Origin of the sequence: Streptomyces guryensis (assembly GCF_021261325.1) — a bacterium.
GTDB lineage: Bacteria > Actinomycetota > Actinomycetes > Streptomycetales > Streptomycetaceae > Streptomyces > Streptomyces guryensis.
On sequence record NZ_JAJSBI010000032.1, the window covers coordinates 55,809 to 111,625 of the forward strand.

General features: G+C 71.4%; 45 protein-coding genes and 1 pseudogene (1 of these 46 only partly in view). 29 read left to right on the plus strand and 17 right to left on the minus strand.

What is annotated here, in order from left to right; translation table 11 throughout:
* The 3 genes from LJ657_RS40790 to LJ657_RS40800 all read right to left on the minus strand — a co-directional run.
* Positions 1-321: the 5' end (the start) of a dienelactone hydrolase family protein gene (locus tag LJ657_RS40790; protein ID WP_232654739.1), read on the minus strand. Its footprint begins 435 nt before the window's first position; only the first 321 of its 756 coding nucleotides appear in the window; it begins with the start codon at positions 319-321; the stop codon falls past the left edge of the window.
* Between the two features lie 125 nt (positions 322-446).
* Entirely contained in the window at positions 447-1,067 is a 621-nt protein-coding gene (locus tag LJ657_RS40795; protein WP_232654740.1) for an L-threonylcarbamoyladenylate synthase, read from the minus strand.
* Positions 1,068-1,076: 9 nt separating this feature from the next.
* On the minus strand, positions 1,077-1,574 hold the full coding sequence (locus LJ657_RS40800) for an FBP domain-containing protein (protein WP_232654741.1): 498 nt from the start codon (positions 1,572-1,574) through the stop codon (positions 1,077-1,079).
* Between the two features lie 69 nt (positions 1,575-1,643).
* On the opposite strand from LJ657_RS40800, the gene LJ657_RS40805 reads away from it, so the two are divergent.
* The 3 genes from LJ657_RS40805 to LJ657_RS40815 all read left to right on the plus strand — a co-directional run bounded on the left by LJ657_RS40805 (position 1,644) and on the right by LJ657_RS40815 (position 5,069).
* On the plus strand, positions 1,644-2,222 hold the full coding sequence (locus LJ657_RS40805) for a TetR/AcrR family transcriptional regulator (protein ID WP_232654742.1): 579 nt from the start codon (positions 1,644-1,646) through the stop codon (positions 2,220-2,222).
* Between the two features lie 16 nt (positions 2,223-2,238).
* On the plus strand, positions 2,239-3,420 hold the full coding sequence (locus LJ657_RS40810) for a GDSL-type esterase/lipase family protein (RefSeq protein WP_232654743.1): 1,182 nt from the start codon (positions 2,239-2,241) through the stop codon (positions 3,418-3,420).
* Positions 3,421-3,533: 113 nt separating this feature from the next.
* Positions 3,534-5,069 carry a helix-turn-helix domain-containing protein gene (locus LJ657_RS40815; RefSeq protein ID WP_232654744.1) on the plus strand — a complete coding sequence of 512 codons (1,536 nt, stop codon included), beginning with the start codon at positions 3,534-3,536 and terminating at the stop codon, positions 5,067-5,069.
* Positions 5,070-5,187: 118 nt separating this feature from the next.
* Here LJ657_RS40815 and LJ657_RS40820 read toward each other — a convergent pair whose 3' ends face one another.
* Positions 5,188-6,429, minus strand: a complete 1,242-nt coding sequence (locus LJ657_RS40820) for a cytochrome P450 family protein (RefSeq protein WP_232654745.1) — start codon at positions 6,427-6,429, stop codon at positions 5,188-5,190.
* Between the two features lie 279 nt (positions 6,430-6,708).
* On the opposite strand from LJ657_RS40820, the gene LJ657_RS40825 reads away from it, so the two are divergent.
* The 9 genes from LJ657_RS40825 (at position 6,709) to LJ657_RS40865 (ending at position 30,026) form a co-directional block, all read left to right on the plus strand.
* A complete protein-coding gene (locus tag LJ657_RS40825) occupies positions 6,709-6,924 on the plus strand; it encodes a hypothetical protein (RefSeq protein ID WP_232654746.1) in 216 nt (71 codons plus the stop codon).
* Positions 6,925-7,026: 102 nt separating this feature from the next.
* Positions 7,027-8,376: a transaminase gene (locus LJ657_RS40830; protein ID WP_232654747.1), complete on the plus strand. Its 1,350-nt coding sequence runs from the start codon at positions 7,027-7,029 to the stop codon at positions 8,374-8,376.
* Between the two features lie 50 nt (positions 8,377-8,426).
* On the plus strand, positions 8,427-8,867 hold the full coding sequence (locus LJ657_RS40835) for an Lrp/AsnC family transcriptional regulator (RefSeq protein WP_232654748.1): 441 nt from the start codon (positions 8,427-8,429) through the stop codon (positions 8,865-8,867).
* Between the two features lie 62 nt (positions 8,868-8,929).
* Complete coding sequence (locus LJ657_RS40840) at positions 8,930-9,166, plus strand: hypothetical protein (protein WP_232654749.1); 237 nt, start codon at positions 8,930-8,932, stop codon at positions 9,164-9,166.
* Between the two features lie 319 nt (positions 9,167-9,485).
* Positions 9,486-11,216 carry a fatty acyl-AMP ligase gene (locus LJ657_RS40845; protein ID WP_232654750.1) on the plus strand — a complete coding sequence of 577 codons (1,731 nt, stop codon included), beginning with the start codon at positions 9,486-9,488 and terminating at the stop codon, positions 11,214-11,216.
* Positions 11,217-11,367: 151 nt separating this feature from the next.
* On the plus strand, positions 11,368-25,581 hold the full coding sequence (locus tag LJ657_RS40850) for a type I polyketide synthase (RefSeq protein WP_232654751.1): 14,214 nt from the start codon (positions 11,368-11,370) through the stop codon (positions 25,579-25,581).
* A 69-nt stretch (positions 25,582-25,650) separates the two neighbouring features.
* Positions 25,651-28,047 (plus strand): SDR family oxidoreductase, encoded by a 2,397-nt coding sequence (locus LJ657_RS40855; RefSeq protein ID WP_232654752.1) that lies wholly within the window; start codon positions 25,651-25,653, stop codon positions 28,045-28,047.
* Positions 28,044-29,183, plus strand: coding sequence for an alpha/beta hydrolase (locus LJ657_RS40860; RefSeq protein WP_232654753.1), 1,140 nt, complete (start codon positions 28,044-28,046; stop codon positions 29,181-29,183). Before LJ657_RS40855 ends, LJ657_RS40860 begins: the two co-directional genes overlap by 4 nt.
* A gap of 60 nt (positions 29,184-29,243) precedes the next feature.
* A complete protein-coding gene (locus LJ657_RS40865) occupies positions 29,244-30,026 on the plus strand; it encodes an alpha/beta fold hydrolase (protein ID WP_232654754.1) in 783 nt (260 codons plus the stop codon).
* A gap of 5 nt (positions 30,027-30,031) precedes the next feature.
* Here the strand turns inward: LJ657_RS40865 and LJ657_RS40870 are convergent, their stop codons facing one another.
* The gene (locus LJ657_RS40870; RefSeq protein ID WP_232654755.1) at positions 30,032-30,565 is read right to left on the minus strand and encodes a DoxX family protein; all 534 of its coding nucleotides are present in this window, start codon (positions 30,563-30,565) and stop codon (positions 30,032-30,034) included.
* A 167-nt stretch (positions 30,566-30,732) separates the two neighbouring features.
* On the opposite strand from LJ657_RS40870, the gene LJ657_RS40875 reads away from it, so the two are divergent.
* Positions 30,733-31,254 (plus strand): hypothetical protein, encoded by a 522-nt coding sequence (locus tag LJ657_RS40875; RefSeq protein WP_232654756.1) that lies wholly within the window; start codon positions 30,733-30,735, stop codon positions 31,252-31,254.
* 33 nt (positions 31,255-31,287) lie between these two features.
* Here LJ657_RS40875 and LJ657_RS40880 read toward each other — a convergent pair whose 3' ends face one another.
* Positions 31,288-31,851, minus strand: coding sequence for a hemerythrin domain-containing protein (locus LJ657_RS40880; protein WP_232654757.1), 564 nt, complete (start codon positions 31,849-31,851; stop codon positions 31,288-31,290).
* A gap of 157 nt (positions 31,852-32,008) precedes the next feature.
* Here LJ657_RS40880 and LJ657_RS40885 point away from each other — a divergent pair, with 157 nt between their 5' ends.
* On the plus strand, positions 32,009-33,205 hold the full coding sequence (locus tag LJ657_RS40885; protein WP_232654758.1) for an amidohydrolase: 1,197 nt from the start codon (positions 32,009-32,011) through the stop codon (positions 33,203-33,205).
* A gap of 248 nt (positions 33,206-33,453) precedes the next feature.
* Here the strand turns inward: LJ657_RS40885 and LJ657_RS40890 are convergent, their stop codons facing one another.
* Positions 33,454-33,669, minus strand: coding sequence for a DUF4177 domain-containing protein (locus tag LJ657_RS40890; protein WP_232654759.1), 216 nt, complete (start codon positions 33,667-33,669; stop codon positions 33,454-33,456).
* A gap of 313 nt (positions 33,670-33,982) precedes the next feature.
* Positions 33,983-34,310 (minus strand): annotated as a pseudogene (locus tag LJ657_RS49190) (MFS transporter); the annotation flags it as partial.
* A 306-nt stretch (positions 34,311-34,616) separates the two neighbouring features.
* Here LJ657_RS49190 and LJ657_RS40900 point away from each other — a divergent pair.
* From LJ657_RS40900 to LJ657_RS40920, 5 genes are all read left to right on the plus strand, one after another.
* Positions 34,617-35,108, plus strand: a complete 492-nt coding sequence (locus LJ657_RS40900; RefSeq protein WP_232654760.1) for a nucleotidyltransferase domain-containing protein — start codon at positions 34,617-34,619, stop codon at positions 35,106-35,108.
* Positions 35,109-35,530: 422 nt separating this feature from the next.
* Positions 35,531-36,316: a sodium:solute symporter family transporter gene (locus tag LJ657_RS40905; protein ID WP_372488040.1), complete on the plus strand. Its 786-nt coding sequence runs from the start codon at positions 35,531-35,533 to the stop codon at positions 36,314-36,316.
* A 38-nt stretch (positions 36,317-36,354) separates the two neighbouring features.
* Positions 36,355-36,942 carry an RNA polymerase sigma factor gene (locus LJ657_RS40910; protein ID WP_269787517.1) on the plus strand — a complete coding sequence of 196 codons (588 nt, stop codon included), beginning with the start codon at positions 36,355-36,357 and terminating at the stop codon, positions 36,940-36,942.
* Positions 36,939-37,274: a hypothetical protein gene (locus tag LJ657_RS40915; RefSeq protein ID WP_232654762.1), complete on the plus strand. Its 336-nt coding sequence runs from the start codon at positions 36,939-36,941 to the stop codon at positions 37,272-37,274. The genes LJ657_RS40910 and LJ657_RS40915 overlap by 4 nt, the downstream gene beginning before the upstream one ends.
* A 144-nt stretch (positions 37,275-37,418) precedes the next feature.
* A complete protein-coding gene (locus LJ657_RS40920; RefSeq protein ID WP_232654763.1) occupies positions 37,419-39,566 on the plus strand; it encodes an MMPL family transporter in 2,148 nt (715 codons plus the stop codon).
* A 36-nt stretch (positions 39,567-39,602) separates the two neighbouring features.
* On the opposite strand, the gene LJ657_RS40925 is transcribed toward LJ657_RS40920, so the two are convergent.
* Together LJ657_RS40925 and LJ657_RS48795 are read right to left on the minus strand one after the other, a co-directional pair.
* Entirely contained in the window at positions 39,603-40,112 is a 510-nt protein-coding gene (locus LJ657_RS40925) for a hypothetical protein (RefSeq protein ID WP_232654764.1), read from the minus strand.
* A gap of 235 nt (positions 40,113-40,347) precedes the next feature.
* A complete protein-coding gene (locus LJ657_RS48795; protein WP_308117125.1) occupies positions 40,348-40,818 on the minus strand; it encodes a hypothetical protein in 471 nt (156 codons plus the stop codon).
* A 357-nt stretch (positions 40,819-41,175) separates the two neighbouring features.
* Between LJ657_RS48795 and LJ657_RS40935 the strand changes: the two genes are divergently transcribed.
* From LJ657_RS40935 to LJ657_RS40950, 4 genes are all read left to right on the plus strand, one after another.
* Positions 41,176-41,676, plus strand: a complete 501-nt coding sequence (locus LJ657_RS40935; RefSeq protein WP_232654765.1) for a GNAT family N-acetyltransferase — start codon at positions 41,176-41,178, stop codon at positions 41,674-41,676.
* A gap of 447 nt (positions 41,677-42,123) precedes the next feature.
* Positions 42,124-43,689: a cellulose binding domain-containing protein gene (locus LJ657_RS40940; RefSeq protein WP_232654766.1), complete on the plus strand. Its 1,566-nt coding sequence runs from the start codon at positions 42,124-42,126 to the stop codon at positions 43,687-43,689.
* Positions 43,690-43,995: 306 nt separating this feature from the next.
* Positions 43,996-45,249 carry an MFS transporter gene (locus LJ657_RS40945; protein WP_232654767.1) on the plus strand — a complete coding sequence of 418 codons (1,254 nt, stop codon included), beginning with the start codon at positions 43,996-43,998 and terminating at the stop codon, positions 45,247-45,249.
* A gap of 308 nt (positions 45,250-45,557) precedes the next feature.
* Positions 45,558-46,622: a YihY/virulence factor BrkB family protein gene (locus LJ657_RS40950; protein WP_232654768.1), complete on the plus strand. Its 1,065-nt coding sequence runs from the start codon at positions 45,558-45,560 to the stop codon at positions 46,620-46,622.
* Between the two features lie 60 nt (positions 46,623-46,682).
* Here the strand turns inward: LJ657_RS40950 and LJ657_RS40955 are convergent, their stop codons facing one another.
* From LJ657_RS40955 to LJ657_RS40965, 3 genes are all read right to left on the minus strand, one after another.
* Complete coding sequence (locus LJ657_RS40955; protein ID WP_232654769.1) at positions 46,683-46,856, minus strand: hypothetical protein; 174 nt, start codon at positions 46,854-46,856, stop codon at positions 46,683-46,685.
* A 45-nt stretch (positions 46,857-46,901) separates the two neighbouring features.
* On the minus strand, positions 46,902-47,258 hold the full coding sequence (locus tag LJ657_RS40960) for a PRC-barrel domain-containing protein (RefSeq protein WP_232654788.1): 357 nt from the start codon (positions 47,256-47,258) through the stop codon (positions 46,902-46,904).
* A 96-nt stretch (positions 47,259-47,354) separates the two neighbouring features.
* On the minus strand, positions 47,355-48,206 hold the full coding sequence (locus tag LJ657_RS40965; RefSeq protein WP_232654770.1) for a helix-turn-helix transcriptional regulator: 852 nt from the start codon (positions 48,204-48,206) through the stop codon (positions 47,355-47,357).
* A gap of 86 nt (positions 48,207-48,292) precedes the next feature.
* Here LJ657_RS40965 and LJ657_RS40970 point away from each other — a divergent pair, with 86 nt between their 5' ends.
* Positions 48,293-49,084, plus strand: coding sequence for an SDR family NAD(P)-dependent oxidoreductase (locus LJ657_RS40970; RefSeq protein ID WP_232654771.1), 792 nt, complete (start codon positions 48,293-48,295; stop codon positions 49,082-49,084).
* A 127-nt stretch (positions 49,085-49,211) separates the two neighbouring features.
* Here LJ657_RS40970 and LJ657_RS40975 read toward each other — a convergent pair whose 3' ends face one another.
* Positions 49,212-49,862, minus strand: a complete 651-nt coding sequence (locus LJ657_RS40975) for an HD domain-containing protein (RefSeq protein ID WP_232654772.1) — start codon at positions 49,860-49,862, stop codon at positions 49,212-49,214.
* 216 nt (positions 49,863-50,078) lie between these two features.
* Entirely contained in the window at positions 50,079-50,507 is a 429-nt protein-coding gene (locus tag LJ657_RS40980) for a VOC family protein (RefSeq protein WP_232654773.1), read from the minus strand.
* 51 nt (positions 50,508-50,558) lie between these two features.
* Here LJ657_RS40980 and LJ657_RS40985 point away from each other — a divergent pair, with 51 nt between their 5' ends.
* From LJ657_RS40985 to LJ657_RS40995, 3 genes are all read left to right on the plus strand, one after another.
* On the plus strand, positions 50,559-50,828 hold the full coding sequence (locus LJ657_RS40985; RefSeq protein ID WP_232654774.1) for a hypothetical protein: 270 nt from the start codon (positions 50,559-50,561) through the stop codon (positions 50,826-50,828).
* Positions 50,829-50,952: 124 nt separating this feature from the next.
* Complete coding sequence (locus LJ657_RS40990) at positions 50,953-51,453, plus strand: hypothetical protein (RefSeq protein WP_232654775.1); 501 nt, start codon at positions 50,953-50,955, stop codon at positions 51,451-51,453.
* Positions 51,454-51,883: 430 nt separating this feature from the next.
* On the plus strand, positions 51,884-52,180 hold the full coding sequence (locus LJ657_RS40995) for a hypothetical protein (RefSeq protein ID WP_232654776.1): 297 nt from the start codon (positions 51,884-51,886) through the stop codon (positions 52,178-52,180).
* A gap of 105 nt (positions 52,181-52,285) precedes the next feature.
* On the opposite strand, the gene LJ657_RS41000 is transcribed toward LJ657_RS40995, so the two are convergent.
* A complete protein-coding gene (locus tag LJ657_RS41000) occupies positions 52,286-52,717 on the minus strand; it encodes a hypothetical protein (RefSeq protein WP_232654777.1) in 432 nt (143 codons plus the stop codon).
* Between the two features lie 540 nt (positions 52,718-53,257).
* Positions 53,258-53,950, minus strand: a complete 693-nt coding sequence (locus LJ657_RS41005) for a TetR/AcrR family transcriptional regulator (RefSeq protein ID WP_232654778.1) — start codon at positions 53,948-53,950, stop codon at positions 53,258-53,260.
* Between the two features lie 52 nt (positions 53,951-54,002).
* Between LJ657_RS41005 and LJ657_RS41010 the strand changes: the two genes are divergently transcribed.
* Together LJ657_RS41010 and LJ657_RS41015 are read left to right on the plus strand one after the other, a co-directional pair.
* Positions 54,003-55,121: an FAD-dependent oxidoreductase gene (locus LJ657_RS41010; protein WP_232654779.1), complete on the plus strand. Its 1,119-nt coding sequence runs from the start codon at positions 54,003-54,005 to the stop codon at positions 55,119-55,121.
* Positions 55,122-55,412: 291 nt separating this feature from the next.
* Positions 55,413-55,646 carry a hypothetical protein gene (locus LJ657_RS41015; RefSeq protein WP_232654780.1) on the plus strand — a complete coding sequence of 78 codons (234 nt, stop codon included), beginning with the start codon at positions 55,413-55,415 and terminating at the stop codon, positions 55,644-55,646.
* The last annotated feature ends 171 nt before the right edge of the window (positions 55,647-55,817 follow it).

Consider the following 55,817-nt stretch of genomic DNA (forward strand, 5'->3'; position numbering starts at 1 on the left):
CATGGCCGGGCCGGGCGTGACGGACTGGACCAGCGGACCGACCTTGCCCCAGATCTCCGGACGCTCCGCCGGGTCGATGAACTCCGGCAACTCGACGACCGGCGTCCGCCCGTGACGGTAGAACACGTTGGGCACCAGCACCGTGTGACCGGCCTCGGCGATCCGGTCGGCCATCGACTTCAGATGGGGGCGGATCCCGAAGGCGTCCATGTAGAGCAGGACGCCGGGCCGGGCACTGCCGTCCGCGGCGTGCGCCACATAGGCGTCTGCGACGCCGTCCTCGGTGGGGATGTCCACGGTTGTTCCCTGTACGGAGGTCATGGGGGGACTGCCTCTCTGCGCGCTCGGCGCCGACCAACTCTGGGCCCGACGGGCCGGTCGCGGTCATCGTTGCACGTGTCACTCAACCCCGTGAAAGGGCCCCCGGCCTCGGCGGACGCTGGAGCTCACTCGAACCGCGAAGTGTCCCCGGCCCCCCGCCGCACGATCTCCGCCTCGCCGCCGGAGAAGTCGATGACCGTCGTCGGTTCGGTGCCGCAGTCCCCGGAGTCGACCACCGCGTCCAGCACATGGTCGAGGCGGTCCTTGATCTCCCAGCCCTGCGTCATCGGCTCGTCCTCGTCGGGCAGCAGCAGCGTGCTGGACAGCAGCGGCTCGCCGAGCTCGGTGAGCAGTGCCTGGGTCACAAGGTGGTCGGGGATGCGCACACCGACCGTCTTCTTCTTCGGGTGCTGCAGCATCCTGGGCACCTCCTTCGTCGCCGGCAGGATGAAGGTGTAACTGCCGGGCGTCGACGCCTTGATGGCGCGGAAGACGTCGTTGTCGACCCGTACGAACTGGCCGAGCTGCGAGAAGTCCTGGCACACGAGGGTGAAGTGGTGCCGGTCGTCCAGGCGGCGGATGGTCCGGATCCGGTCGATGCCGTCACGGCTGCCGAGCCGGCAGCCCAGCGCGTAGCAGGAGTCCGTGGGATACGCGATGAGCGCGTCCGACCGGATGCTCTCGGCGACCTGGGCGATGGTGCGCGGCTGGGGGTTGTCGGGGTGCACGTCGAAGTACTTCGCCATCCGCCGAGCTTATGCCGTGCCGACCTTGGCGACGAACGCGGCGACGTTCCTGACGGTGCGCCGGATCTTCTCCTCCAGCGTGATCGTCTCCTGCAGCCGAGCCCCGATGCCTGCGTCCCGCTTGCCCCGTACGTACAGCGAGCAGGCCAGGTCGCTGCAGATGTAGGCGCCCACCGAGTTGCCCTGCTGACCGGCCCTGCCCGCCTTCGGCGCGACCATCAGCAGGACGCCGCCGGAGTGGGTGGTCAGGCACATGGAGCACATGCTGCGCCGTGCCTGCCCCACGGCGGGGGCGGAGCTGCGCAGCGCGACGGCTCTCGGCCGGCCATCGGTCCACTCGGTGACCAGGTACCCGCGGTCGGGGGCCTGGGGGTCGCGCCAGCCGAGGTAGTCCAGGTCGCCCCAGGGCCGGTCGGCCAGGTCACGCGGGACGGACAGGCGCCTGGCCTCGCCCTTGGTGCAGTTCACGAAGGCGGCGCGGATCTCTTGCTCGGTCAGCGGTTCCATGACTCCACGCTAAGTTGCCTAAATGCTTTAGGCAAATGCATAATCGATTACGGCGAGAGGAGGGCGGCCATGGTGCGTGTGGGGCTGACCACGGAACGGGTGGTCCGGGCAGGTGCGGAACTGGCGGACGAGGTCGGCTTCGACCAGGTGACCGTCTCCGAGCTGGCCCGCCGGTTCGACGTCAAGGTCGCGAGCCTGTACTCGCATGTGAAGGGCTCCCAGGACCTCAGGACACGGATCGCCCTGTTCGCCCTGGAGGAGCTCGCCGACCGGGCCGCCGACGCGATCGCGGGCCGGGCCGGCAAGGACGCCCTGATCGCCTTCGCCGACGCCTACCGCGACTACGGCAGGGAGCACCCCGGCCGCTCGGCCGCGGCCCGGCTGCGGCTGGACCCCGAGACCGCGGCCGCCAGCGCGGGCGTGCGGCACGCCCGGATGACGCGCGCGATCCTGCGCGGCTACGACCTGACCGAACCGGACCAGACGCACGCCGTACGGCTGCTTGGCAGCGTCTTCCACGGCTACTCGAGTCTGGAGACGGCGGGCGGCTTCAGTCACAGCGCCCCCGACTCGCAGGAGAGCTGGATGCGGATCCTGGACGCCCTCGACGCCCTGCTGCGCACCTGGCCCACCACACCCGCCCCCTGACCGACAGGCTGAGGACATGCCCACCGAGCACGACTGGATCACCACACCCGTCACCGCCGAACTGCTGCGCGGCGCCCTCGACGTGGAGCGCACCGAGCACGGCGTACTGCCGCACCGGCTGCCCGCCCGGGCCCGCGCCCAGTGCACCGATCCGCAGCTGGCCAGCGCCGAGTCCCAGCCGTCGGGCGTACGACTGGCCTTCCGCACGCGCGCGACGGCCCTCGAACTCGACGCCCTGCCCACCAAACGCGGCTACGTCGGCGCCCCGCCCCGTCCCGACGGTGTGTACGACCTCCTCGTCGACGGCCGCCCGGCCGGCCGGGGGAGTGTCACGGGCGGCAACACCGTGACCATCGACATGGTCGCCGGCACGGCCGAACTCCGGACCGGCACCATGGGCACGCTCCGCTTCACCGAGCTGCCCGACGGGGTCAAGGACGTCGAGATCTGGCTCCCGCACAACGAGACCACCGAACTGGGGACCCTGCGCACCGACGCCCCCGTGGAGCCCACCCCGCCCAGCGGCCGCAGGGTCTGGCTGCACCACGGGAGTTCGATCAGCCACGGCTCCGACGCGGCGAGCCCCACCACGACCTGGCCCGCATTCGCCGCCTCCCTGGGCGGCGTCGACCTGATCAACCTGGGCCTGGGCGGCAGCGCCCTGCTCGACCCGTTCACCGCACGCGCCCTGCGCGACACCCCCGCCGACGTGATCAGCCTCAAGATCGGCATCAATCTGGTCAACACCGACCTGATGCGCCTGCGCGCCTTCACCCCCGCCGTCCACGGCTTCCTCGACACCGTGCGCGAAGGACACCCCACGACACCTCTGCTGGTCGTCTCGCCCATCCTGTGCCCGATGCACGAGGACACGCCCGGCCCCAGCGTCCTGGACTTCACCTCCCTGAGCGACGGTCAACTGCAGTTCCACGCCATGGGCGATCCCGCGGAACGTGCGAACGGGAAACTGGCCCTCGGCGTCATCCGGGACGAGCTTGCCCGCATCGTGGCCCAGCGGGCGGCCGAGGACCCGAACCTGAACTACCTCGACGGCCGCGAGCTCTACGGCGAGTCCGACCACGCCGAACTGCCCCTGCCCGACCAGCTCCACCCGGACGCCGACACCCACCTCCGCATCGGCGAACGCTTCGCCTCACTGGCCTTCGCGGGCGGCGCCTTCGCCGACCGCACCGCTTGAAAGGCCCGCTTTCCGTCGCACGCACCCGTGGGTAGGCAACCACCGGGCACACGTGAGGTAACGTCCCCGACCGAAAAGCCGAGGTCGATGCGATGGAAGAGGAGAAGGCCGACATGGCTGGCCGAAAGGACGAGGCCCGCCCTGCGAAGGTGACGGGCGCCGACGGCGATCCGACGTGGGCGCAGGAACTGCTCGATCACCTGCGGCCCACGGCGCGGGACATCCGCCGGGTCGTCGCCTGGCTCGCGGACGCCGCGCAGGGGACGGCCTGCCTCCAGGACGGCACCGGGCGGCTTCTCGCCGGAACGCCGACACCGCTGGAGGAGAACCTTGTCGCGGACATCGTCTCCGGCCGGATCGCCTCCGCGGCCTGGGACGACACCGGACGCCATCTGCGGCTCGTCCGGGTGGAGCAGCCGCAGCCCGCCTCGGTCGGCGTACTGGCGGTGTCCCGGCCGGCCCCGTTCGACCGCCGGACCTCCGAGATCGTGACCCACACCGCCCAGGTGGTCGAACTCCTGCTCAGGGCACGCGAGTCGACCAGCGCCGGACGCCGGCTCCAACGCGCCACCTCCGATCTGCGGCTGGCGATCCTGCAACTCCTGATGGTCGAGGACACCGTCTCCGCCCGCCGCGTCGCCGCGGGTCTGTGGCCCGGCCTGCTCGACACCGACACCGCCTGCGTATACGTCCTCGAGGGCTGCGCCGAGGACCGCGACGAGCTGGCCCAGGAGTGCCTGAGCGTGACGGAGGAGCAGGTGCTGGTCGTGCGCTGTCCCGCCGTCGACGCGCACGTCATCGTCGTCGCTCCCGACGACGCGGGCGCCGGGGAACTGCGCTCCCTGATCGGCCGGCGGCCGGGCACCTTCCTCGGCGGCAGCGCCCCGCAGAGCCTCGCCCGCACCGGCACCGCCTACGGACAGGCCGTGAGCGCCCTCGCCGTCGCCCGCTTCCGGCCCGACAAGCAGGCCGTGTACGCCGAACGCACCCACCCCGAACGCCTCATGGACCCCGCCGGGCTGCACGGCTGGACGAACCACGTACTGCGCCCGCTCGACACCTTGGCGCACCACACCCGCGCCGAACTCCTCGCCACCACCCGGCTGGGCCTGGAGTTCACCGCCGTCAACGCCGCCAAGGTGCTCGGCGTCAGCCGCAACACCGTCCGCGCCCGCATGGAGCGCGTGGAGGCCCTGCTGCATGCGGACTTCTCCGATCTCGCTGCCCGTGCCGTCGTCCACCTCGCCCTCAACACCTGGATCGGCCTGTCGACGGAAGCGCACGAGACCGGCCCCGCCGCGCCGGGCCACCCCCGGCTCGGCGAACTGCTCGCCGGGCCCGCCCTGCGCACCTGGGCTGCCGACCTGCTCGACCGCCTCGACGCCGACGCCCGCGATCTGCGCCGCACCCTGCGTACCTGGATCGCCGCCGGAGGCAACGCCGAACGCGCCGCACAGATCCTGGGCGTGCACGCGCAGACGGTGCGGGAGCACGTGCGCAGCGCGGAACCCGTCCTCGAACGCCAACTGCTCGCCGCCGGCAGCGACCTGTACGAGGTCGTCCTCGCCCACCTGGCCCTCGGCGACCTCGAACAGCCCGAACTCCGCCGGGCGAACCGGGACCATCCGGACTCACCTGTGCACAGGTGAGCCGTGCGGACACCGCAGCGGGCACTGACACGGTTCACAACGGCTCGACCCGGCACGTAAGTTCGACGAACCGCGGGGGCACGACCGGAACGGGGGACCGGTCGGGCCCCCTCGCGTTCTACGCGCGCAGCCGCACCGGCACCTCCTGCCAGCCGAACGCGATGAACGACGGCACCTGCCGCAACTCGTCCTCGCCGACGGCCAGTCGTATCCCGGGGAAGCGCTCGAACAGAGCCGGCAGCGCGGTGAGCGCCTCCACCCGGGCGAGCGGAGCACCGATGCACCGGTGCACACCGATCCCGAACGACAGATGGTCCTCGGCCCCGCGTGCCGCGTCGAAGGTGCCCGCGTCCGCCCCGTAGTGCGCGGGATCCAGCCCCGCGGCGGCATACGTCGTGATGATGGCGTCGCCCGCCGGGATCGTGACGTCACCGACCACGATGTCGCGGACGGCGAACCGCAGCGGCAGCGAGGCGATCGACGGGTGCACCCGCAGCGTCTCGTCGACCACCGCCTCCCAGCCGATCTTCCCCGTGTGTACGGCGGCCAGCTGCTCGGGGTGCCGGAGCAGGGCGACGATCGCGTTGCCGATGAGGTTGACGGTCGTCTCGAACCCGGCGCCGATCACCAGCAGCAGCGTGTACAGCAGCTCCTCGTCGCTGAGCCGGTCGCCGTCCTCGTCCCGCACCCGGATCAGCTCGGTGGTCAGATCGTCCCCGGGGTGCTCGCTGCGATGGGCGATCAGGGCCGGCAGTACCGTCCCGATCTGCTGCTGCACGAACGTGGCGTGCTCCGGGCTCGGGTCGGAGGTGTCCATGATGGCCGCGATCAGCCGACGCGTGTCCTCCACCAACTCGTCCGGTACGCCGAACAGTTCGCAGATGATCCGCATGGGCAGGGGCTGCGCGAGAGCCGCCTTGACGTCGACCACCCCGCCGTCGGCGCCGGCTGCGTCCAGCGCGTCGAGCAGTTCCTCGGCGATCGCCTCCACCCGCGCCCGCATCGTCTCGGTGCGCCGGTGCGTGAAGCTCGGCGCCACCAGCTTCCGCAGTCGCGCGTGGTCCCCGCCGTACGTGGACAGCATGTTGACCACGCCCACCCAGCCCAATATCCAGCCCCAGGACGGGTGTTCACCGATCTCGGGCCACAGCTTCCAGTGCAGCCGGGGGTCCCTGCTGACCTGTGGGTCGAGGATCAGGTCCCTGAGCGTGTGGTATCCGGTGGGCGCCCAGGCGGGGATGCCGCCCGGCAGCTCGACGGGCACGACCGGGCCGAAGGCCCGCAGCCGGGCACTCTCACCGGGGATGTCGGCGCCGAACGGGTCGATGGCAAAGCGGTCGATGCGGTCGGTGACGGTCACGCGCAGCACGGTACACATCGTCACCGATGACTCTCGTACGGTTGAGCGATTATCCGCCACCGAATCACCGACCTTTTACTCCTTCTGTCTCAAGTGTCTGAATTTCCGTACGTGGGGCGTGAGTTGATGCGCGGCCTCGCTGTGGCGCCCTCCGGTGATGCCGACCACTCGGCATGGTTGTCGGATCATCGATTGGCCCATTCGGGGGGTGTACTCACCCGACCCGGTGAGCGTCGGCCGCCGCGCGTGTCACGGCCGCCGCCTCCACGTTGCCCCGGCATGAACCGAACCGCACTGGAGCCGTGCCGCCCGCTCGCAGGCCGACCTGCTCGTGATCCTTCGCCCGCGCCGACCCATGGGCCCGGTTCCGGTGCCTTCCCGCCGATCTACGCCCAGCTCGCCGCCGAGTGGCGGGCCAGGGGCCGTGCGGTGCCGGACCGCCCGGATGTCCAGTGGGCCTCCTTCGCCGACCTCTCGGACGGCGGAGACGCGTGATTCGATTGCTATGACAGGCGATTCCGCGGTGGCTGCTTGATGCGTCAATGTTTTCCGTTCTATGCTCCGAGGGTTCCGCCGTTCCTACAGTTCGGGGATTCCATGGACCGTGCCCGTTTGCAGCGCCTGCTCGCCCGCGAGAAGGAGCAGGCCGCGCATCGCTGCCCGCGTTCGAGGGATGCCTACGCGCGGGCCGACCATCTCTTCGGACGCGTGCCGATGACGTGGATGAACAAGACGGCCGGTGCCTTCCCCCGCTACCTGGCGACCGCCCGCGGCGCCCGTGTCACGGACATCGACGGGCACGAGTACGTCGACTTCTGCCTCGGGGACACGGGAGCGATGGCCGGTCACTCCCCGGCGGCGGTGGCCGATGCGGTCCGGCGCCGGTTCGCCGACCTGGGCGGTGCCACCGCGATGCTGCCCACCGAGGACGCCGAATGGGTCGGCGCCGAGCTGACCCGCCGCTTCGGCCTCGCCCGCTGGAGCTTTTCGCTGACGGCGACCGACGCCAACCGGTGGGCGATCCGGCTCGCCCGCGCCGTCACCGGCCGCCCCAAGATCCTTGTGAACAGTTACAGCTACCACGGCAGCGTCGACGAGTCCCTCATCGTCGTCGGACCCGACGGCAGGGGAGCGACCCGCCCCGGAAACGTGGGCGCCCCCTGTGACGTCACACTGACCAGCCGTGTCGCGGAATTCAACGACCTGGAACAACTGCAGCGCGAACTCGCCCACGGCGACGTGGCCGCCGTCCTGATGGAACCCGCCCTCACCAACATCGGCATCGTGCTGCCCGAGCCCGGCTACCTGGCGGGCGTCCGGGCGCTGACCCGCCGACACGGCACCCTGCTCATCAACGACGAGACCCACACCTTCTCCGCCGGCCCGGGCGGCTGCACCGCCGCCTGGGACCTGGAGCCCGACCTGCTCACCATCGGCAAGGCGATCGGCGGCGGCATCCCGGCCGGTGCGTACGGTCTGTCCGCCGAGCTCGCGGACCGTCTCCTCGGCCGCGCCGACCTCGACCTGGTCGACATGGGCGGCGTAGGCGGCACCCTGGCCGGCAACGCCCTCTCGGTCGCCGCCATGCGCGCCACGCTGGAACACGTCCTGACCGAGGACGCGTTCGCCCGCATGACCAAGCTGTCCGAACGCTTCGAAGCGGGCGTACGCGCGGGCATCGACGCGCACGCCCTGCCCTGGTCGGTCAGCAGGCTCGGCGCCCGCACCGAGTACCGCTTCGCCTCCCCGACGCCCTGCACCGGCACCGAGTCCGCAGCAGCCGTCGACCCCGAACTGGAGGACTTCCTCCACCTCTACCTGGCCAACCGGGGCATCCTGCTGACCCCGTTCCACAACATGGCACTCATGTGCCCGGACACCACCGACCAGGACGTCGACACCCACACCGAGGTCTTCGCCGCCGCCCTCGCCGCCCTGACCGGCTGAGCGGAACCGAGAGGACCGGGCGAGCCGGCCGGAAAAGGAGAAGGACGCACGTGGACGACATCGACCGGGCCATCCTGCGAGAACTGCAGACCGACGGGCGCATCGCCTACGCCGACCTCGGCCCCAAGGTCGGCCTCTCGGCGTCGGCGGCCCGCCAGCGCCTGCAGCGGCTGCTGGACTCCAAGGCCGTCCAGGTCGTCGGCGTCACCGACCCGATGTCCATGGGCGGCCAGGCCATGGCCCTGCTCGGCATCGGCGTGGACGGTGACCCGCGTGCGGTCGCCGACGAGCTGGCCGCGCGCTCCGAGGTCGTCTACGCCGTGCTGACCTCCGGCGGCTTCGACCTGTTCGCCGAGGTCGTCGCGCCGGGCCCGCGCGAACTGCTGGACTTCGTCAACGACGTCGTACGCCCCGTCGAAGGGGTCCGGCAGATCCAGTCGTTTCCGTATTTCGGCATCCACACCCACCGTTTCCTCTGGGACGTCGGCTGATTGCCCGGTGTGGGACGGGTACTCGGTCAGCCCGGGAAGGACTACAGGTGGAGGAGGCCCGTATGACCAGCAGCACGGAGACCGGCGGCGTGACCGGTACGCCGGACAGGGACTACAACCTCATCTGGTACGTCGAGGCGTGCCTGAGCAACGCCCTGCGCCTGGAGAGCTACATCCAGGACGCGGAACGCGAGAAGGACACCGAGGTGGCCGACCTGTTCCGCAAGGCCCAGGCGGACAGCCGCAAGGGCGCGGAAATCGGCAAGGGACTGCTGCGCGGACGCCTGAACGGCGGCTGACACCGGCTTCCCGACCTCAGGCCCGGCCTCCGTGATGTCACGGGCGGCCGGGTCTTCCGCATGCCCCAACTCCCGTTGGACACCCAGCGTTTACATGGTTCGGTTCGACGGGCCGAATGGAGTTGCTAGAGTGCTACTCGCCGGTAGCAAGCTGCACGGGGCGCGGGGGGCCGGCGTACCGCCACCACTCCCCGGACAACTGGTCGAGTCGCACAGTCCGGCAAGGGGGCCGGGCCGGTCGCGGCTGCCGCGCACACAGATCGCGCGGCGCTCGAACTCCAGTTCCCTGCCCACCTATTCAGACAGGTGAGACTCTTCCATGGCCCGTTCCCTGGTCGACTTACTGACCGAGCACGCCACCCACCAGCCCGACCGGACCGCATACCGCTACCTCGTCACCGGCGACTGCGACGGAGAGATCCAGGAGATCACCTACGCGTGGCTCGCCCGCCGTTCCCGCGCCGTCGCCGCCTGGCTGCAGGACCGTGGGCTGACCGGTTCCCGCGCCATGCTGCTGCACCCGCCCGGCCTGGAGTTCATCAGCGGCTACCTGGGCTGCCTCTCGGCCGGTGTCGTCGCCGTACCCGGCGTGCCCCCGCAGGGCCGGGCACACAACCACCGCGCCCTGACCCGTACGAGGCGCCTGCTGGCCGACGCGGACGCCAAGGTGATCCTCGGCGGCCGCGAAGTGATCACCGCCCTGGCCGGCCTGGCGGAGCACCTGCCCGAACTGGCCGGCATCGCCTGCGTCGCTACCGAGGACATCCCCGACGAGGCCGCCGACGCCTGGCGCGCCCCCGGCCTCACCCCCGACTCGGTCGCCTTCCTCCAGTACACCTCCGGCTCCACCTCCGCCCCCAAGGGCGTGGCCGTCACCCACGGCAACCTGCTCGACAACGAGCGGATCATCACCGAACGGATGGGCCACACCCCCGAGGTCATCGAGGAGTACGGCCGGGAACTGATCGTCAGCTGGCTGCCCGTGTACCACGACATGGGCCTCATCGGGCCGGTCCTGAACACCGTCTACCTCGGCCTCACCACCACCCTCTTCTCCCCGCTGCACTTCCTGCAGCGGCCCGACCGCTGGCTGAAGGCCATCAGTCACTACCGCCCCCACACCAGCGGCGGCCCCAACTTCGCCTACGAACTGGGCCTGAAGCACGCCACCGACGAACTCCTCGACAGCCTCGACCTGAGTGCGTGGAAGGTCGCCTTCAACGGCGCCGAACCGATACGCGCCGCCACCCTGCGCCGCTTCACCGAGACCTTCGCCCCCGCAGGCTTCCGCCGCGAGGCCTTCTACCCCTGCTACGGCCTCGCCGAGGCGACCGTGATGGTCACCGGCGCCTCCGTGGACGCCCCGCCGACTCTCCTCACCGCCGAGAACCTCGGCCCGTACGGGGACGGGGCGGACGCCGCCGCGGTCGGCTGCGGGCGCCCCGGCCCCGGCCTCACGGTGACGATCGCGGACCCCGAACAGGCCACGGAACTCCCCGAGGGCCAGGTCGGCGAGATCTGGGTGAGCGGTGCGAGCGTCGCGAAGGGCTACTGGCGCAACACCCTGGCCACCCGCGAAACCTTCCGCGCCACCCTGACCGGCCGGGAAGGCCGCTTCCTGCGCACTGGCGACCTCGGATTCCTGCGCGACGGCGAGCTCTTCGTCACCGGCCGCAGGAAGGACCTGATCGTCATCGACGGACGCAACCACTACCCGCAGGACCTGGAACTCTCCGCCGAGATGTGCCACCCGGCCCTGCGTCCCGGCTGCACCGCCGCCTTCTCCGTCCCCGTCGCCGAAGGAGTCGAAGGCGAGCAGGTCGTCCTCGTCGCCGAGGTGGCGCCGGACGCCGCGGGCGACTCGGAGAAGATCACCGATCTGATCCGCTGTGCGCTCGGCGAGGCCCACGGAGTCTCCGTACGCGACGTCGTCCTGGTGCACCCCGGCACGATCCCCAAGACGTCCAGCGGGAAGATCCAGCGCCACGCGACCCGGGCCGCCCACCTGGCCGGCGCCCTCTCCTCGGTCACCGCACCCGCCGCGCGCTGACACCGCCCGTCTCCCCGCGCCGCCGTGCGGCCCAACCCCCGTACATCGCCTGTCCGTTCGGCCGATCAGGGCGCTGTCACGTCTCCACACCGGCCGAATCGCCCGTACGGAAAAACACACCGAGCCCGAGTTCACGAGGACACCTGCCCAGATGCCTGCGAACGAGTCCGTGAAGCAGTCCACCGAGCCGTCCCTCACCACACCGCAGAGCGTGCGAGCCTGGCTGATCTCCTCGGTCGCGGAGGCGGCCGGGCTCGACCCGCTGACCGTCGACCCGCACCGGCCGATCGCGGAATTCGGCCTGGGATCACGCCAGTTGGTGACGCTGGCAGCGCAGTTGTCCGATCGGACCGGCCGGTCGCTGAGCCCTTCGCTGGTCTTCGACCACCCGACCGTCGCGGCGCTGGCCGAGGCGGTGTCCGGTGACCCGCCCGCCGCGATCGCGACAGGGACGGCCGGCCCGGCGCGGTCCGACACGTGCGCGCGGGCCGACGACGACATCGCGATCATCTCCATGGCCTGCCGCTTCCCGGGCGGCGCCGACGACCCCGAGGCGCTGTGGCGGCTGCTGGCCTCGGGCGAGGACGTCATCACCGAAGTGCCGCCCGGCCGTTGGAACACCCAGGGACTGCACGACCCGGACCCGGAAGCCACCGGCACGGCGTACTCGCTGCGTGGCGGCTACCTCACCGGCATCGACCGTTTCGACGCGGCCTTCTTCGGGATCTCCCCGCGCGAGGCAGCGGCCATGGACCCGCAGCAGCGGCTGCTGCTGCAGACCGCCTGGGAGACCGTCGAGCGCGCCGGGATCCTGCCGGGGACGCTGAACGGCAGCTCGACCGGCGTCTACGTCGGCCTGTACGACAGCGGCTACCTCGCCTCCGCCTCGCTGGGGCAGCTCGACGGCCATGTCGGCACGGGTTCGGCTTCCAGTGTGGCCTCCGGGCGCATCGCCTACTCCCTCGGGCTGCAGGGGCCGGCGGTCACCGTCGACACGGCCTGCTCGTCCTCGCTCGTCGCCCTGCACCTGGCGGCGCGGGCGCTGGCGGCCGGCGAGTGCGACCTCGCGCTGGCGGGTGGCGCGTCGCTGCTGGTGACGCCCCGCGCGCATGTCGAGTTCAGCAGGCTGCGCGGGCTGTCGCCATCCGGGCGGTGCAGTCCGTTCTCCGCCGAGGCGGACGGCGTGGTGTGGGCCGAGGGCTGCGGCCTGGTGCTGCTCAAGCGGCTCGCCGACGCGCGCCGGGACGGCGATCGCGTCCTTGCCGTGATCAAGGGTTCAGCGATCAACCAGGACGGGCGCAGCCAGGGGCTGAGCGCGCCGAACGGCCCGGCGCAGGAGCGGGTGCTGCGTGCGGCCCTGGACGCGGCCGGGCTGCGACCCGGCGACCTGGACCACGTCGAGACCCACGGCACCGGCACCCCCCTCGGTGACCCCATCGAAGTCCGCGCGCTGGCCGCCGTGTTCGGACCGGGCCGCCCCGCGGACCGCCCCCTCGCCATCGGGTCGCTCAAATCCAACATCGGTCACGCACAGGCCGCAGCGGGCATCGGCGGCGTCATCAAGACCGTGCTGGCCCTGCGGCACGGCGTGCTTCCCGCATCGCTGCACGCCTCCGCCCCGACCGGGCACGTCGACTGGGCGGAGAGCGGCCTGCGTCTGGTCACCAGCCCCCGGGCGTGGCCCCGGGACGCGGAGCGGGTGCGGCGGGCCGGCGTGAGCGCGTTCGGCATCAGCGGGACGAACGCGCACGTGGTCCTGGAGGAGGGGCCGCAGGACCCGGGACAGCCCATCGCCGACGAGCCGACGGGGCAGACCCGATTCCCGCTCTCCGCCCGCAGCCCCGAGGCCCTTCGCGGACAGGCGGAACGTCTCCGGCATGCGCTGACCCGGCAACCGCGGCTGCCGCTGTCCGCCGTGGCGTCGACACTCACCCACCACCGCACGCACTTCGAGCACCGGGCCGTCGTCCAGGCGGACGGCCGCGACGGACTGCTCGACGCCCTGCGCGGTCTTGCGGCGGCAGAGCCGGATCCAGAGCTGACGATCGGCCCCCAACAGGCGCTCCCGGACGGGAAGTTGGCCTTCGTCTTCCCCGGCCAAGGTGCCCAGTGGACCGGCATGGCGCGTGATCTGCTCGACAGCGACCCGGTGTTCGCCGACGAACTCGACCGCTGCGACGCGGCCCTGCGCCCGTTCACCACCTGGTCGGTCGCGGCGGTTCTGCGGGGCGATGCCGCCGCCCCCGCGCTGGAGCGCGTGGATGTCGTCCAGCCGGTCCTGTTCGCCGTGATGGTGTCCCTGGCCGCCGTGTGGCGGGTGCGCGGCATACGGCCGGACGCGGTGGTCGGGCACAGCCAGGGCGAGGTCGCCGCGGCCTGCGTCGCCGGGGCGCTCAGCCTCAACGACGCCGCCGCCGTGGTCGCCCTGCGCAGCCAGGCCCTCACCGAGCTGTCCGGCACCGGCACCATGGCGGTCGTCGCCCTCCCGCACACCGACGTCGGGCCCCTTCTCGGCGAACTGGACGGCCGGATCTCGGTCGCCGCCGTGAACAGCGGCCGCTCCACGGTGATCGCCGGCGACGTCGAACCACTCGAAGCACTCCTGGCCGACCTCGATCGGAGACAGGTGTTCGCCCGCCGCCTCGACGTCGACTACGCATCCCACAGCACCCACGTGGACCCGGTCCGCGCGACGATCCTCGACGAACTCGACGGCGTCACCACGTCTCCGACGTCCGTCGCGTGGTACTCGACGGTCACCGGCGAACCGGTCACGGAAGAGCTGGACGCCGGGTACTGGTACGCCAACCTGCGCGAACCGGTCCGCTTCGGGCCGACCGTGCAGCGGATGGCGGCCGACGGCTACCGCTGCTTCGTCGAACTGAGCCCCCACCCCTCCCTGCTCACCGCCCTCACCACCGTCGGCGAGGAGTACGGCCACGACCTCGTCGCCGTCGGATCGCTGCGCCGCGACGAACCAGGACCCGCCTGCCTGGACCGGGCGGCCGCCGAGCTCCACGTCCGGGGCCGCCCCGTCGACTGGCGACGCCTCGTTCCCGCTACAACGGCCGCCGATCTTCCGACCTACGCCTGGGACGCCCAGCGACACTGGACCGAACCCGACACCGCCCCAGCCGGACCCGCCCTCTTCGACCGCGCCGACCATCCTGTACTCGGCATCCAACTGCAGTCGGCCGACGCATCCCGCTGGACCTTCCGCAACGAGTGGTCCCCGGCCACCGCCCCCTGGCTGCCGGACCACACCGTGTTCGGACAGACGGTGGTGTCGGGCACCACCTTGATGGAGCTGTGCCGCGCCGCGCTCGCTGTCGCCCGCCCGGATGCTCCGGGCGACCTGGCCGACCTGCTGCTGCTCGCGCCCGTGATCCTGCCCGCCACCGGCACGGTCGAGGTGTCCGTCGAGGTGGACACCTCGGCCCCCGTACCGGAGATCACCGTGCACAGCCGTCCGCGCGGCCGGGAGACGGCGGGCTGGACCCTGCACGCCACCGCGTCGGCAGCCGAACCGGGCCCCGAAGCGAGTGAGACCCCACCGGCGTGGCCGACCGCGGCTGAGGATGCCTGGGGCGAGGAGACGTACGACCGGCTCGCAGCGATCGGGCTTTCCTACGGCCCTGCCTTCCGCGGCGTGCGGTCGGTCGCCGTGACCGGCGACGACGAACTGCTGGCGAGGCTCGCGCTGCCACCCGTGACCGGGGACGCGGCCGATGCGTATCCGGTTCATCCGGCCCTGCTGGACGCGGCGTTGCAGGTGGCCGCCGCGTTCGACACGTCCGCCGGGCGGGCGCTGCTGCCGGTGGCCGTGGGCCGCTGCGTCCTGCCGCCGGGCGGTTCGGGCGAGCTGACCGCGGTGGTACGGCGCACCCGCGGCTCCGGAACGGACTCCGTCCTGGACGTGACGCTGTGGGACGCGGACGGCATCCCGGCGGGCCGCCTGCAAGACGTACGGCTGCGGGCCGTCGACCCGGCAGACCTGCGCGCGGGCTCGGAGCACGCCCGGCACCTGTACGAAGTGGCGTGGACGGCGCCGCCCGAGGCGCCGGTTGCAGACGGGCAGGCGGCCTGGACGGTGATCGGCGACCGTTCGGACCCGGAGGTCGCGGCGGTCGTACGCGGCCTCACGGCGGCGGGAGCCGAGCTGCGCGAGTCGGGCGCCGGCGTCGTCGTACGGCTCTGGCCGCGTCCGGCGGCGAACACCGAACCGGCCGCTGCGGCAGGCGAGTTGGCTGCCAGGGCGCTGAAGGAGGCGCAGGAGCTCATCGCGCTCGCGCCCCACGAGGTGCCCGCGCGGACCCTCTGGGTGACCCGTGGGGCGGTCGCGGCCGGTGAGTCCGACACGGTGCCGGGCCTGGCCCAGTCGGTCCTGTGGGGCCTGGCCCGCAGCACCCGCAGCGAGCACCCGGACCTCGGACTGACCCTGCTCGACCTCGACGACGGCATCGACGGGGATGATGTCGCGACCGCGACCGCGACCGCGATTGCGGCCGCTGTCGCGCACGCCGATGAACCCGAACTCGCCCTGAGGGAAGGCGAGTTGCTGGCTCCGCGACTGGTGCGCGCCCGCTCGGCTGACGCGCTGCGGATCCCCACCGGGGACTGCTACGAACTGACCGGCCTCCCGGCCGGCGTCGCCCTGCGCGCGGCGGCGCGCCCGGCGCTCGGGCCGGCCCAGGTGCGGATCGAGCTCCACGCCGTCGGCCTGCATGCCCAGCTCACCCCCTGCGCCGGTGTGCTCACCGAGGTCGGCCCGGAGGCGGAGGGCCTGGCGCGCGGCATGCGGGTCGCCGTCCTCACCGACGCCACGCCCGGTTCCGAACTGGTCGCGGACGCGCGGCTGGTCGCCGTGGTTCCGGAGAACCTGCCGTTCACGACCGCGGCCGCCGTGTCCCTCGCGCAGGCGGCCGAGGGCGAGCGGCTGGCCGAGGCCCTGCGCGCCACCGTCCACGCACCGATTCGCCCGCTGGTCTTCCCGGTCACCGCCGCACGCGAGGCGATACGCCGCCGGAAGGCGTCCGGCCGCCCCGTCGTCCTCGACCTCGTCGGCCGCCCCGCCCCCGTGCCCAGCGACGGAACGGTGCTGATCACCGGCGGCCTGGGCGCGGTGGGCCGGCAGATCGCCCGCCTGCTGGCCGAACAGGGTGTCCCCCGGCTGCTGCTGACCTCCCGGAAAGGAGCGGCCGACCCGCGGGCCGCCGAGGTCATCGCGGAGCTGGCCGCGCTCGGTGCCGACGCGGAGGTGGCCGCCTGCGACGTCTCGGACCCGACCGCCCTGGCCGGCGTCCTCGACGGCGTCGAGGACGCCTTGCCGCTCCGCGGTGTGGTGCACTGCGCCGGAGTCCTGGCCGACGGCGTGGTCGCCGAGCTGACCCCCGAACGACTCGCGCAGGTGCTGCGCCCCAAGCTCGACGGCGCCGCCCATCTGCACCGGCTGACCGCCGAGCTGCCGCTGGAGCTGTTCCTGCTGATCTCGTCGGCCGCCGGCGTCGTCGGCAACGCCGGCCAGGCCAACTACGCGGCCGCCAACGTCTACCTCGACCAACTGGCCCACCACCGCAGGGCGCTGGGCCTGCCCGCCGTCTCGATCTCCTTCGGCGCCTGGGCCGGCGAGGGCCTGGCCGCCGAACACGCCGACCTGGAACGGATGGCCCGCCTGGGCCACCGCCCTCTCACCCCCGAGCAGGGCCGCGCACTGGTGGAACTCTCCCTGCGCCGCGGCACACCGCACCTGCTCGCCTCGCACCTGGACCTGCCCCGTCTGCGCGACAACGCGGCGGCCACCGGGGCACTGTGGACCTCCCTGCTGTCCCGGCCCCGCCCCGACCGGCACGCCGGCCGCGGACTCGCGGACCGGCTGGCCCGGTTGCCGGAGAGCGAACGCGCCGACCGGCTCCTGGAGTTGGTGTGCGAAGAAGCGTCCCGCGCCCTGGGCCTGCCCTCGGCCCGGTCCGTCCGCCCCGACCAGCCGCTGCGCGACCTGGGCATGGACTCGGTGACGGCCGTCGACCTGCGCAACCGACTCGGCACCCGCCTCGGCGCCCGACTGCCCGCCACCCTGCTCTTCGACCACCCCACGCCCGCCCGCCTCGCCGATCACCTGCTCGCCACCGCGCTCGCACCGGATGGCGGCAAGCTCCGCCGGACCGCGCCGCACGCGCAGCAGCCCCGCACGACGGCATCGGCGTCCGACGAGCCCGTGGCCGTCATCTCCACGGCCTGCCGCCTGCCCGGCGCGGTCGACTCCCCGCAGGAGCTGTGGCGGCTGGTCGCGGAGGGCCGCGACGCGGTGGGCCCGTTCCCGGCCGGGCGCTGGGACGTGGAGTCGCTGTACGACCCGGACCCGGAGGCGCCGGGCAAGTCGTACGCCCGCGAAGGCGGCTTCCTCGACGACATCGACTCCTTCGACGCGGCGTTCTTCGGCATCACACCGAAGGAGGCCGCGGCCATGGACCCGCAGCAGCGGCTGCTCCTGGAGACGGCCTGGGAGTCCGTGGAACGCGCCGGGATCGTGCCCGCCGCACTGGCGGGCAGCACCACCGGCGTGTACGTCGGCATGTTCGCCGGCGACTACCTCGCCGGATCGAGCCTGGACCAGCTGGACGGCTACGTCGGCACCGGCTCGGCCCTGAGCGTGGCCTCCGGCCGGCTCGCCTACACCCTGGGGCTGAACGGCCCGGCCCTGACGGTGGACACGGCCTGCTCGTCCTCCCTGGTGGCGGTGCACCTGGCGGCGCAAGCGCTGCGCGCCGGCGAGTGCGACCTGGCCCTGGCGGGCGGGGTGACGCTCATGGTCACTCCGCAGACCTTCGTGGAGTTCAGCCGTCTGCGCGGCCTGTCCCCGACCGGCCGGTGCCGCTCCTTCTCGGATGCCGCCGACGGCGCGGTCTGGGCCGAGGGCGCCGGCATGGTCGTACTGAAGCGGCTGAGCGACGCCCGCCGCGACGGAGACGAGGTACTGGCCGTGCTGCGCGGCACCGCGGTGAACCAGGACGGCCGCAGCCAGGGACTGTCCGCGCCGAACGGCCCGGCGCAGGAACAGGTGATCCGGCGGGCCTTGGAGCTGTCCGGGCTCGGACCGGCCGACATCGACTACGTCGAGGCGCACGGTACCGGCACGACACTCGGTGACCCGATCGAGGCGAACGCCCTCGCAGAGGTCTTCGGCGCCTCGCGCCCCGCCGGCCGTCCCCTGTTCCTGGGCTCCCTCAAGTCCAACATCGGCCACGCGCAGGCGGCTTCGGGCGTCGCTGGGATGATCAAGGTGATCCAGTCGCTGCGGTACGGGATGCTTCCGCGCACCCTGCATGCCGAGACCCCCAGCCGACATGTGGACTGGGCCGACAGTGGGCTGCACGTGCTCAGGGAGCCGGTGGCCTGGCCGGCGGGCGAGCGGCTTCGGCGGGCCGGAGTGAGCGCCTTCGGCATCAGCGGAACCAACGCACACGTGATCGTGGAGGAGGCTCCGCCGGTCGACACTCCCCTCGCGAAGGACGAATCCGCGCCGGTCAAGCGGCTGTTCGTGCTGTCCGCACGCACCGAGGACGCGGTACGCGGACAGGCCGCACGGCTCGCCGAGCACGTGACCGGCGACGTGGCCCTGCCTGACGTGGCCCACACCCTGGCGCTCCACCGCAGCCACTTCGAGCGGCGAACGGCGATGGTCGCGGGCGACCGGGACGAACTGCTCGTGGAACTGACCGGGTTGACCCGTGGACGAAAGCCACTGGCGCCGCCCCGGGAGGAGCCATCGGGCAAGGTGGCCTTCGTGTTCGCCGGGCACGGCGGCCAATGGCCCGGCATGGGCGTGCAGTTGACGGCAGACTCGGACGCCTTCCGTCAGGAGCTGATCCGTGTGGACGAGGCGGTCCAACGGCACACGGGCTGGTCCGTCCTCGACGTTTTGCACGCGCCGGAGGAGATCGCCCCGCTCGGCCGGACCGAGTACCTGCAGCCGACGCTGTTCGCCGTCAACGCGGCCCTGGCCGCAGCCTGGCGCGGACTCGGCGTCGCACCGGACGCCGTGGTGGGACACAGCCTGGGCGAGATCGCCGCCGCATACAGCGCGGGCGCCCTGACGCTGGAGGACGCCGTGGCAGTGGTGTGCGGCCGCGCGCAGGCGGCCGCACCGCTGGTCGGCAAGGGCGGCATGCTCGCCCTGGAGCTCCCGCGCACGCAAGTGGAGGAACTGCTGAAGCCGTATGCGGGGCGGCTGTTCGTCGCGGCGCTCAACAGCGGCCGGTCCACGGCCGTTTCCGGCGCCGCTGACGCGCTGGGCGACCTGCTCGGTCAATGCCAGGAGCAGCAGATCTCCGCCCGACGGCTGTCCACTCCGTTCGCCTCGCACACCCCCCTGATGGCAGCGCTGCGCGACGACCTGCTCGGCCGCATCGGCACCGTCCGGGGCACAGCGACCGCGACGCCGCTGTACTCGACCGTGTCGGCAGAGCCCGTGCCGGGAGAACGGCTGGACGCCCGGTACTGGTACCGCAACCTCAGTGAGCCGGTCCGCTTCGGCGACACGATCCGGCACATGCTGGACGACGGATACCGGTACTTCGTGGAGCTCAGCCCGCATCCCTCGCTCGGCTCCTCCATCGAGGCGGTCGCCGCCGAAGCCGGAATCGACGCCGTGAGCATCGCCTCGCTCCGCCGCGAAGAAGGCGGTCTCGACGACCTGCTGTGCAGGGTGGGGGAGTTGTACACGGCCGGGCACACCCCCGACTGGCAGGCACTCTTCCCGGCCGGCCGCCGCGTCGACCTGCCCACCTACGCCTTCGCCCGCGAACGCCACTGGCGCACACCGGCATCCCCGACGGGCGGCGGCGTCTCTCCGCTGCTGGGCACCCACATCGAGGCGAGCGACGAGGCGGACCGCCACATCTTCCAGACCGAGATCGACCTGCGCGACGGCCGCTTCGCCTATCTCGCCGACCACCGCGTCACCGGCGAGGTCTGGCTGCCCGCCGCGGCCTTCCTGGACATGGCGCTCGAGGCCGCATCCGCCGTGGCGGGCGGCGGTGCACTGACACTGGGAGACGTCAGTTTCGACCAGCCGCTGCGACTCGACCCGCGGCGGCCGGTACGGCTGCAACTGGTCCTGCGGCCCGCCGAGGACGGCTCCCGTCACTTCACCATCGCCTCGGCCGCGACCTCCGCGCGCTGGGAGCGGCATGTCACCGGCCGCGTCACCCCCGTCACCGGCGACCGAGCGTCGGACGAGCGTGAATCGCCGACTGCCCTGCGCGAACAGTGCGGCCAGGAAGCCGATCTGTCCGCCGTCTACACCCGACTCGCCGCCCTCGGCATCGAGTACGGCCCCGCCTTCCGCGGCCTGGAGCAGGGCCGTTGCGGCGGCACGGCCGCGTGGGGAAGGCTTGCCCCGCGGCCGGCCGCCGGCCACCTGCTGCATCCGGCGGTCCTCGACGCCGCGTTCCACACGGCCGCCCTGCCTCACGACGCGCCCGAGGGCCGCGCCTTCGTGCCCGCCGCAGCCGCACGGCTGCACTTCACCGGACGCGGCACCACTCCCGCATGGGCGACGTGCCGTCTGCGCTCCGTGGACGGCGACCGGGTGACCCTGGACCTGCGACTGTACGACGACGGCGAGCAACTCCTCCTCGCCGTCGAGGAGTTCGAGCTCGCCGCGCTCTCCCCACTGGACGGCGCGCTGTTCGAAACCCGCTGGCAGCCGCGCCCGCCCGCCAAACAGGTCCCAGCTCATGGCAGCTGGCTGATCCTTGCCGACGAGACGGGCGTCGCCGCCGAACTCGCCGACCGCCTCGCCGCCGCTTCGGTACCCCATGTGATCGGCCGCAGGGCCGAGGCATACGACGTCCAGGGCCCCGGCCGGTACGTGCTGGACCCGGCCGATCCGCAGCACCTGAACCGCCTCTTCGACGACGCCTTTACGGACGCGGGGCCGGAGCGCATCGTGCAGCTGTCCGCGCTCGACGCCCCGGCGATCGGCGATGCGCGCACCGCCCGGGAAGCGGCGCGGCTGTGCTGTCTGAGCACCCTGCATCTGGTACGAACGCTCGCCGACCGGGTGCAGGGTGAGGCCCCCCGCCTGTTCACGGTCGTCCGGGGCAGCCAGGCCGCCGGAGACAGCACGCACGTGACCCGCCCCGCACAAGCCCTGGCCTGGGGTTTCGGCCTCGCGGTCGCCCAGGAGCACCCGGAACTGAAGACCACCCTGATCGACCTGCCGCCCACGGACGGCGTCGACGCGCTGTGGAAGCAACTGCGGCACGCCGACGACGAACGCCTCGTCGCGCTGCGCGGCACGGGCCGCATGGTGCCGCGCCTGGCCCGCACCCGCCCGGACGCCGGCGTCGAAGGCGCCACCCCGGGCGGCGTCCCCCTGATCACCGGCGGTCTCGGCGGCCTCGGCCGCGTCGTCGCCGAGCGGCTGGCACGGCGCGGCACCCGCCGGCTCGCCCTGCTGGGCCGCAGCGCGCCGAGCCCGCAAGCCGCGGCCTGGATCAAGGGCATGGAAGAGCGCGGGGTCACCGTGCACCTCGCCCGCGCCGATGTGGCCGACCGCGAAAGCCTGACGGCCGCCCTGGACACCGTACGACGGGAAGCCGGACCGATCACCACGGTCGTCCACACCGCCGGCGTCCTGGACGACGCCACGGTCGTCACACTGACCGACGAACGCGTCCTGAACGTCCTGGCCCCCAAGGTGCTGGGCACCACCCTGCTCACCGAACTCGTCCCCGAGGCCCGGAACCTCATCCTGTTCGCCTCGGCGGCCGGCCTGCTCGGCTCGGCCGGCCAGAGCCCCTACTCGGCGGCGAACGCCTTCCTCGACGCCTGGGCCCACCACCTGTCCCTTGCCGGGAGGAGGGCCCTGAGCCTGGACTGGGGCGCGTGGACGGGCGTCGGCATGGTCGCCGGCTCCGCCACCCGAGCCGCCGAAACCAGCCGGTCCGGCCTCGTCGCCTTCACCCCCGCCGAGGGCGGCGAACTGTTCGACCGTGTCCTCGCCACCGAACGCCGCCAACTCGCCCCCCTCGCCCTCGACTGGGAGCTGCTGGCCCTCGACCCGGACGCCGCACGCACGCGCCCCCTCCTGGCCGGCCTGGCCACCGTCCCGGCAGACACGGGAGACTCCGACGACCTGGTCAAGCAGGTGTTCACGGCGACGACGGACGAACAGCGGACGAAACGGCTCGAGGCATACGTACGCGCCAGGGTCGGCCAGGTCTCCGGCGGCACCGTCGACGCCTCCGCCACCACGGCCCTGAAGGAACTGGGCCTGGACTCCCTCATGCTGGTGCGGCTGCGCAACGCCTTCGCCCGCGAGCTGGGCGCCGAACTCCCGTCCGCCGCGGTCTTCTCGGCGACCGACATCCGAGGTCTCGCCCAAGCCCTGGCCACGGCCCTGCCCGAACGCAGCACCGTCGCGCGACAGACCGAAACGCCCACGGAGGTGCCGGAGAGCGCACAGTTCCCGGCAACCCGCGACGTCGTCCGCCTGCTGCGCAGCGCCCGGCCCGACATGCCGGCCGCGGCCCATGCCATCGGCCTCGCCGTACGGCTCACCACGCCGACCACCCGCGAGACGCTCACCGCCGTCGTCACCCGCCTGGCCGCCCGGCACGCGGCGCTGCGCACCGCGATCGTCACAGGCGACGAAACGGGCAGGCAACTGCGTGTGGAGCGGGAGCCCGCACAGTCGCTGCTGCGCTGGACGGCCGCCCCCGCAGCCGACGAATCCGACGCCGCCGACCGCCTGCGCCGCCTGCTCGAACCGCCGTTCGATCTCACGCAGCCCCCGCTGTGGCGGTTCGAGCTCCTCGACGGCGGCGAACGCGGCCAGATCCTGCTGTACGGCGCCCACCACGCGGTGAGCGACCTCCAGTCCCTGCTGCTGGTCGCCGCCGAGCTCGACACGGAACTGTCCGGCACCACCCTCCCGGGCACCGTCACCAACCGTGACGTGGGCCTCCTGATCGAGGCCCAGCAGCCGGCGGACGGCCCCGGAAGCGGTGCGGACGGGTGGCGCGAGGCATTCCAGGGCAGTGAGCGCCTGGACCTGACGCTCACTCATCCCCGTCCGGCCGCACGCTCGTACCGTGCCGGCAGCGTGAGCGTGGCGATCCCCGACGGCCTCATGGAACGGGTGTCGGCGGCCGCGAGCGGCCTCGCCGTCACACCCGCCGCGTTCTGCCTGGGCACCCTGACGGTACTGCTGGCCAGGCTGCGAGAGCGGGATCGCTTCGTCCTCGCCGTACCGGTCGACACCCGTATCCACGCCGACGCGTACGAGGCGGTGGGCTTCTTCGGCGTACCGGTGCCCTTCCCGGCCGAGGCGAGGGCGCAGGAGCGGATCGAGGACGTGCTGCGCCGCACCGACAGCCGGCTGGAGAAGGTCCTCACGAAGGGTGCGATGTTCTCGGACGTCCTGCCGGTGCTGGCCAGGCAGAGTCTGTACCGGTCCGACGCGCCGCTGGTGGAGGTGTACTTCAACTACGTCCGTGCCGCGGGCAGCCTCACCGGACTCGACGTGCTGCCGGCGGGGACGGGCTACTCCGACCTCGACCTCATGATCACCGTGACGCCGGAGGCGGGCCGCATCCGGCTCGACCACAACCTCGACATCATCGACACGGCCGCGGCCACCGGGCTGGGGGAGGAGTTGGTGCGGCTGCTCGCGCAGACGGCGGAGGACGCCACGCGAACGGTAGCGGTAGCCGCGACGGCTGCCGTCGAACGGCCGGTGCCCGGCGCGGAGGCCACTGCGGCAGCCGACCCGCGCCCCGCGCTCGCCCTCGCCGCCACCTTCGCCCTCGGCCACCTGCCCGCGATGTGCGAGGCAGCCCTCGACGACGGGATGCCGGACGGCTCCGCGACGACCATCGCGGAAGCCCCGTACCACCATGTGCTGGCCGGCCTGCGGGATCCTTCCGGCGTGTTCGCCGACCCGGCCACGGCAGTGGGCGTGGTGCTGCTGCGGGCGGCAGACCTGGAGCGGTTCGGACCGGTGGACGACACGCTGCTCGCCGAGCTGCGCACCGCTTACCCTGCGACCCTGCGCGCCCTGGCCGAGCGCACCCGCCGGCCGCTGGTCGTCGGCTTCCTGCCCGCAGCACGCACCCCGGACCGTCTGCGCCGCTGGGAGCACGAACTCGCCGCGGAGCTCGCCGAGTTGCCCGCCACCGCGGTGCTGGGCCCCGACGACTGGACCGGTCGGCACCCCGTCGAGGAACGCTTCGACGAGCGCACCGAGCGCCTGGCCCATCTCCCCTTCACCCCTCATTTCCAGGCGGCCGTCGCCCTGCGCCTCGCGGAAGTCGTGCGGGCCGTGCGCCGTCCCGCGCCGAAGGTGATCGCGGTCGACGGCGACGAGACGCTGTGGGGCGGGGTGGCCGGGGAGACCGGCCCTGACGCGGTGGACCTGACCGGCCCCCGGGCTCTGCTGGCACGCAGGCTGCTCGAATGGCGTGCGGCCGGCGCGCTGCTGGTGCTGGTCAGCAACAACGACGAGGACACGGTGCGAGCGGTCCTGGACCGTCCGGACAGCCGACTGAAGCCGGAACACTTCAGCGTGCTCTCCGCGGGCTGGGGCCCCAAGCCGGACCGCCTCGCCGAAGCGGCGCGCACGCTCAACCTCGGCCTCGACACCTTCCTGTTCCTCGACGACAACCCCGCCGAGACAGCCAAGGTCCGCTTGGCACTGCCGCAGGTGCTCTCGGTCACCTGCCCGCCGACACCCGGACTCGAGGCTTTCCTCGGGCGGTTGTGGCCGCTGGTGCCTCCCGCCGCCACATCCGAGGACGCGCTGCGCGCCCACTTCTACGCACAGGAACGGGAGCGCGACACCGCCCGCGAACGGGCGGGCTTCGAGGAGTTCCTGGCCGGGCTGCGACTGGAGGTCGACATCAAGCCTCTGACCCCCGCGGACGTCCCCCGGGCGGAGCAACTGGTGCGCCGCACCAACCAGTTCACCCTCCACCCGCGCTCCGACGACGGTCTCGACGTCGCCCGCTGGCGCGCGCACGGCGAAGTGTGGAGGGCCGCGGCCCGGGACCGCTTCGGCGACTACGGCCAGATCGCCCTCCTTGCCCTGCGCGCGGACGGCGACCGACTGGACGTACCCGCCTGGCTGATGAGCTGCCGCGCACTCGGCCGGGGCGTCGAGGAACGCCTGTTGGGGTGGCTCGCCGACCGTGCGGAGGAGCTGGGCTGCACCAAGGTCCGGCTGACCGCGCGACGCACCGACCGCAACGTACCGGCCCGTCGGCTGCTGGCTGCCCTGGGCGGGGGAGAGCAGGACGACGAGCGGCTGGAGTGCGTGGTCACGCCCGAACACCTGCGGGCGTTCCGCTCCTGGCAGCAGTGACCAGGGGCGAAGCAGTGAGCAAGAGGAACGGGACCGCGGAGATGGCTGCGGACATGCTGAAGGGCACTCATGCGTGAGATGAACGAGGACACCTCGGTGGACGCCGGCCGGCGGGCGACGGCGGAGTCGATAGAGTGCGGCGGAGGCGGACTCAGCGTCAGCGACCTGCTGGCGAAGGTCATGCCGGCTTCCGTGCCTGCGCCCTCCGCCGCAGCCGCGGACGGGCCGCCCGACACGGACCTGCCCGCGCCGGCGCCCCCGTCCCCGGACATCGACGCGCTGGCCGCCGTCATCGCCGCGGCGGCCGGCCGCCATCTGCCCGAGGGACACCTGTCGCCGGACACCGACTTCTTCGACGCGGGCGGCAGTTCCGTGAACGCGGTGGAACTCGTGGCGGAGCTGGAGGAGGAACTGGGCATCGAGGTCGATCTGGACGAGGTGTTCGCCGACGCCCGCCCGAGCAGCCTCGCCCGCAGGTGGGCACGTATCCCCGGAATCAGGGCCGTAACGACGACGGCGACCGCAGTCGGACGACCGGCGGCCCGGACGCCCACCGCGCTGCCCGTCCCATCCCCTGGCACGCCACCGCGCCCCGCCGCACGGTTCCCCGAGCGCGCGCACGCGCCGCACACCACCGCCCGCCGCGAAGACCTCGACCAGATCCTGGCCGACCTCGCCCTGGCCGACCACCTCCCCTTCGTCGCCGCTCCCGAGGCCCTGCCGCCCCGCCGGATCCTCCTCACCGGCGCGACCGGCTTCCTGGGCAGCCATATGCTCCTGGACCTGTTGCGCCACAGCGACGCCCAGGTGTACTGCCTGGTCCGCGCCGCCGACGAGGAAGCGGCCGAGATCCGGCTCGGGGAGGCCCTGCGCGGCTACCGGCTGCCCTGGTCGTCGGAGGTCCGCCGCCGCATCACCGTGCTGCCGGGCGACATCCGCAGCCCCCGACTGGGCCTCAGTGAGGAACTGTGGAACCGGCTCGCCCACGAACTGGACGGCATCGTCGGTGTGGCCGCGGCCGTGGACTTCCTGCGCGGCTACCAGTCACTGCGCGCGAGCAACGTCCTGGGCACCCTCGCCCTGGCCGAACTGGCGGCGGCCGGCCGGCCCAAACCCCTGCACCACATCTCCTCCATCGCCGTCTTCAACGAGGTCGGCATCACCTCCATGGGCGAGGACGACCCCTTGGCCCACGCCGACCGCCTCATCGCGGGCTACGACCAGACCAAGTGGGCCGCGGAGGTCGCCCTGCGCCGCGCCCGCGACCACGGCCTGATCGTCACCGCCCTGCGCCCGGGTGGCATCGGCGGCCACACCAGAACCGGCGCCTACAACCCCCAGGACCTCTCCAGCGGGCTGGTCTCGGCCTTCGGCCGCTTCCGCACCGTTCCCGCCTTCCGCCACCTCAACGTCGCCCCGGTGGACTGGGTCAGCCGGGTCGCGGTCGGCATCGTCTGCGAACCCGACGCCTGGGGTTACGACTACAACCTCACCGGCGTACCCAACACGCTCGACGACGTCGTACAGGACATGGCCCTGGGCGGCATGCACGTGTGCGTCAAGGACTGGGACGACTGGCGCACCGACACGCTGGCCTGCCTGCAGGCCGAACCGATACCCGAACTGGCCTTCCTGTCCCGGGTGTTGCAGAGCCCCACAGCGCTGAAGCTGTGCGAGGCGACACTCAAGGGACCGGCGGCCACCGGTGAACGCACCGCCCACCTCGTCGAGGCCCTCGGCCTGCCGCCGGCCACCCGCTACGACGCCCGCGCACAGCTCAAGACGTTCGAGCGGCTGGCGGGCGACGGCCTGGCGCGGCTGCCGCACAAGGACGACCAGCCCTACCTTTGGTTCACCGAGACCACCGAGGGCCACGTGGGCCCCGTCAAAGGCACCGCCGACACGCCCTGCTCGACGACCCTCACCCTCTCCATCGCGAGCATGCACCAGCTGGTCACCGAACGCCGCATCGACGTACGCGGGCAACTCGCCTGCCCTGCCGCACACCCCGGCCCCCTCACCGTGGAGCGCGGCGACGTGTGGATCCGCCCCGAGGAGGGCATCCCCGAACGCCACGGACTGACCCACCAACTGCTGCGCTACCGGCTGCTGTTGCGCGACACGGACGGCGGGACCTGGTGGCTGGAGGGCCGCAAGCACGCGCGCGCCCGACGCGACGTCTGGCGCCAGACCCGCGCCCTGAGCGTCGAGATCGGACGTGAGGGCGAACCCGCCTCCCTGACCGGCGAGTTGGTCGTTCCCGCGGACAGTTACGTACGCGACCAGATCGACGGCATCAAAGTCGACCCCCGTCTCACCGGCCGGGAGCAGCGCGCCGCCAAGCTGACCTGGCTCGCCTGGTTCGGCCTCCAGATGGGCCGCGGCCTGCTCGGCCCCTTCACCCGGGCCGCCGCGGACCTCCTCGACCTGCGCCGCACCCAGAACCCCACGGAGCACAGCCGATGATCTTCAAGGCGACGAAACCCGCCCCCCGGCCGGCCCTCCGCAAGGTCAGAACCACCACGACCCTGCGCCCCCTCCACCACCGCCTCGACCCGCATACCGTCGAGGAGATCCCCTTCCAGGCGCCGGACGGCGTCCGCCTCGGTCTGACCCGCATCGACACCGGCGAGCCCGACCGCCCCGCCGTGCTTCTGCTGCACGGACACACGGCCTCCGCCGACATGTTCCTGCTGCCCGAGATCCGCAACCTCGTCGACGTCCTGCTCGACGACGGCTACGAGCCGTGGCTGCTGGACTGGCGCGGCAGCTGCCGACTCCCGTACAACGCCACCGGCCAGAAATACACCTACGACGACGTCGCCCTGTACGACATCCCCGCAGCCGTCTCCCACATCCGGGCCCGCATCGGCGAGGACCGCCCGCTGTTCGCCGTGGCCCACTGCATCGGCGCCCTCACCCTGTCGCTGAGCATGACGGCCGGCCTGGTCCCGGGCCTGGCGGGCGTGGTCGCGCAGGGCGTGTTCCTGACGCCGAAACTCGGCGGCCGCACCTCGCTGCGGATGTCCCTGGCCGGAGAACTGCTGAAGTCCCGCCTCGACCACATCCCCGTCGATTTCCGCACCGTGGGCCTGCGGTCCAAGTACACGCCCCTGTTCGCACTGGCCTCCCGCAGGGCGAGCTGCCCGGACCCCACCTGCCAGATCCTGCACCACTCGGCGTGGGGCACCGGCGCCTCGCTCTTCGTCCACGAGCACCTGACCGAGACCACCCACAACCGGCTGGCCGAACTCCTCGGCCCCGCCCCCCTGTGGATCCTGCCCCACCTGCGCCGCATCGAACTGGCCCGCACCGTGGTCCGCTGGCACGACACCGACCACCGCTACGCGGCCCTGCCCCCCAACGCCCTGGACGCGGCCGGCAGCATCGACGCCCCGCTCCTGCTCCTGGCAGGCAGCGACAACGGCCTCTGGCTGGACTCCCAGCAGCTCTGCGCCGACGTCCTCGCCCGCCGCCACCCGCACCTGGACGTGACCTGCACCGAGATCCCCGGCTACGGCCACCTGGACACCTTCCTCGGCCGGGGCGCCGCCCTCGACGTCTTCGGGCACATCCTCGACTTCCTCGCCCGACGGCGGTGACGAGGGCCCCGACGACCGCTAGCGTACTCGCCAGTAACCGGACCGTATCCAGGAGGCACCATGCCGCAGCTCGAAGTCGCCGGCGCAGCCCTGACCTACGACGACGAGGGCCCCCGCGACGGCGACGGCGTGCCCCTGGTGTTCATCCACGGCTGGACGGCCAACCGCCACCGCTGGGACCACCAGATGACGCACTTCGCCCAGCAGCGCCGGGTGATCCGCCTCGATCTGCGCGGCCACGGCGAGAGCAGCGGCGCGGGGGTGCGCACCGTCGCGGAACTGGCCACCGACGTGCTCGCCCTCCTCGACCACCTGGAGGTCGAAAGGGCAGTCCTCGTGGGCCACTCGATGGGCGGCATGATCGCGCAGACCATCACCCTCGACCACCCCGAGCGCGTCGAGCGTCTGGTGCTGGTCGACTCCATCGCCCGCATGACCTACAGCCGCGGCCGGGGCCTGCTCATGGCAGCCTCGACACTCGTCCCCTACAAGCTGTTCGTCGCCACCAACATCCAGCGCGCCTTCGCCCCCGGCCACCCCCGCGACGAGGTCCGCGCCTGCATCAAGGCCTCCGCCGCCACCCCGCGCGAGGTCGTCATGACGCTCTACGGCGCCATGCGCGCCTTCGACGTCCTGGACCGCGTCGGCGAGATCCGCATACCCACCCTCCTGATCCACGGCTACCACGACATCCAGCTGCCGCTGCGGCAGATGCTGCGCATGGCCAAGGCCTGTCCGGACGCCGAGGTCCGCATCATCGACGCCGGCCACGAACTGCCGGTGGAGAAGCCGGCCGAACTGACCGCGGCCCTCGACCGGTTCCTGATCCCCGCCCGCGGGTGAGGTGATCAGCGGGCCAGCCTGGCCCTGGCAGAGCCGACCGCCGCTGCGGGCCGCGCCGTGGCCCGCACGGACCGCCGTACCAGATGGGCCTCGCGCCGCAGGTCATGGGCGGCGTGACGGCCACGCCACGCCAGCGAGGGGGCGCCCGCGGTGTCGTCGGCGGCGATCAGCAGACCGCCGAGCATCGACAGGTTCTTCAGGAAGTGGATGCGCTGCTGGGCGCGCTCCTCGGGGTCCTCCGCCTCCCAGAAACGATGACCCGCGAGCGTCGTCGGCACCAGCGTGGCCGAGATGGCCAGCGCGGCGGGCCGGGGAAGACGGCCGCTGCCCAGCAGCAGACCCGCCACCACCTGCACGGCCCCGTTGATCCGTACGACGTGCTCGGTGCGGTCCGGCAGGGCGTCGACCCGCTCGGTGACCGGCTGGACGACGGGCTCGGCCACCGGCGCCACCTCCTCGGGAGCGCGCAGTGTGTTCAGACCACCGGACACGAACATGGAGGCGAGCATGGGGCGGCCGACCAGACGCAGAAGACTCATGACCCTCTCCCAGGGGTGGGTGCGTGCAGAGACCCCCCGGGTTCCCGCGCCGCTGTGGTCGATGCCACGTCACCGGACCGGATGCGGGCATGTCCCTTCCGCCGCCCCGCGGGCTACCGTCTTTCACAAGCCCCAGATCTCTCCCACGCAGTACGGACGGCCCCGCAGTGCTCGCAGACCTCTCCCCGCTCATCGCGGCGACCTCCCAGTGGCTGACCTGCGCCTACCCCTCCGGCGGCGGTGCACTGGCCTCGGCCCTGTGCGAGGTGCAGGCCCGCCAGGCGGTGACGGTCGCGGCATGGCTGCGCTACCCCACCCCGGTGGACGCCGCCTTGGTCGGCATGGCGGGCCCCGGAGGATCCGCCCGGCTCGACTGGATCGCCGGCGCGGACGACGCCACCGACCACGACACGGACGCCCATGCCTGGCGCACCTGGGTCGACGAGGTGGTGGCCAGCTGGGCGGCCTGTCTGCTGAGCGACCCGGAACTGGCCGGCCGCGCGGTGGCCGCCGTCGCCGAGGGCAGCCACGGCGCAGCAACGCCCGTCACGTTCCGGCGCCTGGTCGCGCCCGACGAGAACGACCGGCGCGCGGCGGCCCTGCTGCGCCACCCCGACCTGCTCGCCCCGGTGACCGCGCTCCACCAGGACCAGCTGATGAACCTGCTCCAGCCTGCACAGCCGGTGTGAGAGCCACCCCCCTGGGGGTGCCGGGCGACCCCGTCAGGCGTGCTTGCCCCGCCCGCTCAGCACGTCCCGCACCCGGTCGACCAGTCCGGCCCCCGGCGCCAGCAGCTTGTTGGCCGGAGGGGTGTCCGGTGCTGAGGGGTGCGGCCGGGTCGGCGCCAGTTTCTTCGCCTGGCGGACCTTGTCCCCCAGCTTGTCGAGTGTCTCCGCCGTGCATGCCGTGCGCAGCTGGGGGAAGAGGTTCTCCTCCTCGTCGGCGATGTGCGCGCGGACCTCGCTCATCAGCCTCCCGACGAGACGGTCGAACTCGGCGTCGCCCGCCTCGCAGCTCTCCAGGTCCTTCATGATCTGCTCGGCCCCGGCGTGGTCCTCGATCTCCCTGTCCGCCATGGTATTCCCGTTGACCAGGTGCTCCCGCACCGCCGGATAGAGGTACTCCTCCTCGGCCACCGAGTGCCGGACGAGCTCCATCGTGGCCTGGTCGGCGTACACCTTGCGCACCTTGTCACCGGACGGCAGTGCCTCGATCCGGCCGAAGAGCTCCTCGACCTCCCGGTGATCGGTCATCAGCTCGTCGATGACGTTTCCACCGTGTCCCATGCCTGTTCGCCTCCAGCCAAGAAGCGGCGGCTCCCCGTCCGGATCCGCCGGGGATCCCGAGTTCCCCGGCGCCCGGCGGGTTAACGGTGTGGGAGGCCGTCTTGTTGGAACTCGCACAGGAAACACAGACGTACCTGGCAGACCTCGGGAGGCCGGAGTGGCAGACGCGGTGGACGAGGCGCTCGGACGGGTGGCCGGGGAGGTGGCCCTCCGTGCGGAGCGGCTGTGGGAGATCGCCCTGGCCCTGCACGCCGACCCCGAGTACGCCTTCGAGGAACACCGGGCGGCGAGGCTGTTGAGCGGTGAGCTCGAACGCGAGGGGTTCACCCTGGAGCGAGACCTCGCCGGACTGCCCACCGCCTTCGCCGCGCGAGCGGGAACCGTCCGTCGGCCGGCGGTGGCCTTCCTCCTGGAGTACGACGCCCTGCCCGGGCTGGGGCACGCCTGCGGCCACAACCTGATCGCCGCGGCCGGCCTGGGCGCCGCCCTCGCGGCACGGGCCGTCCTGGGGGACGGCGCAGGGGCCGTATGGGCCGTGGGCACGCCCGCGGAGGAGGGCGGCGGCGGCAAGGTCGCCGAGACCGAGGCGGGTGTCTTCGACGACGTCGACGCCGCGCTGATGTTCCACCCCGGGGTCCACAGCTGGCAGTGGGCGCCCCTGACCGCTCAGACGCAGTACCGCATCGGCTTCCACGGCCGCGCGGCGCACCCCACCGGCAACCCCACCGAGGGCATCGACGCCCTCGCGGCCCTCATCCAGCTGTTCAACTCCCTCGCCGCCATCGGGCGGCGCCTCCCGGAGGGGTCGCATGTCCAGGGAATCGTCACCGACGGCGGCCTGGCGACGAACATCGTCCCCGAGTACGCGGAAGGCCTCTTCGGCCTGCGTGCCGCCACGACCACCGCTCTGGAGGACCTGGCGGGGGAGGTGCTGACCTGCGCACAGGGCGTGGCCCGCGCCATGGGCACGACAGTCACCTTCGGGCGGGCCACACCACGCTACGAGCACTTCCGCGACAGCGGTGCCTTGTCAGCACGGTTCGCCCATCATCTGGCCCGCACGGGCATCGGCATCACGCCGCGGGCGCCCGGCGTGTACCTGGGCTCGTCGGACATCGGCAACGTCAGCGGACGCGTGCCCGCCATCCACCCGTTCGTCGCGATCACGGAGCCGGACGGCTCCGACCACACCCCCGAGTTCGCCACCGCGGCAGCTTCCGACCGCGCCCGTCGCGCGATGCTCGCGGCGACCGAGGCGCTGGCCTGCACGGCCGTGGAACTGCTGCTGTCGGCAGAACTGCGCGAGCAGGCGTGGCGCGAGCACGGGAGCAGAGCCGCGGTCGCGGCCCGGTGATGACGCCCGTCTGCCATGACGCCGTGCTCGTTCCCCATGCGTCTTCCCGCAAGGCCGCGCCTGCTCCAGGCCCGCCTGCCGCAGCCACCGAACGAGCCGGTCGCACGCGTGGCGGCCCGCCCTGCGCGCCGCAGCTCTGGACGCCCCTGACGCAGGCGCCGCGACGGGCGCTCGATGTGCGCAACTGACACGGCATCGGGCCCGCACCATGCGCGGACCCGATGTCGGCAGCAGTGGTGCAGTCGGCGCTATGCGCGGGGCCGTTCGAAGGTGAGGAGCAGGCCCTCGACCGAACCGGGTCCGATGCGCCCCTTGACGTCGGCGGAGGTGATCGCCTTGAGGCCCCAGCCGTCCTCGGCATGCTTGTTGAGGACCTTCTCCAGCTTGTCGCTGTCGAGCGCGTCACCGATCAGCGATTCCCTGAAGGTGACGACCTTGTACTCGTAGGTGTAGCCGTTGCTCATGGCTGCGGTGTCCTTTGGTGTGGTTGTTGCACTGACCGGGGTCAGCCAATCATGGTGCGAGTCCGGCCACGCTGCCGGGAGGATCTTCCAGACCGACCTCATCGGAGCATGTCGTTGTTGTCCCGGTCGGCCACGATCACATCGCGAAGGGGGAGTGCGACCAGCAGGGCGGCCAGGACGAGCAGTCCACTCGCCCACAGTGGGCCCGAGGTCCCCGGCCGCGGTGCCGAGCGTGGCCGCGGCGATGAGAGGTCCGACGGCGGCGCCGAGATTGAGTGCCGCGGTCGCGTAGGCACCGGCCGCTTCCGTCTCAGAAAGCGGCCCGCCAGCCGAGCACCGTGCCGAGTACTGATCCCGCCGGCACCCCGGCAACCGTGGCCACCGTGGTGCCCGACAGCAGAACGGCCGGCGCCCGCCCCTTCTGCCGGGGAGCGACCAGCGAGGCGGCAGTGGTCAGTGCCACCGCGAGGAACCCGGCGTTCGCGAGCGCGGCAACCACCCGGGTCACGAACAGGACCGCGAAACTCGTGGTGGCAGCCCCCACTGTGTGGGCGGCGAGGAACACGACAACGAAGCCGAAGAAATTCGGAGGTGCCCATGGTGAAGACCGCCACGGCAAGCATGTACAGGGGGAGAGGCATCGAGTGGCTCCGAGGTGAGGAGAAGAACGAGAAGGAGACGTCTCGTCACCGCGGTCAGCGCCCAAGGGCGCGCTCGTCCGGCCGCGGAACGCGGCGCGACGGCAGGACCGGGAACTCAGTGGTTCAGGGAGCTGACGGCGTGACCGAAAGCCCCCACCTTGGCTGCCTCAGGGCTCGACATGGCCCGCACGCTACCCGGCCGGGACCCGCCCGGGCATCTTGGTTTCACCCGGACTCGCTGCCGACCGCAGTGCCGGAGGAATTCGCTCGCCGCACCACGGGATCGCTTCTAGTCTGCGACAAGTGATGACAGCTGAAGACGTGTTGTCGGTCCTGGCCCTGCTGCGACGGGCCGAGGCCGACATCTGGATCGGCGGAGGCTGGGGGATCGACGCTCTGATCGGAGAGCAGACCCGAGACCACCGTGACCTGGACCTGATGCACAGCCAGGATCAGGAAGCGGCCGTCATGGCGCTCCTCTCCGAGGAGGGTTTCGCCGAGAGTCTCGACCGGCGACCCGTCCGGTTCGTCGTCACGGACGCGGCGGGGCGGGACATCGACCTCCATCCGCTGGTCTTCAACGAGGACGGATCCGCAGAGCAGGCATCACCCGTAGCGGGGCATCCGTTCATCTACCCCACCTCGTGCTTCGTTTCGGGCACCATTGCAGGAACGACAGTCCCGTGTCTGTCTGCCGCACAGCAGGTCTTCTTCCATCAGGGGTACGAGCCGTCCGATCGTGATCGGCACGACATGGCTCAACTCCGCCGCGTCTTCGGCATCGCCACCCACTTCTGAGCCGGAGCAAAAGGGCATGATCCGGTGACCCCTTCCACCTGGCAGGATCGAGACCATGTCGATCGATCCGCTGCCGGCAAGAGCCCGCCGAGTGTGGGAGGACCTGGCCGGGGTGCCGCTCCCGTTTCCGCGGCGGGGCGGTGTCAACGTGGCTGTCTCCCGGGAATCCGGGATCTGCCCGGCGGGCTGGGTCGGCGTGGTGGCCCTGGGGGGATCGGCGATCGTGACCGTGCCCAGCGGCGCCGCCGTCGCGACCGTTCGCGAGGCGCTGCGGCGACTTCCGGTGGAGGCCGTGGTGGACGCGGCCTCGGTCCGCGCGACGCCTCGGTGGCGCGGACGCAGCCCACTCCGCCCTCCTGCTGGCGCCCCAGCAACAGCCCGCCTACGCCACCCTCGCCCTGGGCTCCGCACTGGCCCTGCTGATGTATCCGCACGTCCTGACCGCCGGTTTCGCCGCCGACGGCCCGCGCACCCTGCGCAAGGTCTCCGTGGCACTGCCCGCCTGGACCGGGCTGCTCGCTCTCTTCGGCTTCCTCGGCATCGCCGCCCTGGCGGCGGGGGTGCGGGCGCCGAAGGGCGGCGCCGAGGCCGCCGTACCGATGCTCGTGGACCGGTTGATGCCGGCGCCGCTGGCCGGGCTCGTGTTCGCCGCGATCACCGTGGGCGCCCTGGTACCGGCCGCCGTGATGTCGATCGCCGCCGCGACCAGCTTCGTACGCAATGTGTACGTCGAGTACGTCAACCCGACGGCCACCCCCAAGCGGCAGGTACGTATCGCCAGGATGGTGTCGCTCACCGCGAAGGTCGGCGCGGTCGCCTTCGTGTTCGGGCTGCGCGACCAGGACGCGATCAATCTCCAACTGCTCGGCGGGGTCTGGATCCTGCAGATCTTCCCCGCGGTGGCCGTCGGCCTGTTCACCGGCCGCCTCCATCCGCGCGCTCTGCTGGCCGGCTGGGCCGTGGGCATGGCGGCCGGCACCTTCCTGGTGGTGCGGGAGGGGTTCTCGTCCGTCGTGCCGTTCGGCTTCGGCGACCGGCCCCTTCAGGTCTACGCAGGCCTCGCGGCGCTGCTGGTCAACCTGGTCGTCGCCGTGACCGGCACGGCAGCCCTCGAACGCCTCGGCGTCCCGCGCGGCGCCGACGCCACCCACCTGCCGTCCCGCCTGACCGTCAGGCGGCGCCCCGAGACGGGAGCGAACAACCCGTGAGACGCAGACACCAGCCCCGCGTGACGGTGCCCCAGGCCATGGCGGCCGCGGTCACCGAACCACGCGTTCCGCAACCCACGGCCGCACCACCCGACGCCGTCGAGGCGCTCACGCCCGCCCTGCGCGACCCGGCCGACCTGGAGCGCGAGGCCGCCCTCGCCCGGCTCTTCGAACTGCACTACGCCTCGATGCTGCGCCTCGCCGTGCTCCTCGGCGCCGACGACCCGGAGAACGTGGTCGCCGAGGCCTACTACCAGATCTACCGCAAGTGGCGCCGGCTGCGGGAACCCGGGGCGGCGGAGGCCTATCTGCGCTCCACGGTGTGCAATCTGACCCGGATGCGGATACGTCACCTCCAGGTCGCCCGCAAGCACCTCGAAGGGCCGCCGAGCGAACTGGTCGCATCCGCCGAGAGCACCGCCCTGCTCCACGACGACCAGCGCGCCCTGATCGGTGCACTGCAGCAACTGCCCGCACGGCAGCGCGAGGCACTCGTACTGCGCCACTGGCTCGGACTGAAGGAGAGCGAGATAGCCGCCGCGATGGGCATCTCCTGCGGTTCGGTCAAGACGCACACCGCGCGCGGCATCGCCGCGCTGAGCCAGGTGCTGGAGGCCCGGCGATGAACGACACCTCACCGGACCGCACCGAACAGGAACCGACGGGACGGCCCCGAACGGAACACGACGGCACCGAACAGGAGTTGCGCGAGGCCCTGGCGGCACTGGCCGGCGGTGTGCGGGCCGCACCCGACGCCTACCGCACGGCCCGGGGTGACTGGCTGCGCCGAGAGCGCCGCCGCCGACTCGTGCTGGCCGCCCTCATCGCGGTGGTCTTCACCCTCGCCACCCTGATCGGCCTGTGGGTCCTCAACCAGACACCCACCCACCCCGGCGTGATCTTCTCCGGCGTGGGCAGCCCGGGTGCCCTGGGAGGGGCGCCGCCCGGTCGGGGCTGAGGGCAAGGCGCGCCGCACACTCTTTCGACTACTCGGGCCGACACGGACACCGGATCACAACAAAAGTCATCGATCTACCCGATAGTGAAGGAAGGGTGCATAGCGCTAAACTCCCGCAACCTACAACGTGGGGAGGGCCCGGGCATGCGACGGTGGGCCGAGTTCGTTCTGCGGCATCGCAAGGCGGTTGTGGGGTTCTGGGGCCTGGTGCTCGTCGCCGGCATCCTGCTGGCGGGCCGGACGACGGACCGGCTGACGATCGACTTCTCCCTGCCGGGCCAGCCCGGCACGGTGACGGCTCACCGCATCGAGCGCACCTTCGGCAGCGGCGGCGACACCAATCCCTATCTGGTCTCCGTCACACTCCCGGCGGGGCAGACCGTCACCGGTCACGAGACGGATGTCGGGCGGGTCTTCACGGCAGTCGGCACAGCGGTCCCGGGCCTGCGGGTGATCGACGAGGCGAACACCGGTGACAAGGCGTTCCGGACGAAGGACGACCGCACGGCCTACGCCCTGGTGTTCTACCGGTTCAACCCCTCACCGAGCCAGAAGCTGCTGACCGATCCGATCCGCTCGGCGGCGCAGAAGGCCGTGCCGGCCGGCGCGGCGGTCGGTGTGACGGGTGAGGACGTTCTGGCCTCCGGGGGCAACAACGGCGGCGGACCGGGTGTCCTCGGGGAGACGCTCCTCGGCGCCGTCGGCGCTCTGGCCGTACTCGCCTTCGTGTTCGCCTCCTTCCTGGCCCTGCTGCCGCTGGTGGTGGCCGCGGTGTCGATCCTCGCGACCTTCGTGATGCTGCTGCCGCTCACCTATGCCACGGATGTGTCGTTCATCGTGCAGTTCCTGGTCGCCCTCATCGGCCTGGGCGTGGCGATCGACTACTCACTGCTGTTCGTCACCCGCTGGCGCGAGGAGCGCGACCGCGGCCGGGACAATCACGACGCGGTCGTCGTCGCGATGGAGCGCGCCGGGCACGCGGTGCTGTTCAGCGGCGTGACGGTGGCCATCGGCCTGCTGGCGCTGGTGGTCCTGCCGGTCCCGTTCATGCGGAGCATGGGCTACGGCGGAGCGCTCATCCCCCTGGCGAGCGTGCTGACGACGCTCACACTCACCCCGGCGATCCTGGGCGGCATCGGACCGAGGGCCGACTGGCCGAAGATCCGGCACGAGAACCGGGCGAGCCGTTTCTGGACCCGGTGGACCGCCGCCGTCGTACGACGCCGCTGGATCGCGGCCGCCACCGCGCTGGCCGCACTGTTCGCTCTGACCGGAGTCTTCCTCGGCATCAAGATCGGCCTGGCCTCCTCCGAGTCGCTGGCCAAGAGCGGCCCGGCGTACGAGAGCCTGCGGACCCTGGAGCGCGGTGGTGTGCCGACCGGCGCGCTGACCCCCATGGAGGTCCTGGTCCGCACCGGCCAGGCCCGCACGGCCGCCGCCCGGCTGACCGGGATCGACGGTGTGAGCAGCGTGCTCGTGCCCTCCGGGCCGGCCGGCAACCGCGGCGGGCAGAGCATCGTCGTGGTCATCCCCGACCGCGAGACCGTGAACTCGAAGAGCGTGGGTGTCGTCAAACGGGTCAAGAGCGCCGCGGACGGCCTGCCGGGCGTCCTCGGCGTCGCCGGTATCGGCGCGGCGCAGATCGACTTCATGCACGCCGTGTACGGCAACTTCCCGCTGATGCTCACGATCATCGCGCTGCTGACCTACGTCCTGCTGGTGCGCGCCTTCCGCTCCCTGCTGCTGCCGCTCAAGGCGGTGCTGCTGAACCTGATCTCGCTCGCGGCGACCCTCGGCCTGATGGTGATCTTCTGGCAGGACGGTCACGGCTCCGACGCGGTCTTCGGCATCGCGGCCACCGGGGCGATCACGTTCTGGATCCCGCTGATGGTCTTCGCGTTCCTGTACGGCCTGTCCATGGACTACGAGGTGTTCATCCTCTCCCGCATCCGGGAGGAGTACGACACCGGTCACTCCACCGATGCCGCCGTGATCGAGGGCATCGGCCGCACCGGCCGGCTGGTCACCAGCGCCGCGCTGATCCTCTTCCTCGCGTTCGCCGCGCTCGCCTCCGGCCCCGGGACCGACCTGAAGACTCTGGCGACGGGTCTGGGCATCGGCATCCTTCTGGACGCGACCATCGTGCGGATGCTCCTGGTTCCGTCCCTCGTCTCGCTGTTCGGTCCGTGGAACTGGCACCTGCCCGGCTGGGCGGCCCGCCCGCTGCGCGTGGCGCCGTCGTACCCGCACGCGGAGCCGACGAAGCCCCCGGCCGATCAGCCCACGAGCTGACCCCGGCGGAGCAGAAGGCCGCCGTACGAAGATCCTTCAGGCGTCCAGATCCAGGGGCTGCCCGTCGCTGTCGGGCACGGTCTTGGCGGAGGGCCACTGCGCGAACGAGATCATCCCCGTCACCCGGTGGATGAGATAGAAGGCCAGAGGCAGTTCGGCGAACACGGCGAGCGCCGCCGACAGCCAGATCTCCGAGGTGCCGAAGGCGAGAGACACGTCGAACCATGCGTCGCAGATCAACAGCACTGCCGTGGCGAGAGCCGCCACGATGACGGCGCGGTGCCGCAACCAGCCGCAGATCGCGGTGGACGCCATCGCGACCACGAGCAGGACGTCGAACCCCACCCATGTCGCGCGCCAGTGATGGACCTGGTACCCGGACGGCAGCGTCGCCGCCAGCAGGGCGGTCCAGGGGACGAGAACGACGGCGCAGACGGTCAGCAGCTCCAGGGTGTGCCGTCGGTGCCGACGTACACGCTCGAGCAGGTCGCGGTCCGGAGTCGGTGCCGTGTCCCCTGTGCGGTTCGGGGCCTGTATGTCGCTCACGTCGCCCGCTCCGTTCTCCCCTGTCCCCGGGTGGCACCGGTCGGGGCTGCTGTGCAGGCGTCCGGCGGTGATCCAGCAGTACTACCAGGTTAATGCCCCACGGCGGTGACCTTCGGTGCCGGTGGGGGAGGGGTGATGGCGGCGAGGGGCTGGAGACGGGCCGAAACCGGCCGCGCCAGGGCGCGCTCATGCCGTGGAGAGCGACAGCCCTGCCTTCGGCGCAGCCATCGATGTGTCAGCACGATGTGATCGCCCGTTCCCGGCGTCTGAAGCGTCCACCACTGGGCATGCCCACGACACCGCCGGAGATCAGGCGATGTCGAACTTCAGGAACTTCAGCAGGACGGCACGGGTCATCGACACCGCCGCCATGACGGTGGCGCTGGCGGCCGAGGTCGAGTTGGAGGCTCCCGAGTCGGAGCAGGGTCCTGCCGTGCGGTCTGGAGCTGCCCGTCTTCTCGGCGAGGGCGATCGCCTCCAGGTAGCCGTCGTACGCCTTGTCGTATTCGCCCAGCTGGTGGTGGCTGTCGCCGACGCGGGTCATGACGGAACCCGGGGTCCGCAGCGCCTCCTCCCGCACCGCGGTGGCGGCATCCCGGTCGACGGCCTCCTGCGGGATCCCGCGCAGTTGCTCGACCGCTGCCCGGGTCTCCGCATCGAGCGCCGCGACGCTCCGCGTCGCGGCCACGAATTCGGCCCGATCCACGGCCAGTAGGACCGGGTTCGCTCAGCGCCCCCTCCTTGGGGCCTTCTCCCGCGAGATGGCACTGGTACACCGGCCACGGCCATGGGCCCCCGGCCGGCTGCCCGGCTCCGAGGACCGCGGGGATGGTTGTGGGCCGGCAGGGGGCAAGGCGAGGCGGCCACGTTCGTTGCAGCGAGACGTCGTTGGCCCCGCCCGCCACCAGCGAAGGCCGTACGGCCGTGCGGCCATGTCCTCGCCCAGCCGGTACACGGCGTTGGCCGTGCCGCCGGACGTTTTCAGGCCGTCGGCCGCCGACGAGCGCCCACCACTTCTGCGGCAGGCTCACCCTTGCGGCACGCCATGGGTGATGCTGGCGCAATGAATGATCAACGTGAGGTTGTCGTCGCCCGCTGGCCAGGTCAGGTCAATTCCGATCCGGGCGGACTGGCCGCGTTGCTGGCGGCCTACCATCTGCAGACGCAGGCGGAGAAGGGCGAGGCCGTCGCGGATGCGGACGGGTTGCCGGACCGGTACCGGGCAGAGGTCCTGGACCCGCGGGCCGCGTTCGCTGACGACGTCGTACTGGTGGCGTTGAGCGGGAACACCGTCGTCGGCTCTGTGGTGGTGACCGCTCCGGTCGGCGGGCGGTGCGAGGTCAAGAGGCTCTGGACGGCTCCGGCATTCCGGGGCCAGGGCGTCGCGTCCAGCCTGGTCGGCGCCGCGCTTGCGCATGCCGCGGACAGCGGTGTCAGCACCGTACGGCTGTCGGTGTGGCAGTGGCGGGCAGGCGCCATCGCGCTGTATGAGCGACTCGGCTTCACTGTCACCGAGTCGTGGGACGGGCGGGATCAACTGGTGTGTATGGAGCGCGCCGTGTGAGCGGCACAGCCACTCGTCGAAGGCCGCGACAAGGAGGCCGCTCCGTAGCGGCCCGCGGGTCGGTCGTATCTCGTGGCCGCAGCCCGAGGCCTTTTGAGAGGGTCGGCAGCGCACTCGACCGCATACCGCGCACAGATCCCGGCGACCTGGGGCAGTTGCAGCACTTCGACGAGGGGGACAGCGCCTTGACACCGCTCCACCAGCTCGCTGAACGCCTCTGCGGGATACCGGGCGGAGGGCGCTGTGCGGGCGATGGCACCACTTGGCGGGGCCCGGCGGCAGCACCGCAACGGCCCGGCGTGCCTGTGCGCCGTGTTCCTGCGGGCGTCGGGCGTGAGGCTTGACGGCCGGCCTGTGGCTCGGTATGTACATGCCAGAGTATTGGTATGGACCAACTCTGCGGCTTCACGCGCCGACCCGGCGCCCACCCCCCAGTGGAGGCAGCACATGCGAAGACCGTCGGCCCTTCTCACCCTGTTCACCGGACTGCTCCTACTGGTCCTGGCCCCACCCGCTTCCGCCGCCGGCACACCGACCGCCGCCTTCTCCAAGACGTCGACGTGGGAGGGCGGTTACCAGGGCGCGTACACCATCACGAACGCAGGGAGCACCACCCTGACGGGCTGGAGCGTCGAGTTCGACCTGCCCTCCGGCACCACCGTCGGGTCGTACTGGGACGCGTTGCTCACGCAGAGCGGCAACCACTACACCTTCAAGAACCGTGACTACAACGGCACACTGGCGCCGGGTGCGTCCACCTCCTTCGGATGGGTGTCCAACGGCACCGGCGCCCCTACCGCCTGCAAGCTCAACGGCGCCTCCTGCACGGGTGGTTCGAGCACCGACACCACGCCGCCCGGTGTGCCGGCCGGAGTGAACGTCGGCTCTGCGACCGCCTCCGCCCTGACCGTGCGGTGGAGCGCCGCGACCGACGACTCAGGATCCATCGCCGGGTACGAGGTCTCGCGCGACGGCGGCACTCCCACCACCGTGACGGGCACCTCGTACACGGCCACCGGCCTGCAGGCGGCCACGAGTTACTCCTTCCGCGTGCGCGCCCGAGACGCCGCGGGCAACGTGTCCGCCTACTCTGCGGCGGTCAGCGGCACGACCTCTGCCGGCGGGCTGCAGCCGAGCGGTGGTCTGTTCACCGCGCCGTACATCGACATGGGGGCGTGGCCGACACCGAGCATGCCCGAGATGGCCTCGGCGAGCGGCCTGAGCAACTACACGATGGCCTTCATCACTGCCTCCGGCTGCAAGGCGATGTGGTTCAACGCCTACGACCCGCGCGACGGCTGGGCCAAGGACCAGATCGACGCCATCCGGGCCGCCGGGGGAGACGTCAAGGTCTCCTTCGGGGGCGCCAACGGCATCGAACTGGCCCAGGCCTGCACCTCGGTGGACGCGCTGTACGCCGAGTACAGCGCGGTGGTGACCGCTTACAGCCTGAAGTACGTCGACTTCGACATCGAGGGCGCGGCCTCCGCGGACCCGACCTCCGTCGCCCGCCGCTCCCAGGCCCTGGCACGCCTCCAGCAGGCACACCCGGGGCTGCGGATCTCGCTGACGCTGCCCGTCCTCCCGGAGGGCCTGACCTCCGACGGACTGAACGTGGTGCAGTCGGCGCGCGACGCAGGAGTCGACCTGGACGTGGTGAATGTGATGGCGATGGACTACTACCGCAGCGTCGACTACGGCGACGCCGCCGTCCAAGCCGCACAGAGCACCTTCGCCCAGCTGAAGTCGCTCTATCCCAGCAAGACCGACGCCCAGCTCTGGGCGATGGTCGGAGTGACCCCGATGCTCGGGCAGAACGACGACGGCCACCTCTACGACCAGGCCGACGCCCGCCGGCTGGTTTCGTTCGCCCAGGGCAAGCACCTGGGGGAGCTCGCCTTCTGGGAGGCCACCCGGGACCGCAACGCCTGCACGGGCGCCCTCTACCAGTGCACCAACATTCCGCAGTCTCCCTACGAGTTCGCGAAGATCTTCGCCGCCTACACCGGCTGAAGCCATGTCCACGTACTGACCTGAGCGCGCGCGAGCGGCTCGACCAGTACGACGGTTCCGGCCGGTCGGACGCGCCACGCCGCTGTCCGACCGGCCGGAACCGTCATGACACAGATCACGCCAGAGTGCGGCTCGATCTTGGAATGCGCGGTCTCCTGCCGCTGCTGCACAGTTCATGGGCTTGCCCTGTTTGGGGGTGCGCAGGGCGATGGTGCTCGACGCGGCCGGCCGTGGGATCTCTACGACCTCGGCGGTTCTCCGCTCCCTGGTCCCTGGACTGCTTGCGTTGAAAGGTTCTCCCGCACCATGCCTCTGGCTCTGCTGGCCCTGGCTGTCGTCGCCTTCGGCATCGGCACAACCGAGTTCGCCACGATGGGGCTGCTGCCCCAGATCGCCGATGGTGTCGGTGTGTCGGTGCCGCACGCCGGCAACCTCGTGTCGGCGTACGCACTCGGTGTCGTCGTCGGCGCACCCGTACTGACCGGCATCGGGGCACGCATACCGCACAAACGGCTCCTGCTGCTCCTGTCGGGACTGTTCGTGGTCGGCAACATCGCGTCCGCGCTCGCACCTGATTTCGGTCTGCTGTTCGCCGCGCGTTTTCTGGCGGGGCTGCCGCACGGCGCACTGTTCGGCGTCGGGGCGGTCGTCGCCTCCCGGCTGGTCGCCCCTGAGCGAGCTGCGCGCGCGGTCTCCAGGATGTTCCTCGGACTGACCGTCGCGAACATCGTCGGAGTGCCGGCCGGCACCGCACTCGGCCAGCAGCTGGGCTGGCGGTCCGCATACGGCGCCGTAGCCGTCATCGGCCTCGTCGCCCTCGCCGCGCTGGCGCTCTTCGTCCCTGACCAGCCACGCGGCGGCCAGTCCGGCATCCGGCACGAGCTGCGGGCCATGGGCAACAGGCAGGTCGCGATCGGCCTGGCCACGGCGGTGGTGGGCTTCGGCGGATTCTTCGCCGTCTACAGCTACCTGGTGCCGATGCTGACACACCTGACGGGCATCTCCGACTCCTCGACCACCCTGGTCCTCGCGCTGTACGGCGTCGGCATGACGCTCGGCACGCTGATTGCGGGCCCGCTCACGGACCGCGCCCTGCGCCCGACCCTTTACGCGGGGCTCGCTCTGCTCGCCGCAGCCCTGGTGACCTTCTACTTCACTGTGCACAGCACCGTTTCGGCCCTGCTGACGATCACCTTCCTCGGTGCCATGGGCGCCTTCGTCACCACGCCCGTCCAGATGCTTCTCATGGCCAAGGCGAAGAACGCCCCGACGATGGCCGCGGCCTCCAACCACTCCGCCTTCAACCTGGCCAACGCGGGCGGCGCCTGGCTCGGCGGACTGGCCATCTCCGCGGGCTGGGGCTGGGCGTCTCCCAGCCTCGTCGGCGCGGCCCTCGCAGTGGCCGGCCTCGGCCTCGCCTTCACAGGTGGCCTCATGGACCGGGGCGGCCGACGCTCCGAGGTGATCACTTCGTCCGCCCCGGAAACCTCGACGGAAGCGGGACACGCCACGGCAGCCGGACCGTCCGTAACGCCTGGGGAGCGGGGGGAGCGGGGGTAGCGGCCCGTCTTCGGTGTCTTCGGTGCCCCGTCCTGATCCGCCCGACAGACCCCGGCCCCGAGCCGATACGGCCCCGACAGACCCCGGCCCCGAGCCGAGAAGGGAAAGCCTGGCCGGTCGACCGGTCACGGCGGATGCGGTCCCGCACGTCCCTGGTCCCGACAGGTGCACGTCCCCGCTGCCGTCCAAGCACGTCCACGCTGGTCAGGGCGGCGCTCGCGAGGAGCGACGCCGCACCGGACGAGACCGAGGCCGGCCCAGCCGGTGGGCGTCCGCTTGAGCGCGCGCGGCGGGGATACCCGGCGGGTATGACCAAGCTGCATCTCCCACACCGGAAAACTCACAAGGGCCCCGACGAAGCCCCGGCTTCCCGGGTGCCGTCGCCGGAGGAGGCCGGGCCGGACCCGGAGGTCGAACGGGCCGCTCCGGACACGCCCGCGAAGCTGCCGAAGGGCGCCTGGTCCGCCGTACTCAAGGGCAGCTTGAAGGAGTTCAAGGACGACGAGCTGACGGACCGGGCCGCGGCGCTGACCTACTACGGCGTGCTGTCCCTGTTCCCGGCGCTGCTGGTACTGGTCTCCCTTCTGGGGATCACCGGCAGGTCGACCACCGACAAGGTGCTGCACAATCTCAGGCAGCTGGCCCCCGGCTCGGCACGCGACATCATCACGCGGGCCGTCGAACAGCTCCAGAACAATTCCGGGACCGGCTCGGTGATGGCCCTGGTGGGCATCGTGCTGGCGGTGTGGTCGGCGTCCGGGTACGTGGCCGCCTTCATCCGTGCCGCGAACGCCGTCTACGACATGCCGGAGGGCCGACCGGTGTGGAAGGTCCTGCCGGTGCGGATCGGTGTGACCGCGGTGCTCCTGGTGCTGGCGGTGATGAGCGCGCTGATCGTGGTCTTCACCGGTGCGCTGGCCCGCCAGACCGGACAGGCGCTCGGGATCGGGGACACCGCGCTGACGGTGTGGTCGATCGCCAAGTGGCCCGTTCTGGTGTTGCTGGTCACCGTCATGATCGCGATCCTGTACTGGGCCACCCCGAACGCCAAGGTCAAGGGGTTCAGGTGGATCACCCCGGGCAGCCTGCTGGCCTTGGCGATCTGGCTCGCGGCCTCCGCCGGGTTCGCGTTCTACGTCGCGAACTTCGCCTCGTACAACAAGACGTACGGCACCATGGCCGGCGTCATCGTCTTCCTCGTCTGGTTGTGGATCAGCAACCTCGCGATCCTCCTGGGCCTGGAGTTCGATGCCGAGAGCGTGCGGCAGCGGGCCATCGCCGGTGGCCACCCGCCCGAGGCCGAGCCCTACACCCGGCCCCGCTCCACCCGCACCTGGGACGAGGAGGACATCCGCCGTCTGGACGACATCTGACCAGGCGGGACTCCGGCCACGAGAGCGAGAGGACGTCGGCCGTCGCCCGGGGTGTCGCCGTCAGCGCGCCAGGCGGTGCTTTCTGCCGCCCCGGCGGAAGCGCATGGCGGCGTACGCGAGGTCGGCGAGCAGCAGCACGGCGCCGATGATCAGCAGATAGAACAGGCCGTGCGCGGCGAATCCGATGATGCCCAGAACGAGGGCCACGAGGACGAGGAACAGAAACAGACTCATCGGCGCTCCCAGTGGGCTCCAGCGCCTTCTCAGCGGCGCCGCGGCTCAGCGACGGGCGAGACGGCGTTCACCGCCGGCTCCCGGCGTGTATTCGAGTTCGTAGTGCGCGAAGATCCCCGGCTCTTCCGTGGCAGGCAGCTCGCCGTCGGTGTCGATCGCGGGAGCCTTCCTCACCACGTCCTTGGGGTGAGCGATCTTGAGATAGCCCGGCCCCACGGTCGCACCGGACAGCGGCACGAAAACCAGGCGCCGACGGGTGGGAAGACCCACGGTCACCGTCGCGAAGAAGGGCTGGTCGGTGGCGGTGTCGACGTAGACGGCCTCAAGGACCCCGATCTTGTGACCGCCAGGGTCGACCACGCCGTGACCACGCCATTCACGAATGTCGCCTGCCTCGAACATCATGGACCTCCACCTGAGGGGTACCCCTGATCGTGTCCCTGATATCCCCTGATGTCCGGTCCACCTGCAGCACCGGCAAGGAGGCCGGCTGTGGTGCTACGGCAGGCAGCGACTGGCCTGTGCTCCCAGGACGTTCAGCAGGGCGAGGGCCGCGCCGCCGGGGGACCCCGGCGGCGCGGTGAAGAGCACGAGGTACTGGTCGCGGTCGGTGAGGGTGAGCGTGTCGCAGTCGACGGTGACGTCGCCGACCGTCGGGTGGCGGAAGGTCTTGGTGAGCATCGGTGCGGCCTGTACATCGTGTCGTTCCCAGAGTCGGGCGAAGTCGGGGCTGGTGCCGCGGAGCTCGCGGACGAGACCGGTCACCGCGGGGTCCGCGGGGTATCGGGCAAAGGTGGTGTGCAGCTGCATCACGACGCTCAGCCGGAAGTCGGCGGCGTCGGAGATCCCGTAGAGCGCCGCATCGGCGCGCTCCGGCCCGGGGAAGGCCCGGCGGGCGAGGTTGCGGTCCTCGGGGGTGAGCGGGGCGAAGTCCTCCATGAGCGCGGCCGCCAGGTCGTTCCAGGCGAGGACCTCGCACGCGGCGGACAATACGAACCCGGCTGTCTGCGGCAGCCGTTGAAGGAGCGCGAGCACGCTGGGGCGGACGTCGCGCCGGTGCAGTCCCGTCCGGTTCGGCGCGGTGCCCGCGAGGACATGGAGGTGGTCGGACTCGGCGTCGGTGAGCCGCAGTGCGCCGGCGATCGCGGCCAGGACGTCGCCCGAGGGGCGTGGCGCCCTGCCCTGCTCGAGGCGGACGTAGTACTCGGTGGAGATGTGGGCGAGGACCGCCACTTCCTCGCGGCGGAGACCTGGTGTGCGCCGGCGCGGGCCGGAGGGAAGGCCGACGTCCTGCGGGCGGAGCCGCTCGCGGCGGCTGCGGAGGAATGCCCCGAGCTCCTGCTTGTCCATACGCTCAGTGTGCGGGCGCCAGCGGCCGCGGATCCTGGTACAGCCTGTGCCTGTATCCGGCCGGCAGCCCGCCGGACGCTGTCGCCATGACGAACAACACGAACTCTTCCGCCGGCGCACCCGTCGGCCTGCTCACCGGCAAGGTCGTCTTCATCACCGGGGCCAGCCGCGGCATCGGGGCGGCCGCGGCCCGGCTCTTCGCCTCTGAGGGCGCTGCCGTCGTGCTCGCCGCCCGCAGCACCGACGCCCTCGACCGCATCGTGAAGGAGATCCGCGCCGACGGCGGCGTCGCCGACGCCGTCACCATGGACCTGGCCGACCGTGCGAGCATCCGCGCCGCCGTCGACCGCGTCGGGGAACTGTACGGACGCCTCGACGGCGCCTTCAACAACGGCGCGGTGATCCAGCAGCCCGGCCCGGTCGACGCCACCACCGATGAGGACATCGACGAGCAGTTCACCGTGAACTTCCGCTCGCACTGGACTGCCATGAACGCCGAGGTAGCCCTCATGCGGCAGGGCGGCGGCGGGGCCATCGTCAACACCTCCAGCATCGGCAGCCGCCGCGCCAATCCCGCACTGCCCGCCTACGGGGCCATGAAGCGCGCGCTCAACAGCCTCACCGAGACCGCCGCGGTCGACCTGGCTCCCGCCAACATCCGGGTGAACGGCATCACCCCCGGCGGCACCGCCACCGAAATGATCGACGAATGGGAAGCGGCGACCCCCGGCGTCATCGAGGGGATGAGCGCAAGGATCCCGCTCGGGCGGATGGGCGAGCCCCGGGAGATCGCCGAAGCGGCCGCATGGCTGCTCAGTGACCGCGCCTCGTACGTGACCGGCGCGATCGTCCCGGTCGACGGCGGCGCCGGCGCCTGAGAAGGAGCGGCCCGGCCCCGGGCCGCTCCATCACCGCCCCGCACAGGGACGGGCATCAGCATTCCGGTCACCGGCGATGCGACCGGCATCGGTCACGGCAGGGCAGCCGACGTGGCAGCCATGACCGTCAAGGCGTCGCGCGTCTCGACCAGCCGCGCGTCTCGCCCTCGTCGATAAGGCGTCGCCCGGCCCGCCACAGCGAGGCAGATGCCTCTCCGATCACTGCCTTGCGGGCTCGGACATCGTCCGCGGTGACGCCCGGGGTACGCCACGTACCGCCGCGTGCCATCCAGTTGAGAAGGAGTGGCTGCAGCCGGTCCATCGCCTTGGCGAATCTGGCTTCGGGAGTACGACGTTCCTCGAATTCGTCCCACAGAAGCCGCAGGCGCTGACCCTGGTCCGCCGGTAGCAGGCTGAAGAGCTCGTCGGCAGCGGCAACTTCCCGTTCATGCTGATCGCTACCCGCGACACTGTCGTGCAAGGGTGTGTCCCCGGCATAGATCTCCACCACATCGTGCAGGAGGACAAGCTGAATGGTGTGGCCCACGTCGATGGGTTGGTCGGAGTGCTCTGCGAGGATCACCACCATCATGGCCAGGTGCCAGGAGTGCTCCGCGTCGTTCTCACGGCGGTCCACCGCAGCGAGGGGCGACTGACGGAGAATGGTTTTGAGCTGGTCGACCTCGATGAGAAAGGTGAGTTGGGCATGCAGTCGATCATCGAGGTCGTCGGGGAAGGGCGTCTTCTCGGCAAGCAGGCTCCGGCGCTCATCACTCATGGGCTCATCGTGGCATGGGCTGCCGGCTCGTAGACCGGTCTCCGTAACCGTTCCCCAAGATCATCGAGCTTCAACGCCCGCTCGGCAAGCTCGACTTGACACTGACTGCTCACATCCGGCCTACCCGCCGCCAAGACTGTGATCGGCCGCCCAACTGCAATTCACCGGCCCGGGAACGGACCTGGTGGACGACAGACGGTGCCGGGCGGGGAATGCTCAGTCGATACAGAACTCGTTGCCCTCGATGTCGAGCATCGGGATGCACGCATCATTGCCGTCATACAGCGTCTGCACGTGTACCGCGCCGAGAGGGATCAGCCGCGCACATTCGGCTTCGAGGGCGGCGAGGCGCTCTTCACCCACGAGTCCGGTGCCGACCCGCACATCAAGATGCACCCGGTTCTTGGCTGCCTTCCCTTCGGGGACACGCTGGAAGTACAGCCGCGGACCAACACCTGAGGGATCTGTACAGGCGAACCACGCATCCCGCTGCTCAGGCGGCTGTGAACGCTTGAAGTCGTCCCAACTGGCAAACCCCTCCGGTGGCGGAGGTACGACGTACCCCAACACCTCGCACCAGAAGCGAGCGAGGCGCTCAGGTTCCGCGCAGTCGAAGGTGACTTGGAACTTCTTGATCGCTGACATCGGCGCACCATACCAGCGGGACTCTGCCCCTTGTTTCCCAGAGGGATTCGCTTGTTTTCCCAGAGGGATTCGCCCGCCCGCACCCCCTTCGTGCCCCTGGGCCATCTCGGACACCGAGCCCGCGGCACCCAGACCGTCGACGCCACCGGCACTTCCGGTGCCACCGCCGAGTCGATCGCAGAGCGCCATACCTTCAGCAGCGACTGCACAGCGCTGAACGACTTCGGCGCCTCCGCCGTCTCAGGAACGAGTGGCACGCAGAGCAATTCCGATTTCACCTCCGGCTTCTGCACCGGCCCGTTCGACACCCGCAGATATTGACCGACTTGCGCGCAGAATCAGTACTTTGCCCACCGGGCACCATCGATTCCAGCGGCAACTTCACCGGCACCTCTCAGAACCACGGTCCGGAAGAAACCGCCAACTGCACTGGCAGGTGACTCCGTTGTCCCGACCTCCGCACCGCCCCCGCCCGCCCCGGGCCGACGGCGCATCGCTCGCGATCATTTTGGCCCTCCTGGCCCTTCTGGTCGTGGGAGTCACCGGCTGCTCGAAGTCCGACGTCCGCAGCGGCGCGCCCCCGTTGAAGCTCTGCGGGGTCACCTTCTGGACCGGCGCCGAGGGCATCGGCACGACCCCGCTGAGCACCTCCACCCGAGGGATGCCGTCCACTCCGGCCGGCGACCGGCTCCCCGCCACGACGGACCGGGACGCAGGCGGTCCGCCGCCCCGCGTCGTCTCCGTCTCCTCCGACTGCTCCCGCGGCCGTACGGTCGTCGTCTCCCCGGCTTCCTCCGTGCGCGTCCGCAAGGTGGCGAAGGACAGCGACGGCCACGTCGTCGCCCTCTCTCTCGTCCCGGCGCAGCCCAGAACTCCTGCCAAGGTGCACATCTACGCCTACGACGGCACCCGCCCCACCGGCCAACTCCTCACGACCGTGGACTGACACACGCCTACGCCCCCACTGCGCCATCGACACCCGTGTAGCGGCTTCGCGGTCACGGACTCCGCGGCCTCTGGCGCGCCGCAACGCCACGTGAGGCAATCCGTGATGCCGGCCGGCGTCGGTACCCATCGAACTGGGAGGCCCGGCATGGTTGATCCGATCCTGCCGGTCCCGCCGGAGCGACTGAAGCAGTTCAGAGACGCGGTCCGCCGGAGGCTGGCCGAACCTGTGGCGGTCCGCGCGCCGTCGCCGACCGGTGAGCGCGCGGCCCTTCGCCCGTGTGACCCACCCCCGACGCGGCCGTGGGCGACGGGCACGGCGAGACGGGTGCACGTCTGGGAGCGGGTGGCACCTCTCGTGACCAGCACAGCTCCCGGCCGGACCCGCCTCCCGGCCCCGCGTTGTCGGTGGCGGCTGCAAGGCTGGAGGCATGAACGGAGATGAGCAGGTGCTGCGCGGCCGGGTCTACGGCCACGACCACGAGGACCCCGACCCCGGGCCGCTCCCCGGGCGGACGTACGCGGCGCTCGTAGGCGGCCCGCTGGACGGATTGCTGCTGGACATCACGGGCCGACGGCCCCAGGAGGTCGATGAGGGTGCCGCCCTGCCCACCGAGTTGTCGCGGTGGCCCGGGGGCCGCGCCCTGTACGACCGACACCCCGGCGAATTCCTCGCATCCGGCCCGGGTGTGGTCTGCCGCTTCCACTACTCCGGCGACACGCCCTGACAGTCCCGTCGCCCCGGTCATGCGGGTGTGGCCGGCCCAGGAGTGTGGTGCCCTGGGACCGGCCACTGGGTGTCGATGTGGTTATGCCGACCTCACGACGCCACGTCAGAACTCGATCGCGTGCGTATGGTCCTTGTTGTCCTCGCTCATCGAGATACGGTTCACGATCGTCTGGGACACGTCCCCGTCGTCGAAAGTCAGATCGAGCCTGTAGCCGAACTTCCAGGTGTCATCGCCGTTCGGCTCGATGTGAAGTCGCAGATTTCCGCCCTGCAGTGCGTCCCAGGTGATGTTCCTGCGGACGAGCAGACTGACGGGTACGACGGAACCGTCGCCGAACTTGCCGAAGGTGTCGAACGCGGACGCTGCGGTCTTGCCGGCAGCGGTCACCACCTTGATGCTGAGCGTGGTGTTGTTGTCCTTGTCCTCGCCCGAGGTCAAGAACGTGATCTTGGCAGTGGTGAGGGTCGCACCGACGTCCGCCGGGCCGAAGCTGCTCGACGGCGCGGCTTCATGACGGGGGGCGGCACCGGCCATACCCGCCCCGCCCAACAGTAGGGCGATGCTCGCCAGGACTGCGGCTGCAGTGCGTCCCAGTCTTTTTCCTCGCATGGGCTTCCTTTGTCCAGGCCCCTGAGAACAGGGCCGTTGAGTGAAGTGAGTGGGGAAAGGGCCGACGACCTTCTGCATGGATGCTGTGCCGCCATGGGGCGGAGCGTCACGCGCCGTGCCGTTCAGCGGAACAGAGCCCACCGTCGGTGGTGCCGTGTGGATACCGAACGCGGATTGCTCGCCCTCACACCCTGAGGGCATGGCGTTGTGGGAGGCCCGTCTACTCGGACGCCGCGATCAAGAAGATTCGCGCCGACGGGTTCCCGCCACCGGCGACCTGTGCACCCGCGTCTCGTCGATCGCCTACGAGTACATCGACTCCTGGGCCGCCGAGCCGCACTCGCGCCGACTCGGCGGCGTCGGCGGCCTTTTCAGGACACCCCGAACGGTATTGGTGGCGGCGCAAGTCGGCACCGCCCGTGGACATCAACCCCGAACTCGCTCACATTCGGCGGGCGCTGAGCGTCACGCCGACGGCCGGGCGAGTTTGGCGGCCACTGCGTCGAGGACCCAGTCCAGGCCGGTCGCGAAGGATGTCTCGGCGTCCACGTCCGTGCCGTCGTACACGGCCTTGGCCAGTGCCGGGAAGCGGCCCGTGGCCAACAGTCTGGTCACATGCGGGCCGGAGGCGCGCTGCCAGTCGCGCTTGGACAGGCCCGTGGCGCGCTCGGCCCGCAGGTTCGCGATCTCGCGCCTGATAGCTCCGGTGAAATAGGCACTGACAGTCTCCACAGCGCGCATGACGGTGTCGATGTCCGCCAGGCCGTCGAGGGCGGCCAGCGTGGCCTCGGTCACGGCGAAGCCGTTCGGGCCCAGGGTCGGGCGGCCGCCGAGCAGGTCGGCCAGCCATTCGTGACGCAGAGCGGCCTGCCTGGTGCGGTGGGCGAGCATGCCCAGCGCCTCCCGCCAGTCACCGGGGTGCCCATCGGGGAGAATCTCGGCCTGGACCTCGTCCACCATGAGGTCGAACAGCTCCTCCTTGGTGGAGATGTATCCGTACAGGCGCATCGGGCCGGCGTTCAGCCGGGCCGCAACCTTGCGCACCGACACCGACTCCAGCCCACCCTCGTCGGCCAGCGCGATGGCGGCGGCGACGATCCGCTCCCGGTCGAGCGGCACGGGGCGAGTCGGCGGCTCCGGCCGGTCCCACACAGTCATGGCCACATCGTATGTTGCGATACATCGTACTTGGCCAATACAGTGTATCGACATGAGACATCGCATCGCAGTGGTCGGGAGCGGTCCCGGCGGCCTCACTTTCGCGCGCGTCCTGCACCGCCACGAGTACCCCGTCACCATCCTCGAACGTGACCCCGCCTCCGACGCCCGCCCCCCGGGCGGCATGCTGGACCTGCACGAAGGGCTCGGCCAGCTCGCGCTGGACAAGGCGGGGCTGCTGGCGGAGTTCCAGGCGGTCTCTCGCCCCGAGGGGCAGGCCATGCGCATCCTGGACACGGCCGGGACCGTCCTGCGTGACTGGCGACCCCGTCCGGATGACCGGGCCAATCCGGAGATCGACCGCGGGCAACTCCGTGACCTGCTGCTAGGCCCTCTCGACGTCCAGTGGGGTCGGGGCGTGACGCAGGTGGTGCCGGGGCCCCGGGGTGGCGTACTGGTCCATTTCGCAGACGGGCGGCGAGAGACGTTCGACCTCGTGGTCGGCGCGGACGGCGCCTGGTCCCGGACCCGCCCGGCAGTCTCGCCGGTGACGCCGCACTACACCGGCATCACCACGGTCGAGACCTCTCTGGACGACGTCGACACCCGCCACCCCGACCTCGCCCGGCTCGTCGGCGACGGTTCCATGGCTGTGTACGGCGTGAACCGAAAACTCGTCGCCCAACGCAACAGCGGCGGCCACGTCAAGGTGTACGCCCAGTTCCGCGCACCGCTGGACTGGCACTCGAACCTGGACCTGGCCGATGCCGAGGCCGTGCGATCGAGCCTGCTCACTCTGTTCGACGGCTGGGCCGCTCCCGTCCTCGACCTCCTCCGTCACGGCACCGCTTTCGTCCACCGCCCGCTCTACGTCCTGCCCGTGTCCCACACCTGGACCCACGTCCCCGGGGTGACGCTCCTGGGCGACGCCGCCCATCTGATGCCCCCCTTGGGGGCGGGCGCGAACCTCGCGATGCTGGAAGGCGCCGAACTCGCCGAGTCCATCGCCACCGGCGCCGGAGATCTCGACGTGGCCGTCCGCGCCTTCGAGGAACGGATGTGGGCACGGGCCGGCAAGTGGGCGAAGATCACTACGGCCGGTCTGGAACGCCTCGTGAGCGCGGACCCCGCGGAAGCCCTCGCCGTCTTCGACCAAGTCCAGCCATCCTGACTGCCCGTGAACGCCTTCGTACACGCTTCCGGCGCCAAGGCCGCGAGGCGTCGCAGATGGCTGGTGGGCTGTTCGATCGCCGGGCTTGTGGCGGTGCAGGCCGGCACGCGTGGCCGACGAGCCGGGCGCGGAGCGCGGATCCCCACCTGTGGTTCTGTCGGTAGTACTGACGTCACCATCGGGGTTGCGGTGTCAAGCTGGATGTGCTGAGTAAAGGAGCACCCCCGATGCCGCCTGGCCAGTCGAAGGTCGAGTTGTACGCCGCCGCTGTGGCGCGACTCCCGCGATGGCATGTCGAACCGGGCGTTGCAGTGCAAGTACGGCGTCACCTGGAGCGCGGTCAACAAGGCCCTGACCTCGGCTTGGCCGCAGCCACGCACGACAACCGCTTCGGCGCGGCCGTCGAAGCTGGATCCGTTCACGCTGCTGATCGACGAGACCCTGCTCAGTGCGTTGTGGCAAAGGAAGCCCCTGTTCGATGAGCAGGGGCTTCTTCGTGTGTGGGGCATGACCGCGACGGTGTAGGGGCAGGCAGGGGACGGCTTGTTGTGGATCAAGGAGGGTGCGATGCCGTCGGTGCTGGGGTTGATGGAACAGCGTGAGGCGCGGGCGAGGCAGGATCTGGAGTCCTGGACGGAGGTCCTGGAGCAGGCTCAGGCGGAGGTGGATGCCGCACGGGAGCGAGTCGAGCGGGCC

What these genes read in the sequence shown, in the direction of transcription:
- LJ657_RS40945 (WP_232654767.1), top strand. Translation starts at nt 43,996, where the DNA reads ATGCCTCTGGCTCTGCTGGCCCTGGCTGTCGTCGCCTTCGGCATCGGC.
- LJ657_RS40855 (WP_232654752.1), top strand. Translation starts at nt 25,651, where the DNA reads ATGCGTGAGATGAACGAGGACACCTCGGTGGACGCCGGCCGGCGGGCG.
- LJ657_RS40795 (WP_232654740.1), bottom strand. Translation starts at nt 1,067, where the DNA reads ATGGCGAAGTACTTCGACGTGCACCCCGACAACCCCCAGCCGCGCACC.
- LJ657_RS40805 (WP_232654742.1), top strand. Translation starts at nt 1,644, where the DNA reads ATGGTGCGTGTGGGGCTGACCACGGAACGGGTGGTCCGGGCAGGTGCG.
- LJ657_RS40865 (WP_232654754.1), top strand. Translation starts at nt 29,244, where the DNA reads ATGCCGCAGCTCGAAGTCGCCGGCGCAGCCCTGACCTACGACGACGAG.
- LJ657_RS41000 (WP_232654777.1), bottom strand. Translation starts at nt 52,717, where the DNA reads ATGGCCGGTGCCGCCCCCCGTCATGAAGCCGCGCCGTCGAGCAGCTTC.
- LJ657_RS41015 (WP_232654780.1), top strand. Translation starts at nt 55,413, where the DNA reads ATGTCGAACCGGGCGTTGCAGTGCAAGTACGGCGTCACCTGGAGCGCG.
- LJ657_RS40825 (WP_232654746.1), top strand. Translation starts at nt 6,709, where the DNA reads ATGAACCGAACCGCACTGGAGCCGTGCCGCCCGCTCGCAGGCCGACCT.
- LJ657_RS40900 (WP_232654760.1), top strand. Translation starts at nt 34,617, where the DNA reads ATGACAGCTGAAGACGTGTTGTCGGTCCTGGCCCTGCTGCGACGGGCC.
- LJ657_RS40815 (WP_232654744.1), top strand. Translation starts at nt 3,534, where the DNA reads ATGGCTGGCCGAAAGGACGAGGCCCGCCCTGCGAAGGTGACGGGCGCC.
- LJ657_RS40965 (WP_232654770.1), bottom strand. Translation starts at nt 48,206, where the DNA reads ATGGACAAGCAGGAGCTCGGGGCATTCCTCCGCAGCCGCCGCGAGCGG.
- LJ657_RS40800 (WP_232654741.1), bottom strand. Translation starts at nt 1,574, where the DNA reads ATGGAACCGCTGACCGAGCAAGAGATCCGCGCCGCCTTCGTGAACTGC.
- LJ657_RS40955 (WP_232654769.1), bottom strand. Translation starts at nt 46,856, where the DNA reads ATGAGTCTGTTTCTGTTCCTCGTCCTCGTGGCCCTCGTTCTGGGCATC.
- LJ657_RS40830 (WP_232654747.1), top strand. Translation starts at nt 7,027, where the DNA reads ATGGACCGTGCCCGTTTGCAGCGCCTGCTCGCCCGCGAGAAGGAGCAG.
- LJ657_RS41010 (WP_232654779.1), top strand. Translation starts at nt 54,003, where the DNA reads ATGAGACATCGCATCGCAGTGGTCGGGAGCGGTCCCGGCGGCCTCACT.
- LJ657_RS40850 (WP_232654751.1), top strand. Translation starts at nt 11,368, where the DNA reads ATGCCTGCGAACGAGTCCGTGAAGCAGTCCACCGAGCCGTCCCTCACC.
- LJ657_RS40950 (WP_232654768.1), top strand. Translation starts at nt 45,558, where the DNA reads ATGACCAAGCTGCATCTCCCACACCGGAAAACTCACAAGGGCCCCGAC.
- LJ657_RS40845 (WP_232654750.1), top strand. Translation starts at nt 9,486, where the DNA reads ATGGCCCGTTCCCTGGTCGACTTACTGACCGAGCACGCCACCCACCAG.
- LJ657_RS40960 (WP_232654788.1), bottom strand. Translation starts at nt 47,258, where the DNA reads ATGTTCGAGGCAGGCGACATTCGTGAATGGCGTGGTCACGGCGTGGTC.
- LJ657_RS41005 (WP_232654778.1), bottom strand. Translation starts at nt 53,950, where the DNA reads ATGACTGTGTGGGACCGGCCGGAGCCGCCGACTCGCCCCGTGCCGCTC.
- LJ657_RS40880 (WP_232654757.1), bottom strand. Translation starts at nt 31,851, where the DNA reads ATGGGACACGGTGGAAACGTCATCGACGAGCTGATGACCGATCACCGG.
- LJ657_RS40915 (WP_232654762.1), top strand. Translation starts at nt 36,939, where the DNA reads ATGAACGACACCTCACCGGACCGCACCGAACAGGAACCGACGGGACGG.
- LJ657_RS40980 (WP_232654773.1), bottom strand. Translation starts at nt 50,507, where the DNA reads ATGTCAGCGATCAAGAAGTTCCAAGTCACCTTCGACTGCGCGGAACCT.
- LJ657_RS40870 (WP_232654755.1), bottom strand. Translation starts at nt 30,565, where the DNA reads ATGAGTCTTCTGCGTCTGGTCGGCCGCCCCATGCTCGCCTCCATGTTC.
- LJ657_RS40890 (WP_232654759.1), bottom strand. Translation starts at nt 33,669, where the DNA reads ATGAGCAACGGCTACACCTACGAGTACAAGGTCGTCACCTTCAGGGAA.
- LJ657_RS40840 (WP_232654749.1), top strand. Translation starts at nt 8,930, where the DNA reads ATGACCAGCAGCACGGAGACCGGCGGCGTGACCGGTACGCCGGACAGG.
- LJ657_RS40905 (WP_372488040.1), top strand. Translation starts at nt 35,531, where the DNA reads ATGTATCCGCACGTCCTGACCGCCGGTTTCGCCGCCGACGGCCCGCGC.
- LJ657_RS40810 (WP_232654743.1), top strand. Translation starts at nt 2,239, where the DNA reads ATGCCCACCGAGCACGACTGGATCACCACACCCGTCACCGCCGAACTG.
- LJ657_RS40935 (WP_232654765.1), top strand. Translation starts at nt 41,176, where the DNA reads ATGAATGATCAACGTGAGGTTGTCGTCGCCCGCTGGCCAGGTCAGGTC.
- LJ657_RS40920 (WP_232654763.1), top strand. Translation starts at nt 37,419, where the DNA reads ATGCGACGGTGGGCCGAGTTCGTTCTGCGGCATCGCAAGGCGGTTGTG.
- LJ657_RS40910 (WP_269787517.1), top strand. Translation starts at nt 36,355, where the DNA reads ATGGCGGCCGCGGTCACCGAACCACGCGTTCCGCAACCCACGGCCGCA.
- LJ657_RS40975 (WP_232654772.1), bottom strand. Translation starts at nt 49,862, where the DNA reads ATGAGTGATGAGCGCCGGAGCCTGCTTGCCGAGAAGACGCCCTTCCCC.
- LJ657_RS40970 (WP_232654771.1), top strand. Translation starts at nt 48,293, where the DNA reads ATGACGAACAACACGAACTCTTCCGCCGGCGCACCCGTCGGCCTGCTC.
- LJ657_RS40860 (WP_232654753.1), top strand. Translation starts at nt 28,044, where the DNA reads ATGATCTTCAAGGCGACGAAACCCGCCCCCCGGCCGGCCCTCCGCAAG.
- LJ657_RS40940 (WP_232654766.1), top strand. Translation starts at nt 42,124, where the DNA reads ATGCGAAGACCGTCGGCCCTTCTCACCCTGTTCACCGGACTGCTCCTA.
- LJ657_RS40995 (WP_232654776.1), top strand. Translation starts at nt 51,884, where the DNA reads ATGAACGGAGATGAGCAGGTGCTGCGCGGCCGGGTCTACGGCCACGAC.